Consider the following 51,748-nt stretch of genomic DNA (forward strand, 5'->3'; position numbering starts at 1 on the left):
AATTTGTGTAAAGTCCTCTATTTTTTGCTGCAATGTTTCCAAATGTTGATTTAACTCTTCAGCACTTGAATTAAACCGCTCTTGCAGTTCTTTTACTTCTTGTAACTCTATGATTTTGCTCATATTTTCTCCCTCCTATCCCTTTACATAGCACGGTGAGCTGAACTGTCTTTCAAATCTTTTCCAAGCTTTTCATCTTGCTGAACCATTTCTTGTCCTGTTTGCTGAATTCTACTAATATCCTTTTGTAGTATTTGTTCATATTGCTGCACTTTTTTCGATAACTTTTCAATCGCTTCACAATATTTTTTCAGTTTACTTAAATTCGTACGATGTAACTGCATACCATTAAATTTAGTCTTACCTAAATCACTAGCACCACTTTTCAAATCACTTACTTTCGCATCAAATACCCCTTTATTTAATTTAATTTCCCCCATTTATCATTTCCCCGCCTTCTGTACTTCTACTTGAATACTAGCGTCAACCATTGAAACACTTCTACTTAGAGAAAGAATACTAGACTCCCATGTAGCGATTTCTCTTTCAAGCCGCCGTATGGCTTGATCGATGTCTTCTTGTACTCTCCCTAGTTCTCCGATAAACTTCCCTAAATTCGAAATAACTTGTTGTTCATACGTTTCTTTAAAAGTAGTTGCTCTTTGCCCTTTCCAACTACTCTCGTTTATTTCTAAAGACTTAAACTGCTCTTGATTTTGTTTAATTGCTTCAAGATTATTTACAAATTTCCCCTTAGCAGTTATTAGCCTTCGTAGTTTCATTTGTAATTCAGCCAATTGCCCTTGTTGATGACTTATACTACTTAATAAACCCGATTTTTGACTATTTAATTCCTCTATCCCCATGCAAATCCCCCCTTAAATAGTTGGCACTTTAATTCTAGTAGCAAAACGATTTTCAACAAAATACCCTTCAAATGGATTTAATTTTGTACTACTTAGATCTTTATTAGATACATCGAAGACCATTTGGCCTGATGATTTTCTAAGTAAAATAACATGAGATTGCGTTTTTATTGTTTTTGAAACTAAGTCGTATCGACTGTCAATGGAATCAACATCACAGCCAATTACGAAGTGGATGCCCATAAATGCACCATTTGTTATTAATTCCGCTAAACTATATATATCGCTATCTTCTAAATTACTTAAAATATCATTTACATCTGCAATTACGATTACAATCGGCTTAAATTTCTTAATAAATTCTGCCGGGTTCACTGTTTCACTTGATGCTTCCTGCTCCTCTTTAAACGCCGCTTCTCTCGATTTATAAGCGTTTGTAACTTGTTTAATCGTTTTCTCAATTCCTGTTTTTTCAGCTACATATAAAGCAGCGCTCTCTCTATAGTTTGAGAAATTTCGTGTTCTTGTATCAATTAAACCTAGGTCAAAGTGTCCACTGTCTGCTAACTGTTGAAGGAATTGATGAACTACATTTTCAACTTCATCTTTCTTAATTCCCCCTACAACAATATTAGACGCTTCCGTTAAATCTAATTCGAGAGGCGTAACGTTTTCTGTCTCTACACCAAATGTTAGTTTGCCTGCTTCAATAATTTTTCTTGTTTCTGGCCATGCAATAAATTCCTTGTATTCCAGAACTTCAGGTACCATAGGAATTGCTTTCGGTCTTTCTCCATCCCAGAAGGAATCCATCTCTTTTCCTTCAGCTTGTATATTTTCAATTCGAGTAAGGACATCTTCTCCATTTGTCGGTAAAGCTGTTTGGAAGATTGTTGGTTCGTCAATTTTAACTAAACCACGGCCTGCTAATTCTTCAATTTTTAACTCTGTTCTTCCTACAATAGCTCTAGATTCTGCCTCATCTATCATATATAGAGCAATTTGTAGTTTAATATTTGTATTTACTTGTACTCTCAATGCATTTTGACGTGTAGCCGTAAGCATTAAATGAATTCCTACTGCTGCCCCTTCACGTACAATTTGTGCAATAATGCGTTCAAAGTCTTCGACAAATCCAGCTTCTCTAACAGCATCATAGTTATCTAACGTAATTAATATTGTTGGTAATACTTCTTTACTAGCTCTCTCATACATTTCAAGACTCGCAACACCATATTTACTTAGCAATTGCTTTCTATCTTTTAATAGGTCTTCTATGCGACGAAGAAACTTCTCGCATTTTTCAACTTGATCTAATGTAATGATGTCTGCCACATGCGGTAATGGTTTTAATGGCATTAAACCGTTCGTTCCGAAGTCTAATAAATACACATGCAAATGCTCCGGACTATGCTGACGAGCTACATCCATAATGACTGATTGTAAGAATGTTGATTTTCCGTAGCCTGGGCTTGAGAAGACCGCTACGTGTCCGTCTTTACTAATATCTAGTGTTAATGGTGTTTGTGATTGTAATTCAGGCTGATCTAGTAGACCAACTGTTGCTTTTAATGGTTTCTTTTCTTTCGTCCATGCCTCTTTGAACTGAATAGCATGTAAGTCTTGTAAATATACGCTTTCTGGAAGTGGTGGTAACCACGGTCTAGCTAACGCTTCAATTTCATTTATTTCTGCGTAGTCGTGAATGTAGTCAATAACAGCATCCAGTTCAGACGGTACGCTTATTACTTCTTTACTGCTACCAAGTCCACTTAAGTCTTCACTTAATATTTCATATTGTCCTAGATCATTTATTGCATAGATTGTTGCATCTAAATGTTCTTTATCCTCTTTGTTTTCTACATAGTCTGCTCCGCTCCAAGCTGATTGGAATAGTTCATAAATTTCATTATTCCCAACTTGTAAGTAAGCACGTCCTGGTAATGTAATTTCAGCAGCATCCGGTGTTTTTAAAATTTCATTACTATCTGACGTATTTTGAACTTTTAATGCTAGTTTGAATTTCGAGTTACTCCAAATTTGATCATCTACAACACCACTCGGTTTTTGCGTAGCTAATATTAAATGGATTCCGAGCGAACGACCGATACGCGCTGTTGAAACTAACTCTTTCATAAACTCTGGTTGTTCTGACTTCAGTTCCGCGAATTCATCACTAATTAAAAATAGATGCGGCATCGGTTCACTTACTAAGCCTTCTTTATACAGTTTTTGATACTGATTAATATGGTTTACATCATTTTCCCCAAATAAGCGTTGTCTTTTTTGCAATTCAGCTTTAATTGATGCGAGCGCTCTCATACTTTGCGCTCCATCTAAGTTCGTAATTGTTCCTAATAAATGCGGTAAGTTTTTGAATAAATTCGCCATACCGCCGCCTTTATAGTCAATTAGTAAAAAGGCTACTTCGTACGGATGGAAATTAACTGCTAGAGATAAAATGTACGATTGTATAATTTCCGATTTACCTGAACCGGTTGTACCTGCTATTAACCCGTGTGGTCCGTGTGCTTTTTCGTGTAAGTTTAAGTTTACGATATCTTCTTTCCCACGTAATCCAAGTGGTACAGCTAAAGATTTATGCGCTGCATTTTTCTCCCAGCGACTTGTGATATTCAGTTCTTTTACTTTTTCAACGCCGTACATTTCTAAAAATGTTACGCTTTCTGGAATACTATTTTTTAAGTTTTGCAAATGATTTAATGGTGCTAATGCCCGCGAAATATCTTCTAAATTGAATCCTTTTGGCACATGATTTAGTTTAAATTGACGGTTAACAAGTTCTCCTTGTTCTAAGATGATGTTCCCTTGTTTTGCATCTCTTATGTCTATTACCGTTTTCACATGCTCCGGTAAACTTTGCATAACATCTTGTACAAATACAAGTGATACACCTAATTGACTCGGATCATCATTAAAGAATTCCATAACAACATGGTCTAATATTAGTTTTTCATCTGTAATGAGAACGACATAGTGCGGTGCAAAGTACATTTTTTCATTAGTAGAACTTTTTTCATCTAGTTTTAATTTTCGTTCTTTCAATATTTGATACAAACTATTTAACACTTGATCACGGCTACGATCATGGTATACAAATCCACGTACATTTATATCGCGAACACTTCCATGAGGTAACCAGCGCATCCAATCCCATTTTTCTTTTTCTTCTTCCGGAAAAATAGTAATAAACTGCAAGTCATAATAACTATGGAATAAAGCCGTTTGTGCAACTAATAATTGTAATTGCTCTAACACTAAAGAGCGTTGACCAATATAACCGACTGGTCCATTCATTAAATCTGTTACAACTGGTACATCTTCCAACGATAGATAACGCTGTCTTAGTTCACGTGCTATATCAATTAATTCATCTTTCGTTTGACTAAATTCTTCTTCATTAAATTGAATTTCAAAACTCGTATTAGCTTGTCCTGTTCCAACGCTAAATGTTAAGAAATCATGATGTAACATTGTTTTTTCATAAATTCGAGGATTTACTTGAACTGCCATATTACGTATTACTTCTACATTTGGATTGTGATAATGTAATGCGTGACGCTGTTTTTCACTTTCTGCATGTAAATCTTTCGTTTTTTGTTTTATATACTCTCTATAGCTTTTATCTCGTTCAACAATATCGATTTTATATTGCTTTAAATTTTTTATATACGATGTGACAGAAACAATGATTGTTACTAATGTCATCGCAATCGATGCGATAATAAACATTCCATATTTCATGAAAATAGCAAGTAATACGGTTACGACAATCATGACAAGTGAAGGTGCAATGATTCTTGCTAAATGCTCCGTTGGTTTTGATGGCATACTTGAAGGCTTTGCAATTGTCATTTTCTCTTCTGGTTCACGGTAAATAATACGTGGTGAACGATGATAGTCTGGATAACCACTTTGATAATTTGTTTCTGATTCTACTAAAATAGGTAACTCAGATTTCACTTTATCTTCTGAAGAAAGTACTTGAATGTCTTCACTACCAATCTCCAATAAAATACCATCAAAATATAATACGTCTCCTGATTCCAACATAACGCTATCTTTTAACTTCGTATAATTATGAAATACATCCCCGCCATACACGTTCACTTTAAAAGAATCGTACAACGTTTCGCGAGATAGCATTAAATCGACACTAGTCCCGGTAATAGAAATATCATCGTAATCGTTTTGACTCACTGTAAGAGAATGTTTCGTTCCGATATCAAACACTCTAGTTGTGCCAACAATAGATATAAAGATTTTCAAGCTCACATCTCTTGTTTTCCCAATCTCAATTTCCTTATTAAATTCTATTAACTGATCCTGTACCATCCAAGCATTTACTTCATTATTCCACTTTAACTCTACTTCTTGTTCTAAACTTGGATTCGTAATATTATTTGTCCACTCTTTTCCAATCGACACTATTGATTGCTCATTTGGATGTAATGTGCACTTATATATTTTGTCTCCATAAGTCAATACTAATAGTTGCTCCATCCGTGTTCACTGCTCCTTTTCAACTGTCTCATCAAGTGCTTACTCTTTTTTCTCCGTGTCCGACAAATTTTTATCGCTTGATGAATTGCCATATTTCTTTTTATATTCATCTAATTGTTGCTCATATGTTTTTAACTTTTGATCACGTTCTTCCCCTGATAAATCTGGATTATTTTTCAGTGATTCAATTTGTTTAACAAGGCCGTACATAATAAGCTGAGGATCATCAAGTGTCTTAGCTAAATCTAATGATTTATCAAAATTACCTTTTCCGTTATACATCCAATACAGCAAATACTTTTCATCACTTTTCAAACTAATGTTTTTCATAATCGATTTCTTTTGAGCTTCACCTAGTTTTTCAGCTGTAATGTATGCAAATGCTAACTCATATTTAGATGCAATCGGTAATGATTCAAACTCCTCCTCATTCAATTGCGTAATGACTTTGTCATAATCAGTTGCTATGAAACTTGCATTTGCTTCTAACAATTTATTTTGATAAGGAAATTTTATAAAAGTGAAATATATTAAAGGAGCAGCTAAAATAACTGTCGCCGCTATGAAGGAAAAAGCTAAGTATTTAAATGATTTATAGCTTTTTTTAGGTACTAACTGCATATTTTTTTCTGTTTTTGTTTGTTCCTTCTCAAAGCTGTCATCAAGAAACTGCAGTAATGCATCTAAGCTTTCCATTTGAGCAACGGTCTGTTCAAATGTTGTTTCTTTTGCATCTTTTAGTAACCCAGCATACAAATCATCAAAGTTATGTTTTTGGGAGAATAAAGCAATAATTAGACACTTATATTGTGTTAAAAATTGCTCTTCTAATAACGGGGTTGGCGGAACAATATCTCGAATTCCTCTATGTATAATACTTGGTATTAAATTAGCATTAAAAACTATATTGTCTGGATGTAAAAAGAACGTGATTCGTTTATTTAAATATTTACGAAACTGCGCAACATTCCGAAGTAGTCTTAATTTCTCATTTCTTCCAAAACGGCTAAGATCGTCCCACTTATATAATTTTTTATCTACTTGATATAGAAACGTAAACATATCATCCGTTTCTTCTATTGTTAATGGTACAAATTCAGATGATTCGCCCGTAATTATATCGAATTGACGGAAGTCTTTTATACGTGTTTGAGATTTGGTCATCTCCAATTTCCAATTTTCTTTTTCTATTTGAAATTGATAGTTCATTGCATCAATTTGAATTATTTTTTCCGTCATGTTTATCCTCTTCTCCTTTTCTTTATAACCCGTAATAACTTATTTTCAAATAACTAAAAGTAAAAAATATTCTTTATAAAACTTGCAAAATATCTCCATCTGTTATTTGGTGATCAATTAAACGATCATTATCTGTTAAAACAATTGACTTATTTTTCACTTTAATCACAAAATGTGAACCTTCATGATTATCAATCTTTAGCGTATCTAATAAGTTTTTCAATAAATATTTAATAGATTGATGATTCGGAATACGCAAATCATATGTATTTCCATTCCATTTACTAAAATCTACTGTCACATTGATATGTGTTTGTATTGCCATCGCTTTACCTCCAACTTTTACGAAGAACCGTATAAATACCGATGCAAATAAGTAGAATGCCGCCGCCAAATAATAATATTATTGTTATACTAATTGGCTCTTCATTCATTGTTTCATTACTCGCTACTTCATCTGCACTTTTTCTGACAATGTATTCACTGCTAAATAAACTATTTTTCGTATCTTTAACACTATTATTCTCTTTTGGTTTTGTAAAAAGAGAATCTCGCAAAGCTTCCATATCTTTTTGTTCTTTCTTTTTCTTTTTCTCAATTTCTTCCTCTATATCTTTGTTAAATAACTCAATCGATGCTTTATCTAATTCTGTTTCTTTATGTTCCTTTTTATTTTTTTCTTGGTCGCTTTCTTCAAGTCGATCCACTTTAAACTTAATCTTCCCATCATCACCAAGATAACTGTCAGCCGCGCTCCTTATCGGTAGCGCGACAAACAGTAAAAGGATAGAGAGAAATGATAACTTAGCCACTATGCTCCATTGTTTGATCATTTACTTCTTTTTCCTCCCATTTCTTATGCCATACAAATAGATTACTAACCAATCCAATAATGGCAATTACAAACAATACGACAAAAATAACTTTCCCAGTATCTTTACCACTAATAAAATCATTTAGAAAACTTTCTATATACTGAAGCGGTGAGAATTGACGTATCTTTCCGACAGACGACATTTGATCTACTTTACTTCCAACTGCCTCAGTTAAAAACAGGTACATGCTTAAAAATACTAATAGTATAAACATTCCTACCATTTTTATTTGTCGTAATAAGTAGGTTGAGACTAATACAAACGCCATCATAATAAATGTGATGAACGCAATCCATAGTAAACTTTGATCCTGACCAAACTTTAAAAGACGCCCAGAAATGATACCTATACTAATCCCTTCCACAATTGATATACCGAAAGCTACTACTGTAGTTGGTACATTCATATCAATTAATGAGAATTTCTCTTCAAAATGATCTGATTGCATTCGTTTCTTTTCTTGATTCGCAATTGCGTATGCTGTAAATAATGCAACAATGAAACAAGTTAATACAATTAAGTATGGTGTAAAAGCATTTCCTGCTACAATTACTCCATCATTTTGCTTTTGAACTGGACTAGCTAAAAAGTCATATAGCATCTCATTTTGACGATCTCCAATACGGCTATTCGCTAAAATTTTCGTAAAGTTTTTGGAGAATGATTTATCATCTTCCATTTTCTTCGTAAAGTCATTTAATAATAAATCAGCTTTTGAAACAATTGTCGTTCCGCTGTCTTGAATTTCTTTTGCTTGTCCATTAATTTGATCAAATGTTTTATATACATCGTCTGAAGTTGCTAAACTATGCTTCGAACTTTCGACCAATGACTGACTTTGCATCATTAATGATTTAATACCAGAATCTAACGATAAAACAGCTGTTTGCTCACCAGCATGATTTGTTGTTAATACTTGCTGCTCTTCAACTAGCTTTAAGCTATTCTCACGCCATTTCGCTAAACCTTTTAAATACTCTCCTAAATTTTCATTCATACTAGTTGCTTGTTGCGTCGTTCCATTTAATTTCTCCGCTAGTAGCATAGAATTTTGATCCGCACTAGTAATAGATTGTTGATAAGAGTTTATTTTTTGTTTTAAACCTGACATATCTTGTTTTATTTCTGTAGTAATACTTGATGAAACAAGATTTGAAATTAAATCAATTAAGCTTTGTTTATTTAATACGTAGTACAAAGATTGATCCGTCGCAATTGCATCTAAACTTCCCTCTTCTAACTTAGGACCTACATCTTTCGTTCTTAAATCAATCCCATAATACATTTCGTAAAGGCTCATTAAACCTTGATAACTTTCGACTGTATCTACTGCTTCTTTTATTAATACACTGGAAGTAATATCTGTTATTTTTTCTGTTTTTTGATGTATAACTTGATTCGTTGTACTTTCAATAGTTTTTGAATTGCTACCGTTATCTGTCCCAGTGTCTGGCTTCTCTCCTGTATCAGGTTTTTCTCCTGTGTCTGGCTTCTCTCCTGTATCAGGTTTTTCTCCTGTGTCTGGTTTCTCTCCTGTATCAGGTTTTTCTCCTGTGTCTGGTTTCTCTCCTGTATCAGGTTTTCCTCCCGTGTCTGGATTTCCTCCTGTATCAGGTTTTCCTCCTGTGTCTGGATTTCCTCCCGTATCAGGTTTTCCTCCTGTGTCTGGATTTCCTCCCGTATCAGGTTTTCCTCCTGTATCAGGTTTTCCTCCTGTATCAGGTTTTCCTCCTGTGTCTGGATTTCCTCCCGTATCAGGTTTTCCTCCTGTGTCTGGATTTCCTCCCGTATCAGGTTTTCCTCCTGCATCAGGTTTTCCTCCTGCATCAGGTTTTCCTCCTGTATCAGGCTTTACACTGTCACCATTATTACTCTGTTCTGTTTTTTGAATAATAGGCGTTTTAGCATTGTGTACTAACGGCATTATGCCATACTGTGATTTATGAACCACATTTTCCACCTTGCTGTTTTCAGTTTGTGTTCCTTTATCCTCTTTATTAGGTTCTTCTTTTTCAGGACTAGTTTCTTTTTTATGAGTCCCGCTCAATTCCCACTGCCATGTTACAGGAGAGAAAACATCTATATTGATGTTTGGATCTTTTAGCTTCACATGCAAGCTAATCTTTATATCACCTTCATTACGAGGAGCTATTGTAATTTCTCCTGCTTCGCTTTGAAGAAAGTCACTTGTACGATCCACATCATCAATATATAAAGCTTCTGTACTTCCATCTAGTTTAAACTCTTCTGGAATACTTATCTTCAAAATTTGCGGAGATTCCATTTTAATTACTTTCGCAGTATCACTAAATGTAATTCCCTCTGTATAAAGTCTATCCTTCACTTCTTTAATGGCGTTTCCTAAAGATATTTTATTTACAGGATCATAATAAAAATTATTTTCTTTATTATATTTTTTTGTAAATTGAATTACATTTTGCAGTTGTAATTTCGTTGTATCTGGTAAATCACTTTGACCGATTTCTTCCATGTTTAAACTAGGTAATTTCGCAATTAAATTCTCGATTTGTTTCTTTATTCGAACATCTGGTTGTTTCATTAATGTATTTATGAAGATTTCTTGCTTTCCATCATTCGACATTGATTGCTTTAATTTCTTAATTACCGTATCTTGAATATCACTTTCTAACTTTCCTGCAAGTTCTGTATCATATTCAGACACTTGTTTTTTTACATCTGCTAAATATTTTTGAATTGCTGAAGCATCAGTTAAAATATTCGGTTCTTTCTCTGAAAACGTAAATTGATTTGAAATAATTTTATTAGCGGATTCCAATGCACTTAATTGCTTTAAAGCATCGCCTGCATTCATATCATTCATATATTGATTGAATTGATTTGTGAAATTATTCGCTAACAAATTGTTATCAGTTTGCATTTTTTGAAAGTTATTAAAACCATCTAAGTACATACTGTTAGATTTATTCCCTTCATCTAACGCTTGACCGAAACCTTTTAAAACATCCTGAAATCCTTTGAAACTATTAACAGAAACACCTGTATAATCTTGTACTGTTTTAAATTGATTTGTGTAATTTGCTAACGGACTATGTATATCTTTTTTATACATAGTTGTTTGAACGTTTCCTTTTTCAATTATTTTACCTATATTATCTTGTGCACCTTGTAGCTTACCGATAATACTCGCAAAATAAACGTCGATTATTTGCTTATTGAAATCTTCTAAAATAACGGAAGCTGTATTTTCTGCCTCAGCTTTCAAATCCTTATTCCCAGTTGCATTTACTTTGTAGTTTAAAGTTAATTTCTCCGGAATCTCTGAATCAATCGCAACTGCTTTCCTAGAAAAATCATTTGGAATAACAATCATCATATTGTAATTATTATTTTTCAATCCATTTTCTGCTACCCCGCGACTAACTACGTACCATTCTTGTTTCGTATTTTTATTTACATTTTTAACAAATTGATCTCCAAACGCTATTTTATTGCCCTCAAATACAGTGCCCTGATCTTCATTTACCAACGCAACTGTCATTTTTGGTGTAGTATTCTCATTAGCTTTCTTAACATTTTGATTTAATGCTAAATAGGAGACCCCTGTTGATAGTACAAGAGCTAAAATAATAAACAACAAGATGCTCCATTTGAACTTTTTCACTACTTATCACTCCTGCGACTGCGAGTCTATCTAATGAAAGACTTCGTATCTTACTCTAGTTTTAAAGTAATTTAGCCATACAACGTATGGTTGCATGGCTAAATTATATATTTCTTTTTATCTGTCTTATTGTAGACCGAAATTACGAGAAAGATCTTCGTCATGTCTAGCAACAGCTTCTGCAGTTTTATTAAGCTGCATATTAATTTCTTGTAATAACTGTGCGAAGTTTTGTACTTTTGGCTTTAATTGATTGAACTGTTGGTCAAAACCTTCGAAAGCACGACCTTCCCATTCTCCTCTTAATTCATTTTGTAAGTTTTGTAGTTGACGTAAAATGTCCTCAATTTGATTTGCACCTTGTCCATATCGAGTCGCTTTCGATTTAAGCTCCTCTGGTGACATACGAATTTGTCCTGCCATTATTAAATCCCCCTTAAAATTAAAAAATAGTAAAATTAACCAATAATCAATTCTACAAATTGATTATATCAATAATTTAAAAATTTCTAAACAAAAAAATGATATTTTTCCAAAATTTCTCTTTTACTATAATAACGATATATTGTATAATACTAATTTATTTATTTTTTAAGCACACTCTATAAATCTACTATAAAATAAAGGCAAACCATCTATTTTATATATTTATAAGGACTTATTCACTTTAAATCCCAGCGAGAAAGTAGCCACTAAATCATTATTTTCTCCCATTCAGACTATAATACTCACTTCAAAGTCATAATTACCTGCCTTTCAACAAACCCAAACTCTTCGTACATCTCTTTTGCAAAATTCCCAGCAAATACATTCAACCGAATTTCTGAATACTTCTCCTGTAATTCCTTAATACCAGCTTCCATCAGTTCTCGCGATAATCCTCTCCCGCGATATTTTGGGAAAACGTACAATTCATATATAAATCCAAGTTTTTCACGAGAAAAATAGTCTGTATTTTCCCCTATTAATATCCATCCCATTACTTTATTTTCTTCTTTAATAATTAAATAGTATGCTCCTTTTTCTACAATCGGCTTTGTAATCTCAATTGCTTTCTCGGTACTTAATTGACAATTCCCTCTCGTCCCTTCAAAAAGCGATTGAGCCGCATATTTTAATATTTCATTGCTATCTTCTTGATTCGCCTTAATTATCATTTTTCACAACTCCCCTTGAATAATAGGCATTACTATCGCTTGTTCAAGATTCTCCGCTTCCATAACAATTGCCGTTAATCCGTGTTCTGTACTTGTTTCATGGAGCTCTCCCTTTTCCCAAAACACAGCTTGTCCCGCCTCTATCTTTATCTTTTCTTTATTTACTCCACATACATATCCTGTCCCGTCCACAATAAGAAGCAGTTGAGATACAACTGCTTCATGATTACCGATGATTCCATTCTCGTGTAAATGCATAGCACCGATATGTATATTTCCTTGATGGTTTAATATTTTTGACATGATGAAATTAGATTGAAATACTGATAGGTGCTTTCCTACTTTTTCACTAAAATCAAAAATTTTCATTACTAGTCCTCCTTATACGTATAAAACCATCCTTACTGTCTGCATCATATGTCCTTCAAAGTCTTCTTCAAATTGCTCTAATTCAGCAAAACCTTTCGCTTCATAAAAGCGTTTTCCTTTTTCATTTGCTGCTTCTACATGTATGTACAATTTCCGTATCCCATTTAATGCTTTAATCCCTCTTTGTAATAAAGCACTTCCGATCCCTTTTCCTTGCTGATCTGGTAACAAATAAATCGCACCTAATTCTGCTTCGTTTTGTAGTCTAACAGGTGAAAAGTTTGCAAACCCTATTACTTTACCCTCTTCTTCCGCAACGAATAAATGTGTATTTTTAAGACGATATTTCATTTTTTCATCAGAGTATGCCTCATCTAAAAAACTATCTTGAATTTCTCTTGGAATAATGCCTTCGTATGTATCATGCCAAGCTATTTTTGCTACTGATTGTACAGCATGAATATCTTCTTGCTTCATTTCTCTAATTATATATGTCATCTCGATGTCTCCATTCTCTTTAAATTATATTCTGCTAATATACTAGAAGAAATGGCAGAACCATTTTCATAATTCACCTTAATTAATTTTAATTTCTCAATTGAAGCTGTTGCAAAATCAAATTTCCCATAAATATATTCCATTACACTTAAAAACTGCTTTGTATGTAATCTATTTGCAATTGTACAATGCGGAACCCATTTTCCCGGTACGTAATATGAATTTGGGTTGTCATGAAAAGTTTTAAAATAATCATGATAAGAATGATGAAGTTTTAACAATTCATCGGTAACAGTCGGCGCTAGAAAGACCGTTCCATTAGTAGGAAAAATTCCAATAGAAGGAAAAGTTACTGCATCCATATTTTCTTGAATAGCTACAAACTCCCCTAGTTTCTCCGTATACAAATGGACATCTAACTCATTATAATCAGCTAACGTAATATGAGGTTCTACTCCAGCTAGTTGATTTGTTCCAATTACATTTGTTAATTCATTTTGCAGTTCTGTAATTTTATGAGTAAACACACGATCAAATGTAGCAATAATAGCGTACAATCTTTCTCACCCCTTCGTTACACATAGCGCTTCCCATTCTTCACGAATCATGCCCATTCGAATAGAATCATAGTATGTTCCGTTATAATAACGACACTTTCGCATTCTACCTTCTAAGCTCATTCCTATTTTCTCCGCTACTTTCATCATTCGTTCATTGCCAGACCAAGTCGTGATTCCTACTCTACCAATCTCCATTTTTTCAAATAGCAAATCTCTATATAATGTCAATGCTTCTGTACCGTATCCACCATTCCAGTATGTTGAGTCATAAATCACAAGCCCCATCTCTAACCAACGCGTCGGTTTATATTCCCAATAAAACCCGACTGTCCCAATGATTTGACCGTTATTTTCTATAATTAAATTTGACAGTGGTTCTTCTTTCAAACGAGTTTGCATCTTCTCTTTATAGGAAGAGTATTCTTGCATTGAGAACGGGAAATATGGCGCATCCCATTTCTTCCATTCTGGACTTTCTTCTTTAAATATGATATTCCATAATGTTTTTATATCTGATTCTTCTATTGTACGAATTGTAACTTTCTTCCCCTTTAATACAACGTTTTGCATAATTCCCTCCTGCATTCCTCTTTATTTCATATATAATTATAATATTTTTTCAGAAAAATCAAAACTGATATCATATATTATATTGTATAATTTTGTTATTAGATACCAATTATTGATTTAGAAAGCTGGTGATTCAGTGAATAATCGATTTAGTATTGCTTTATTTCTTACTATTATTATGACAAATATTATTCTCTATTTCTTCTTACCATTAAGTATTGTTACGAAATGGGACTTTAATGGAACGCCTACATCAACAATGGATAAAAGCACTTTTGTAATCGTAAATATAATTATATGTTCCTTCTTATTCTTTGTATTTTTAGCTTTATCTAAAGCAGCGAGTAACCAGAAATTTCTCCATTTGATCGGCAACACAATGTTACTATTCTTATTTTTTGTCGATATTGTCATCGCCCTCATCGCTCTTGGCTTTTCACTTCCTCTTGGTCATTTCATATTTTTAGCATTAGGGCTTTTATTTATATTAATAGGTTATTTCAGTTCCAAAATTGATACGACTAAATCAACCGTTTCATTAGAATGGAATGATAAGCACCTTGAAAAAAGAGCTTCAAATATTAGTAGTATTTCAATGATGATAGCAGGTATTTTTTTAGCGATACTTCCTTTTATCGTTTCTGCTCCCTATAGAGGTTATGCTATACTAGCAATTCTTTTAGGAATGACGCTTATCATTCTGCCGAGTACGATTTATTTACTTATTAAAGACAGCAAGCAATCTACTCCTTTAAAAAAATAGGAGGTTATATCCCTCCTATTTCAGCTTAATGTTTTATTTTTCACTTTTTCTATCTCAACTAAAATCCCTTTCTCTATCCAACCCTCTACGCCATCTTTTTTAATTAAATCATATCCTGAACAGCTACCATCAATGAGAGAAACGATATCTCCCTTCCTAACGCTTATTTGCGCACAAGAAATATCGGTTTTCACTGTATATTCACCTGACTCAAGTTGTTTCATATATTCATTTTTTACAGTGAGTAAATTATTCGTTTCCTTTTGTTTACATACGGTGTAGTCTTGCATCTTCTCGATAGGCTCTATGTAATAATACGGATATGTCACTCCGCCCTGCATTTCTGAATTCGCATTAAAATCCGCTATTACTTCATACTCTGGAAAATAGTCTACATATGTACAAAAAAACGTATCGCCCGTTTGTTTCCTCTGAATAATAAATACATTTAATTGTCCTGCTTCTTTAATTGCATTTCCTCCATCAATTGCAATAATTTTTTTCTCCTTATCAATAACTGGATTGTTAGACGGTGCTTCTTCAGAATAGTTCACGACAGGCCAATGACCAACTATTACATACTTATTTGCTTTATGTGATTTATTAAAAAACTGTGGCATTGCTATCGCATTTTTGCGCTCAGTTTCTTTCCAATCTACTCTATCTTCTAGACCGGCATGCACAAAAATATAATCTTCTGTTTCAATCGCTGTTGGCAACTCTGTTAGCCAATATAGTTCTTGTGAAAATTCACTTAACAATGCTTCTTTCACTTCACGAATTGAAGTGCCCTCATAAACTGAAAAACCTAATTGCTCTAGCCATTCATTAAAAATCGAGTGCTTTCTCATACATAAATAATTAATAAGATCAGGATTTTCATTTAGAAGAGCATCAACTATAACTTCACAATTCCCTTCAACAACGTGAACCTTTGAATTGTTCTTTACAAGATTCATAACGTAGTTTACTACGCCTACGCTATCTCGTCCTTTCTCGCAAAGATCTCCATTAATAATTAAATAATCTTCATCTTTAAAGTTAACTTTATGTAGTGCTTCTTTTAAAAGATTTAATTCTCCATGAATATCAGATATGACGATAACTCTAGCATCATTAGGGATTGATAGTTTCTTTATTTTTTTCAAGTATAAGCGCTCCAATCATTCTCTTTATTAAATTAAAACAATTCGACAAAATACACTATATAACCTTTTCAAATACATATACCATAACTTACAACCTATTTACGGTTTAATAATAACTTAAAAAATAAGAAGAAGCTGTTCCCAACTTTTGCGGGACAACTTCTTCTTATTTTTTATAATTCTTTATGAAAAGAATAACTCACCTTATCATACCCTTCTCTTTCATAAAAACGATGAGCATCAATTCTTGAAAATGCTGAAGTAAGGACGATAGACTCACATTCGTTTTCCTTTCCCCAGTTCTCTATATACGAAAGTAATACATTTCCATGTCCTTTTGAACGATGTGCGTCTGCTGTTACAAGGTCATATACGAAAACGTGTTTCTTATTATAAAAGTTCGTACAAATTGCTACACCTGCAAGGCTAACAACTTCACCATCCTCATTACGCAGCGAAAATAGTTTATAATTTTCTTCTTTCATATTTCGAAATAAAGAGCTTGTTTCCTCTTTTGAAAGTTTCGTTCTTAATTGCTGTAAAACAGGTAATACTTCATGTAATTGCTCTTCTGTTACTACTTCTTTAACATTCATTTTTAACTCTCCCTTAACTATTTAAATAATTTTCTAAATGTTATATCATTATTATAGAAAGAAACTGCCCTTTACTTAAGTGGCAGTTTAAGTGTTTTTTATAAGGCCAGTTTTAAAGGAGAGTTTTATATGGATTTTACTATCCCATTGCAATTACAAAGTAACACACCTATTTACTTGCAAATTTACGAATATATAAAAGCTGAAATTATACAAGGGACTATTTCTGTTGGCACACGTCTACCCTCACACAGAAATTTAGCATCACAACTTAATATTAGCCGCATTACTGTTGAATCAGCTTATCAACAGTTATTAGCTGAAGGTTATGCAGAAAGTAAACCGAAACGTGGTATTTTTGTAGCAAATTTCGATATTGACGTTATCCCAAATAAAAAACGAAATGCAGCAAAGAAGACGAACAATTTGATAGAAGAAAAATTTGAATATGATTGTAGCCAAGGGCTTATTGATCAAAATGCATTTCCGATTACAAATTGGAAACGAGCATTACAAGAATCCATACTTACATACGAAAATGCACTATTTGCCAAAGAAGATCCTCAAGGTGAATTCGCTCTTCGAGAGCATATATCAACATATTTATATCATTCTCGCGGTGTACATTCTTCACCTGATCAAATTGTTATTGGCGCCGGAACACAGCCACTTCTCTGGCTACTACTTCAACTGCTTGGCCCTACAAAAGAATACGGCATTGAAAACCCTGGATTTCACCGTATACACGCAATTATTAAAAGCTGTGATAGACAAATTCATCCCATACCATTGGATGAAAAAGGGATTGATATTTCTAGTTTATACAATACAAATTCCAATGTCGCATACGTTACACCATCACACCAATTTCCACTCGGGATTATTATGCCATTATCTAGAAGATTAGAATTGTTAAAGTGGGCTAATGATTGCAATGGATACATTATTGAAGATGACTATGACGGAGAGTTTCGCTACGCTGGTAAGCCAATTCCTTCTTTACAAAGTCTTGATTCAAATGAACGCGTTATTTATATGGGAACTTTCTCAAAATCTTTTTTACCTTCTTTACGAATGGGATATGTTGTTTTACCACCACACCTTTTAAAGATATATCAAGAACTGCATGGAATTTTCAAACAAACAGTCGCTACAATACAACAACTTGCTTTTGCTAAATTTATACAAAACGGGAATTGGGAACGTCACCTTAATCGGAGTCGTACACTATATAAAAGAAAACATCATACGTTAGTAAAATCCATTACGAAAGAAATGGGGGCTAATGTTCAAATTCTTGGCGAACAGTCCGGACTTCATATTGTTTTATGTGTAAATAACAGTATGAATGAAAATGAACTGATTGAATCCGCTAAAAAACAAAGCGTTAAATTATACCCACTTTCTCCATATGATTTCGTGAATGATTTACGTAAGGAATCATACGTATTACTCGGCTTTGGTAGTATTCCGGAAAATAAAATTGAAACGTTGGCTATATTATTGAAAGACGCTTGGTTCCCTAGTTGCAAGGAAACTTGTTAACAGTGGGTTTAACTTGTAACCTGTTAACAATTCAACAAAATAAAAAAGAAGGCTGTTCCAAAATAACTTTTTGGACAGCCTTCTTCTAGTTATTCACCTGACCTAGCTTTCCTTCCCGGACGTTTCACACCAGTCGTTTCTGTTGAATAGGAAGCTTCAATTATAGCGGTTGGATCTACAGAGAGAACGAGATCTTTCATTTTCGGATAAATGAATCGGTTTGTAATGCAATAAATGATTCTCTTATGCTCCCCTAAAAAACCACCTTCTCCATGTAGATACGTAACAGATAGTTGTAATTCTTTCATAAGTAAATCGCCTATTTCTTTATTCTTACCAGAAATAATCATAACGCTCTTACCTTGATTAATACCATCTAGTATAAAATCAATCATCTTCGTAACAATATAGAAAATTGCTAACGAGAACATCGCTTGTTCGATTGAAAATAAAATGGCAACAAAGATGAAAATAACTGCATTTACTGCAAGTAAAAATGTACTAATCGGTACATTAAAGTGTTTATTCATCCAAACTGCTAACATTTCTGAACCGTCAATTGCTCCACCCATTTTAACAACAATCCCAACACCAATTCCAAACAGTACTCCACCATAAAGTACAATTAATAACTCAGAAGTCGTAATTGCTGGAAATGGTTTTAAATAAATTAATCCGAGTGTTGTAACTACATTCGCATAAGATGTACGGATAAAAAACTTCTTTCCCATTACTTTTGCAGTAAATAATAAAATTGGGATATTAATTCCTAAGAACACACCATAAAGCGGCAATCCTGCGACTTTATTTGCCATAATAGCAATAGCCGTTACCCCGCCATCTACTAATCCATTAGGTGCTAAAATAAGCTCTAATGAACCTGCTACTATAATTGAGCCAATTGTTAATAATACGTATTCAAATACTTTCTTCATTCATTACCCCCAAAACTTATATATTTTCTTAGTATTATTTTAACGTAATTTTACTACTAATTCAAAGGTATCGATTTATATACAGAAAAGTTTCACCTTTATCGCTATTTTTATGTAATACATGTAACGCGTAATACTAGAAACACACTTACAAATTAAAAGTAAGTGTGTTTTTAACATCTATTTAATCTTTACGTACGGCTTCATTTTTAATTTGAATATTTCCTCAACTGCCCTTTGATATCCACCAGCATTTCTAAGCGACTCTCCCACTTTACGACTATTTTCCTTAAACGTCACATCATCCATTACTTTCTTTACAGTCTCACGTAACAATTCAGAAGTTAACTCGTTACGATTAAGTGTTATGCCTGCCCCTACTTCAGTCAATCGTTTTGCAACGAATGGCTGATCTCCTGTTACCGGAATTACAACTAATGGAACACCGTAATATAACGCTTCACTCGAACTATTCATACCACCATGTGTCACGAATACATCAGCATGCTGTAAAACTTCTAATTGCGGGACATAATTATACAACTTAAAGTTTTTCGGGATATTTTCAAATTGACTTATATTTATCTTCTTACCAACGACTAATACGACTGTCGCATCAACATCTTTAAACGCTTCAAAACATTTTTCATACAAAGCAGGTTGTTCATTAAAAACTGTTCCCATAGAAATGAAAATCACTTTTTCATTTTTTAAATCTTCGGTAGGAAAACTCCCCACTTCTTTTCGAGTAGCAATTGATGGACCTACAAATTTATACGATTCATCAAATACCTCTGAACGTGGCTGATATTCTTTTGAAGTATATACAATCGTAATATCACCAGGATGGTTCATAATATCATACATACTATTACATTTCATTCCATACTGCTTATTCCATCTTTCCATTCCCGCTAAACAAGATTGATATAATGGATCCATTTCATCTACTTGTCTCGATTCTTGCTCATCATGAAAATTAATGTACTGATTAACAGCAAACGTTGTACAGGATGAAACGCTTGGTAATTGTAAAATATTCGCTATAATACGTCCTACTGGAAAATGATTATCATATATTAAATAATCATATTTTTCCTCTTTTGTTTCTTCTACAATTTGAGTAACAATACGCTCTGATGCTTCAATCATATGAGATAGCATCGTCAAAGGGCTCCCACCTTCATTTACTCGTTCCATAATATTAATTTGAGAGAGAAAATTCTCAAACACTCGGAATTCCGCACCTGTTGCTTCAACCTTCTTTCTATAATCTTCAATACAATAAGAAACAACTGTTTCCCCTCGCTGAATTAACTCACTTACAATAGCTAAAGTCGGATTAATATGACCTTCCCCAGGGAAATTTATTACGAGTACATTTGCCATAACATTCTCTCCTATCCAATTAATATAATAAAATTAACAATTAATTATATTAATTAATTTAAGTCTATTATAAATGAATGCATTCTACTTCTTCATGCTTTTCTCTTCATTTTATTATTGAGAAATATTTTCTATAGTCTACATTATTGTGATTCACAATCTTATAAATGAATGCTTACTTTTACTCTTCATAAATTTAAAGATACGAGTCTTACATTCAAGTATTACCACTATTATTTTTAGACAATTCATACAAAAATAGAGAAATATAATATTTTTAATGAGTTTTCACTATAAATGTAAGTATGCTTTCAATCTTTTTATCTTTATCCTCATAACACATCATCTGTTATATAATAAATTTATAGAATTTACAGAAAAAGGAGTTTTTTCATGTTACAACAACTATTCAATTCACCTATTCTATCCGTTCAAGCCTTGCACCCAGGTTATGAAGATCATGCAAGTGATGTTTTTCTCGTTCAAACAGAAGATACAGAAATTATCGTTCGTGCTTCTAAAATGAATGAAGAACCAAATAATGATTTTTGGTGGGGATGTAAAAATCTATTTGGAATTGATCCAAGGAACGTCCATCATTTAGAAACGGTACATACATTGCTGCAAGAACATACGAATCTTCCTATCCCAAAAATATTAGAAAAACATGTTTTAAATGGCCGTGAATTTGTGGTGGTCGAAAAGTTAGTAGGTAACACAGTTCAATCTTTTATCGAGCAACCAGATTCTATTTTATTCAGCCTAGGAAAAGGACTTGCAGAAATACATAAATTTAAAGCGGATTTCATAGGAAATCCGTCAGGCACGTTCCAAATTCCACTAGATGAATTCCAATCACATATTTTAAACGTGAGTAAAGAGCTTGTGAATATGTTTTATTCCGATGATGAAAGCATACAAAATGCATTCCCTACTTTTGAATCACAACTTTCTTCCCTGTCCGTACCAAAGGAATCTACACTCGTCTTAATTGATATGGATCCTACTCAATTTTTATCTGACGGTACAACTATTACGGGTTTAGTAGATAGTGAAGCTTACGCTGTTGCTCCGCGAGAACTTGATTTTATCGGACTAGAATATGTACTTACCGAAAAAGAAGCACATGCCTTTAAAAGTGGTTACGAAACAATTATGTCTATTCCTCACTTAGAAGAATATAGACAGCCTTATCGTTATTTATACCGACTGTTATCTGTGCAAGGTAATGTGGAATTAAAAAAATGGTTAAGTCACCCATCCTATTTTTAAATACGAATGAGAGGGAGTATACAATGGATATTCAGAAAAAGCGTTCTGTAACAGAAAGTGAAATACAGCAAATGAAGGATTTGGCTTATATTTGTGGGCAACAAGACAATCTTGATTACTCTTCAGATTTACATATCAACTTTTTAAAAAATCGAAATGAAGATTATATAAACGATTTTCTTCTTTATAACGGTACTCAATTAATTGGCGCTTTAAATATGTATGATTTCGAAAGACCAACAAAGCTTGAACTAATAGGCTTTGTACATCCTCATTTTAGAAAACAACGTTTCGGAACTATCCTTTTACAAACTGCAATGAAAGAAATACAAAATAGAGAGACAGATGAAGCTCTTCTTATTATTAATGGGGATTCTATTTCTGGGAATGAATTTGTAAAACATATGAAGTTACCATATTTATATAGTGAATATAGTATGGAGTGCAAAACAAACGAAATTCAAAAAACAACAGATAATAATATACAGCTTACTCTTGCAACTTCAGAATCACTTCTTGATCTTATTAAAATTTCTAGTAAAGCTTTTGGTGATTCAGTAGAAAATACGACTGCATGGTTACAAAAAATGATGAATTCATCTTCCCATCAAGTTTACAGTGCCCTTATTGCTGAAAAAGTGATAGGAACAATTACAGTTTCTAAACAAGAGCAATCTACTACACTATCAGGATTCGCCGTTCATCCTTCTTATCAAGGTAAAGGATACGGAAAAGATATTCTTTGTAATATAGTAGTACATACCCTTATTACAGAAGGAGTTTCAACAATTGAATTAGACGTCGAAACGAAAAATATCCACGCTTTAAAACTATATACACAATGTGGTTTTGAAATTAAAACGAGGCATGACTATTATAATTTAATGAATTTTTAGGTGAATATATATGTTAAAAAAACAATTTATTCTAATTATGATATTTTAGCAGACATCTATAATGAACATTGGGGACATTTTGTTGAATCCTCCTACCCAGCCTCGTTTTACAAGATGCTCTTCCCTACTCTCATATATTAGATCTTTGTTGCGGGACTGGTCATCTCTGCCGGTGATAGTTTAATTTAGATGAACTAAAAAGTGTGTTTCACAAAGTTTACTCCGTATTACATAACGAGGGTATATTCGCATTTGATATGAATAAAAAAAATAAAAAAAACTGAATCGAAATGATTCAGTTTTTTCTTAATATATTTACAACTGCAGTTGTTTCGTCATTTTCTTTATAGACACGCGGAATTCTTCTATCTAGCATACATGTAACTTCATAGTTTATTGTACCTAACATATCCGCTATTTCTTCTACTGCGATATTTTCTTCACCTTGTTTACCGTAGAATACTACTTCGTCTCCTACTTGTACTGGCATCGCTTTTGAAACATCCAACATTAACTGGTCCATACAAACACGGCCAATAACAGGTACTCGAACCCCGTTAATTAACGCATAGCCTTTATTAGATAATTGACGATTATAACCATCAGCATAACCAATTGGTACAGTCGCAATCCATTCTTCACCAGTTGTTACATACGTATTCCCATAACTTACACCACGATTCTTCTTCGCATGTTTAATATGAGCTACTTTTGATTTTAACGACAACGCAGGCTGTAAAGAAACGACTGAATGATCCACTTCTTTTGACGGATACATACCGTACACTCCTATTCCAACGCGTACCATATTTTGAAATGTGTTACTTAATTCCATTGATCCCGCACTATTTGAACTATGAATATATGGTATTTGAATTCCTAATTCTTTCGCTGTATTAACAGCTTTTTCAAATAAACTTGTTTGCATATTCGTATATGATTTATCGATTTCATCTGCCGTAGAGTAATGCGTAAATATCCCTACTACCTCTACATACTCCATACGGTTTAATTCTTCTAAAAATGGTTTAACTTCTTCTTCTTGTAAACCGATACGACTCATTCCTGTATCAATTTTCACTTGAATTTGTACTTTCTTTTGAAGACGGTTTGCAATTTCATTTATACCATGTAAATCTTCTACTCTATAAACAGTCATCATAACGTCATATTGAATTACATCTTCTACAGCCGCTACTGGTGTGTATCCTAAAATTAAAATCGGCACAGTAATTCCTGCTTCTCTTAATTCTATTGCTTCATCTACAAATGCAACTGCAAGTTGATGTATTCCTGCTTCAATTGCAGCTTTGGCAACTTCAACTGCCCCATGGCCATACCCATTCGCTTTTACAGCAGCCATCATCTTAATTTCTTCATCATTTACATGTTTTTTAAATTCTTTTACATTATGTTTTACAGCATTTAAGTCAATTTCTACAATTGTATCTCTTCCATATTTCAAACTCATTGGTCTAACTCCTAACTCAATAATTGCATTCCATTCTATTTCACGTTTCATATGACCTTTTACAATATAATACTTTTCATTATGCTAGTCAAACTACTAGAATTTTCGGAATTTTGAGTATGATATAATATCCTCAAGAAACTATTATATACGGAGACGAGGAGAATTACAATGTTTGTTCAATCTGCATTGCATCAACTAAAAGTTGCTATTGATACTTCTATTGATATGCTTAACCAATATAGTGAAAACGATTTAAAAATACAACCGATTCACTCAAAACGATCATTATTTGAAATGTGTGCACATCTTTCTCTTATTTGTCATGCTGATTTACTCATTTTAAATGGTATTCCAGAAAAAGAATTACATACCTTTTATATAGAACGTACCCCCGTAACAGTTGCTCACATGCAACAAACGATGATTGAAGGTTACAACCTTCTCTCTAAAACATTTCTTTCCTACTCCCAAATAGAATTAGCAGAAGTTATGACTGCCTATTGGGGTATTTCTTATTCGCGCTTTGAATGGTTACTTGAAATCGTTGCACACTTTTATCATCATCGTGGACAAATTCATATTTTATTATGCGAGCATATGAACGATCCTCGCATTCCTTTATTTGAGTGATTTTCCACTCATTCATTAATTATAAATAGAGAAGCTACAAAACCAATAAAAAGTATCATTCCTAATAAAATAAATGTTTGAGCATAACCTCCTATTTTCATAAGATAAATAGAAATGATAGGTCCTATACTAGTACCTAAAAATAAAATAAAAGTATAAATAGATACTGCTATTCCCCTTGTTTTCCCTCCTAATTGACCTACAAGAGAAACTAAAGACGGAACGGATATAACAATACCTATTACAAAACAGACACTCATCATTACAAGTAGAGATAGATACGAAACAAAGCCTATTGAACTTAGACTAAAAATAGCAATCAACAATCCTCCTTAAAGAACTTTCCTTACTTCAAACCTCTTTGTTAAACGACCTGCAAGTGGTGAGAGCAACATACCAAACAGCCCTGCTAAGCGAAAATAAAGGATTTGTTCTGCAGTTAAATTGTAAGTAGGAGAGCTCAAATAATTCCCTAAAACAGTATACATATTAACAAAAGCCATTAATAAAACAGGATTTTTCACACTGACTAACTATTAGTTTTAAATAATGCGCAACTTCTTTAAGGCATAAGAAATTCCGCCTTCACTCGCCTTCGTTGTAACGAAATCAGCCCTTCTCTTCAACTCCTCTCCACCATTTCCCATCGCAACTCCTAATCCTACATACTGCAACATCTCAATATCATTTCCACCATCGCCAAAAGCAATGGCTTCTAATTTACTAATGTTTAAATGTTCCAATACTTTTTGAATTGCAGTTAGCTTCGATACTTTACTATCTTCCAATACATTTATAACGTAACCATGAAAACGCTCAAACGTAAGTGCTGGATATCTTTCAATGAATTTTTGAGCTTCTGTATCATCAGCATACAGACATATGCAATACATCTCATCTGATAAGTTTCTAACTTTGTCAGGATACTGCTCTAAATTTAAGGTTTCATTTAACGCTCGCATGACACGTTCATCTTTGGAAGCAATATTATTCATTGCAAATTCTTCTGTAAAGTAAGAAACACTGTGACCATGTAATTCAGCAAAATTTGAAATATCATGAACGATTTCGCTTGAAAGTACTGATTTATGTATAACTTCTTTCCCACATTTTATATGTGCACCATTTGCTGAAATAAACGTATTTATACCTAGTTCCTTAAATTGTGAGCATAAACTATATGGTCTTCCAGTTGTAACAACTACGTGAATTCCTTTATCTATTAATCTTTGTACCGCTTCTTTTGTACTTTCGTGCATGCTTCTATCAATCTCACTTAATAACGTACCGTCAACATCGAAAAATACAACTTTGTACATAAGTCTTTACATCCCGTCCAAATGATTCGTATCATTAATGAAATGCACCGTTTTTTGTTCACCCTCAATTTCAATTAAACTTATTCCCGTATCTCCCATTTTGAAATAGTAGTCCATTGAAATTGGCATTTTGAAAAATGCACGTAATAGACTATTAATTACGCCCCCATGGGCAACAATTGCAATTCGGTCATATGTATTCTCTGTCAAGATTTTAGAAAAGATTCCTTCTATTCTCATTCGAAACTCAATAAACGATTCCCCGTTTTCAAAACGATCATGAAGAAACTTTGGCTCTGGATATTTCTTTGCTTCTTCAAATGATAAGCCTGCTTGCACTCCATTATTAAACTCCATTAATTCCTCTTCTAATTGAATTGGACAACCAATTGCTTCTGCTAATATTTCACCCGTTTCACGAGCGCGTTTTAATGTGCTTGCCCAAATGAAATCTGGTGCAAAATCTTTTTTCACTTTCTGTACAAGTCTTTGTACTTGTTGTCTCCCTTTGTCAGTTAACTCAAAATCAGCTCGACCTTCATGCACATGTAAAATATCAGCTTCTGATTCTCCGTGGCGTATTAGTAGTATTTGCATGTTTCTCTCTCCCTTTATTTAACATTCATAAAATTCCATTATATCACATTTTAAGATTCCAAAATAAAAAAGGAACGGTCTCCCGTCCCTCATCCATTCACTTTTTCCGCATCATTCCAATAATATTTACTAAACGCTTCTGTTAACACATCAATTGTGTTATATAATTCATCTAACGTATTATCAACACCACCAACTTCAATTAACATCGCATTTTTCGATAAATCTTGGTTATAAACGCCATTTCCATCTTTTTTATACTTTGGAAAAATCCCTCTACTTAATCCGTAATAGTTTTCATCTAAATAACTATTGATCGCTCTTGCAATTTTTTCATTTTCAGCACGGCCTTCATTTTCCATCCCAATTATAAAATATAATCTTGCATACGATTTTCCGTTAATTACTTTTGTTGTTACTTTCTTACGCTGATCGTCACGGTGTATATCAATCGGAAACGCAATTTTATTATTTTGTGCTAATGCTTCTTTTACATATTCATGAGACGCTTTATATGACTGATACCATACCCACTTTTTACTCGCTAATAAATCACCCATATTCGTTTTATCATGAACTACCGGAATTCCTTGTCCTTCAAGTTGCTCTTTCATACGTTTCCCTAGTAAAGACACATTTACATCTGGGCTAGATGGATCAGTTGCCCCTGGTAATAATGGAAAGAAGGATTCCCAGCTATGTGTATGATAAATATATACTGCACTTTCACCTTTTTTCGCTCCGTTCTTTTTCTGAACCGGATTATTCTTTTCCGCTTCTGTAACTTTATCTTTTGCTATTTCCCGTTCTTTCGTTACTTCTTCAATCGGTACACTAGATTCATTTGGGATATTTGTCAAGTTTGTCCCTTCCCCAGCTACGATAATATTAGAATAATACTTTGACATACCAGGTACTTCTTTACCGACGAATGTTCTTAAATCTTTAATTTTCAAATCTGTCGCGATAGAGAACATTAAATTCCCAACTGACTCTCTTTTATTCTTCTTAAAATAATCAAATCCGTAATAGCGATTCTCACTTTCTATCATTTGAACAAAACCTTGCATCGATACTTTTCCAAACCATTGATTTGCATAATTCGATTTCATTGTATGTAAAAATGACGTCAAAATCGACGCTATCATAATTACTATTAGCGCATATAAAAGGAGTAACGAAATCAGCTTCTTCCCATGTATTCGAGTTGCATACTTTTTCACTGCATCACCTTCTTTATACATGGATATGTACAAGCTTTTCAGAATATACGCACAAAAAAAAGAGAAATGGTATACCATTTCTCTTCCTCACTTTTATTGTTCTTTTCCTGTATCATTTGAAGGTAGTTTCTTCGCTTGTTTTTCTTTAAATATTTCTCCAATTGCCCCAAGAGTACCAAGTGTTTCAATTGCATTAGACGGAATAAAGACTTTATTTGCTGGTCCTTTTGCAACTTCAGCTAATGATTCAAATGATTTGTAAGCAAGTATACGCTCATCCAAATTCGCTTCACGAAGCAATTCAATACGATTTTGTTCTGCTTTTGCAATTTCTTCAATTGCTCGTGCTTCCCCTTGTGCTTCTAATTCTTTTGCTTCTTTTATACCTTCAGCTTCGCGAATACGTGCTTCTTTATCCCCTTCAGCCATCAAGATTTTACTTTGCTTTTCTCCTTCAGCGCGAAGGACTTTATCTTGTTTTGCTGCTTCAGCTTCTAAAATAATCGCACGTTTATTACGCTCAGCCTTCATTTGTTTTTCCATTGATGCTTGCACATCTTTTGGCGGGTTAATATCAACAACTTCGACACGTTCAATACGTACGCCCCATTTTTCTGTTGCTTCATCAAGCGCTAAGCGAATTTCTGTTGAAATTTTTTCACGACCAGATAACGTTTCATCCAGTTCCATTTTACCGATGATTTGACGCATCGTTGCTGAAGTAATATTACGAACACCATATTCATAGTTTGAAATACCATATGTCGCAAGTTCTGGTTCAACAATTTGATAGAAAATAATTGTATCAATTTCTACTTGAACATTATCTTTCGTAATTACCTTTTGCGGTGGTACATTCGTTTGTTGAATGCGTAAGTCATGATATACACGAACACGATCTACAATTGGTATTAAAATATTTAACCCTGGGTGCATTATACGTTGAAACTTACCAAATCTTTCAACAACCCCAACTTTTTGCTGAGGAATAATTTTAATTGTTAATGCGATAAATGTAACTACAATTAGTGCGAATATAATCGTTAACGTTAATGCTACCATATTTATTCACTCTCCTTTTTCACTTGTAATATAGTACTATGCCTCTTTATAACAACGACTTTTTCTCCAGCATCAATTGAAGAATCTGCAATAGCTGTCCAAGTATCTCCATCCACCTTCACAATACCATTCGCTTCATTTGTAATCGCTTGCATAACAATCCCTCTTTTACCAACAAGCATATCTACTGTATCAGTAAAACCTTTTGCTTCTCGAAAGTTTTTTGAAATTCTTTTCGTAAAGAATGTCAAAGTTAAACTTACAATTGCACCAACAGTAACTTGTAACAGTAGTGCATCAGGAGCAAACAAAGCAATAAGACCTCCGACAACAGCTCCAATTCCAAGCCAAAGCATGTAAAATGTAATCGACAACATTTCCGCGATAAATAAAATACCAGCTATTATAAACCAAATTACCCAAGCAGCCATATGCAACCCTCACTTTCTTTCTCATTTTCTATATGTATATGAAGAAAAGAATGGTTTATCCGCCCTTTCTTACACTTGGACGTTTGCTACAAGCTATTGTACATATTCACTGTTACAATGATCATTAATATAATACTATATCAATATATTCTTCATTATACATGAAATTCCCTTTCAAAAAGTGACAAAAAATTAAATTCTTTAAAAATTTTAATTTTTAAATTACAATTATTACAATTACTAAATACTTTTTTTATAGAGGTGATATTCTTATTGAGAAACCTGTCACTAATCTACTATTTAGGTTCCAAAATATGCATTACTCTCGCTGACATCGTATATGTAACGATTATTACAACTCATATTTATATAGCAACTAAATCAGCTACTATTACTGCTCTTTTTCCATTATTACAAGTTATCACAAATCTAATTGCTAACATCTCTGCACCACTTATGATAAATCGTTTTCCATCTTATACGCTGTTATATACGCTCCAATGGTTGAAAACAGTCTTTTTACTATTATTAATGATTTTGTTCCCGGTCTTATCCACAAACATTATAGCTCTATTAACTTTTATTTTTGTCATTTCATTATGTAGCGGGTGGAGTGCTCCATTATTATACGGTATTCTTCCGCGCCTTACACCGAAAGAAAAATTAGTAAAAGTAAATAGTATCTTTTCCTTTTCAACACAAATTGTGCAAGCCGTTGCTTATTCATTTACGAGTATTGTCGTTCTTCTCATTGGCGCTACTTCTACACTCATGATTAATAACATTTTAATGATTTTCGGATGCATTGCATTACATTTTTCATTACGTTCCATACATACTGAAAGAATAGCAGATTCTCCCTCTTCCAAAAGTACTGTTTTATTGGAAGGTTGGAAACTCCTATTTCAAAATCCTTCTCTCCGTACCGTTACATATATGGACTTAATCGAAACTTTCGCAGGGACAATATGGATTGGTGCTATTACGATGGCATACGTTACGACTATCCTTCATAAGGGCGAAGAATGGTGGGGATATATTAATACAAGTTATTATGTTGGCACGTTAATCGGTGGTCTATTAGCATGGAAAATGAGTTCCTATATTCAAAACAATTTAATACGATCTATGTCGATTAGCTCTCTTATATTTAGCATTCTTACATTTTTATATGGTATGACGAGCAGTGGATTTATTGCGCTTTTTCTATGTGTTCTAATGGGACCATGTTATCAAATTAGAGATATTTCCCAAACGACTGTTTTACAATCAAGTGTTGCCCCTGCTTTATTATCCAAAATGTATACAGCACATGGCGCACTTCTTTCAACAGCCTCTGGACTATCTATGCTTAGCATTGGCATTATTACTGATATGTTCGGTGTTCGTACAATTTATATCATCGCTTCTATTCTTATTTTATGTTCCGCTTGTTTATCTTTTAGTTTATTAAAATATCATAAGACAGAGCAGAACGATATTTCACTTTAATCACTAAAACAAAGAGGACAGGGATCCCTGTCCTCTTTGTTTATTCTATTCATGATAAGTTGGGGATTTTTCTATGCTTTGTCGCTTGTTCAAAAGCATAAGCTAATTTAATTAATATCCCTTCACTAAATGCAGTGCTTGCAATGGTAATTCCAAAAGGCCTCCCGCTTTCCATATACCCTGCCGGTATTGCTATAGACGGATAACCCGCTTTCGCACATATAGTAGAACCTATATAGGAAGGAAACAGTATCGCATCAAGATTATATTTTTCCAATGCAAAATCAATGCCTTGTTCTTGAGAAAAAAATATATCTTCTAATCTCGCATTTAAATATTCTGGATTTCGTAACGTATTAGGAAAATCTTTTCTTCCCTCTAACTTAGTTTGTCCATATTTTAAAGCTCTTTCTGCTATGTTTTTATTAAACTCCATTAACTCCGAAATAGAATGTACCGGGATAGTAGAAGGTAATTTAGAAAGATAGTTATCTAAACTATGCTTCAGCTCATAAAGCGGAACTCCCCAGCTCCATTCTCTATGAAAAGAAGGAATATCAATATTTTCTACTACTGTCGCTCCTTCATTACGTAATACTTGGATCGTTTCCTTAAACAAGATTTCATCATACTCACCATTTTCGTAATAATCTTTTGGTGCATCGTTAAACACACCAATCTTCGCTCCATTTAAACCATTTGCATCAAGGTAAGATGTATAATCCCGATATGCCCTACCGTCACTTTTGTGAGTAACTACATCTTTCTCATCCACTCCAGTTAAACTCCCTAGCAAAATAGTAGCATCGGTTACCGTTCTAGCAAATGGTCCAGCTGTATCTTGCGAATAAGTAAATGGAATAATTCCTCTACGACTAATTAAACCGACAGTCGGTTTAATACCTACTACAGAATTTTGAACAGCGGGGCTCAAAATAGAAGCATCGGTTTCTGTCCCAACAGATACTACTGTAAAGTTAGCAGCAACTGCTATTGCAGATCCTGTACTAGATCCGCCAACAAACATATGATCCTTGCCCGTTCCATATGGATTGATTGTTTGACCACCTCTTGCACTATATCCAGCCCACATTTCAAAAGACATTGCATTTGCTAATTCTGTCATATTCGTTTTTCCTATTATCACTGCCCCTGCTTCTCGCAGTTTAGTAACGAGAAATGCATCTTCACTGCTTATATTTTGTTCTAGAGCTATTGTACCTGCACTTGTATGCATGAAGTCATTCGTTTCAATATTATCCTTAAGCAAAACAGGTATTCCATGCAATGGTCCCCTTACGCCGTTTGTCTTTCTTTCATAATCTAACGCTTCTGCAATAAAAATAGCATCTGGATTAATTTCTAAAATTGAATTGATTTTCGGCCCGTCTTGATCATACTTTGCGATTCTATAGAGATAATACATCACTAGCTCTTTTGAAGTTAGCTTTCCAGATTCCATTTCATTTTGAATATCTTGAATTGTTAATTCCTTTTTTAAGATTGGATTAAACTGAATTTCCATTTATATTCTCCCTTATATGAACTTTTTTAGCATATACCCCTTACTTTTTCAATTTTTCATCTCAACACATCCTAAATTAATATCCCTTTAAAGAAATTCAATATCCTTATTTAAACACCTTTAATTTCCCGAAAAATAAAAAAAGTCTGAAACGGATTAATCTTCGCTTCAGACTCTTACATTACTGTGCGTATACTTTATCTAATAAATGTAAAAACTCACCTTGTTTTCCAGCTAATTCAGGGCATTTTACAATATCAACCCATTCGTAGCAAAATACCAATCCTTTATCTTCCTCACCAGCACTTACAATATGTTCCCAAGTATCCTTTACATCTGTTAGTAAAGTTACATGGAAAAAGTGGCGTTTTTCATACTCCTGTTTTTCTTTCATATGTATAATGTAATCTGCTAAAAAACGCTCTATGCATAAATGACGCAATCCGGATTCTTCCTGTACTTCACGCAATATAGCAGCTTCTAACGTTTCACCTTCATCAACCGTTCCCCCTGGCACTTGAATACCAGCTTCATGTATATCACGATGTTTAAAAACAAGTAATTGCATAACCCCCTCTTGTTCTCTTGTAATATATGCATGTACTTTTTTCTTATATAACATCGTCATTGTACGTCTCTCCCCTCAATTGTTCACTCTGTTACTTCTTCAAGTGTCAGTTGATTATCATACAAATATGTAGCTTGTGGATTTCCCACATACCTTACGTGCCATGGTTCATACCGATAGCCCGTAATCGTTTCTTTCGCTTTTGTGTATCGAACCACAAAACCAAATTTATGGGCATTTTCAGAAAGCCACTGACCTTCTTTCGTTTCCCCAAAAACTGTCTCTAACTGAAATTTAGCAGATTGAGACGTAATATCCATAGCTAGTCCAGTTTGATGCTCACTTGTGCCAGGAACCGCGCTAGACATTGCTGTTTTTGCTTCCCCGTCTTGTTTTTTATACATCGTATTTAATGCTTTTTGTCGATCAAAAGATCTAAATCCAGAAACTGCAAAAAGAAAAATACGCTCGTTGTCAGCCTGCTGAAACATATCCTCAAGCGCCCTCGCTGCCTCTTTTCTCATCTTTTTCTTTTCTTGATCACCTTCACTAGAGTAGCGCACTTTCGGAATAACTAAATCTGGCGGTCTATACCCATCTGGTAAACGCCTACTTTTATTTACAAGTACAAGCATTGAATTCGGATTATTAATTACCGCAATATCCCCATCCATATTAGCAATCGTTTCTTTCGCTTTCGGAAATATGCTATTTACACTTACTTCCCGCGCCTGCTTATCCTTATACATTTTATAATTGATTCCTGCTACTCCAATAATAATTATTGCAGCTACAATACCAAGTAGTGCCCATCTTTTTTTCATATAACGACCTCTTATTTTAATAATTTGGCCATTTCATACTCATCGATGCCCTTTCCATCGATAATAAGAGCAGCTTTTTTGACACCTTCTTTCTCAAATCCAGCTTTTTTATATAGTGCCTGAGCTCTTGTATTGTGGGCCATTACTGTTAATTCTAAACGCCATACATCATGTAATTTTGCCCACTTCTCAACCTCTTTAAACAATCTCGTCCCAATACCTCGCCCGTTATACTCTTGCAAAATACCAATTACAATGGTTGCCACATGCCTCTTTCTTTGAATGTTATTTCCATTCACTAATATAAAACCTACTATCCTCTCATCTTCAACTGCTACAAATATTGTTGTATATTCATTTTCTATAAAGCGATGGATCATTTTTTCTTGTTGCTCAGCTGTAGTTTTTCTTTCTCCTGGTTCATATAACATAAACTTCGTTTCTTCATCTAATTGCTTACTTAATTGCAAAAATGATGATGCATCTTCTATTTCGATCTCCCTAATCACTTCAATCACCCTACCAGTTTCATAATAAAAAGTTTTCCTTATAAAAAGATTTTCTCTACTTTCCTGAAAATCCCTTTGTAAATCTCCTGCTATAAATTGACAAATTTCGATATTACTATAACAACGACAAATTATGTCTATTCTGTGACGTCTCATCATTACAAAGAAAAAACGCAAGCATTACACTTACGTTTTTTCAAAAATACTGTGAATTCCTCCTCATCAGGTGAGGTCTCTCACCAATTTAAATTTCACTTTATCCATTCACTTTTTCTGCCTGCCAAAAATATTCACCAAATGCTTTAGCAAGTGCATCAATTGATCGATTCAATTCTTCCTCTGTATTATCTACACCGCCAACTTCTATTAATATCGCTTGTCCTGATAGGTCTTGATTATAGATTCCATTTCCTGTCTGAAACCCTTTTTGAATGACCCCACGGCTCACTCCTGGATATTTCTTATTAATCGCCTCATGTAAAGCTGTCGCTAATTGTAAGTTTTTTTCATAGTTTTTATTTCCTTTCCCTACTACAAATGCAAGCTTTGCATATGATTTATCTCCAATTGTTTTTGTCGTTACATTCTTTCGGGCACTATCACGATGCAAATCAAAAAAGTATTGAAGATCTTTATTTCCAGCCATAGCTTGCTGCACAATTTCTCGTGACATTTTATACGAACTATTACTGTTTAAACCTTTACTTATTAACTTTTGACCAACATCACTCTTATCGTTAGTAGCCCCAATCCCTTCACCTTCTAGTTGTTCACGGAAACGATCTCCTAATATAGAAATATTCGACACAGAACTCGTTGCTTTATTCGGATTCGGGTCATTCGTTAAGTTAAGTAAAGGTAAATAAGATTCCCAGCTATGTGTATGATAAATAAACGCAACTTGTCTCTTCCCAGTCGTTTGGGACGGCTGTTTTTTCTCTTTATTCGTATCTTGTTTAGGTGCTTGTCCAGTTCCACTAGTCCGTTCCTTCACTACTTCTTCAAGAGGAACACTCGACTCTATCGGTAAGTTAGAATAATTTGTACCCTCACCCGCAATAACAATTTCTGTATCGTACTTACCAAATCCCGGGAGCTCTTTCCCGACAAAACTGCGTACATCATTAAAGCGAATATTTGTAGCCATAGAAAAGAGAAAAGAAGAAATTGAAAAATCTTGATTCAAATTTCGATACTCCTGTGTAAAATAATGATTCTCTTTTCCAAGTACATACATGTAACCATTCATCGATAACTCATTTAACCAATTATATAAATACGTTGACTTTGTCTCTTTCATAGAGGTTACCATCAGACTAATAAGAAAAAAAGTCGCTAGCACTGTAGTAATAACAAATAAAACTAACTTACGCATATTTGTAAACTTCATAAAAAAAAAGCCCCGATTCATACTATCACCTCTCTATTTCAAGTTATGTACAAGCCCTAGAGAATAGACCGTTAAAATTTCGGCTATATTGTTAATGAGGTGAAATGAATTGAAGCTATTAATAGGAATATTACCAATCGCTCTATCATTCATTTTTTATTTGTCCGCTAAGCAACCAAAAATCTCTATTGTGCTACATATTTCTGCGTACTTGGCACTATATGTACTTGGTACAATTATTTCCATTAATATATACGATGTTTTAATACAAGATTTAGTTTTCATGACGAGCATTCATGGAATTTTACTGAATCCATTTTTCCTTATTGCAGGAGCGTATATAGGAACATACACTTTGTACCTACTTTTGTCTCACATTATTATGAAAATAAAAAATGGAGCGTAATGAAATGCAACCACCACTTATCTGTCATACATGCAAAAAAAGAATTGTGAGAAAGAAAGACCTTATTACAGCCACATGGTACTTCCGCTTTTATTTATTTCACAGTGATTGTTTTAAACGACAGCAAGTGTTTATCTCACGATTTCTCCCTGTGAATACACTTTTCAATTTCTTTCTTATTATATATGGACTTATTTTTGGCAGTATTCTTATGATTACAGAACCATCTATTATTTGGCTGACTTTCTTTTTTCCTATTTTTTATCGGTTTCTTTCTTATTATTATGTTGAACGTTTTTTCTCTACATAACGCGCAGACTGACCTCTCGGAATACTTAAACATTCCCACTCATTTTCTTTTAACATCTTCCCAATGTAAATAATCTGACCAATATGCAATGCATAATGAGAAATTTGCCTTTCAATTGCTTGCATGACAGTATGTGCTTCACCGCGAATGTATACCGTCTTCAATAAGTGTTCCGGCGTTAAAGTATTCATCGTATTAAAAACATATTTCCATCCTTCTTGCCAAGCTATAAGGGTTTCTTCTTTTGAATGATAGCATCCTTCAAATTCACCATCTCGATTACGATCTGTTTTTTCACCATCAGACGTTAAAAAATCCGTCCATCTAGAACGCATATTACCGTGCAGATGCTTAATAATAATCGCTATACTATTTGTTTCTTCATGAGAAGACCATTGTATTTGTTCATATGATAATTGAGAAAGTGCCCGTTCCCCTTGTTTCTTTGTTGCTTTAAAGTTCGAAATCGCACATTGCAAATATTCTCGTCCGATATCCATATTAGCCCCTACCTTCACCCTAGCTAATTTTTGTTCCATTTGGCAATTCCATATTAGGCTGAAGTAACACAACATCATCAGCTTCAGGAACACCACCAAGCACAAGCACTTCTGATTTGAATCCAGCTACACGCTTTGGTGGAAAGTTTACAACAGCAACGATTTGTTGACCGATTAAATCTTCTGGAATATACCTTTTCGTAATTTGAGCACTTGACTGCTTTATCCCGATTTCTCCAAAATCTATTGCTAGTTTAATCGCTGGTACTCTCGCTTCTTTAAATTCCTCTGCATGTATTACAGTTCCAATTCTCAAATCCAAATTTAAAAAATCTTCAAAATTAGCCATTTATCATTCCTCCCAATTATTACTTAGACAAAATACAAAAATCCCCTTCAAAAAAAGAAAGGTGCCTAAGCACCTTTCTTTTGTAATTCACTTGATTCATTTGATTTATAGAAGAAGAAACCGAGAATCCCGCCAATACATGATGGAATTAACCATCCGATTCCTTCGTTATATAACGGTAACATTTGTAGTACATTAGAAATCGCGTCAATTTTAATTTTCGCACTTTCTAAACCGTTAAAGAAACTAATTAACAATGCACCTAAAATAGCTCCAATATAAATTGTATTACGCTTCCCAATCCACTTATGGAAATACGAAAGTACGATTAATACAATTGCAACTGGATAAATGATCATTAACACAGGTAATGTTACTGCGATTAATTGTGTTAAACCTAGGTTAGATACAATTAAACTAAATACACATACCATTGTTACAATCGTTTTATGCGAAAGTTTTGGGAATAAGTTTGTAAAGAAACCTGCACACGCAGATGTTAACCCAACAGAAGTTGTTAAACAAGCGAGTATAATAACAAGCCCTAATAAAATTTTACCACTCGTCCCATATAGCTCATTTACAACATTCGTTAAAATAAGGCCACCGTTTTCTGAGATACCAAGTGATGTACTTGTTGAACCAAGATAAGCAAGTGATAAATAAATTAACGTTAAACCAAGTACAGCAATAATACCTGATACTACTGTTATTTTTGCAATTTGACTACTCTCTTTTATCCCTTTAGAGCGGATAACTTGTACAACGACAATTCCGAATACAAGCGCGCTAATTGCATCCATCGTTAAATATCCTTGAATAAATCCACCAAAGAAAGCATTTTCTTTGTAAGCAGCTAACGGCGCAGCTGGCTCTCCAATTGGATCAATAATTGCCTTTCCGACAATAACAGCGACAATTAATACTAATAATGGTGTAAGAAACTTTCCGAACCAATCCACTAATTTAGATGGATTTAATGATAAATACCACGTTATTCCGAAGAAAACTATCGTGAAAAGAAATAGCATGTACCACTCTGAAACCATTGCCTCTGATAAAAACGGCTTCATACCCATTTCAAACGAAACAGCTCCAGTACGAGGAATCGCGAAAAATGGTCCAATTGCTAAATAACTAATCAATGGGAAAATAAACGCAAATATAGGGTGGACTCTAGAAGATAGCGCTTTCAAGTCCCCCTCTACAAACGCGACAGCTGTTACAGCTAGTAGGGGTAATCCGACTCCCGTTACAAGGAATCCTATTGTAGCAATCCAAACATTCTCTCCTGCTTGTTGACCTAAAACTGGCGGAAAAATTAAATTTCCTGCTCCTAAAAATAATGCAAATAGCATTAAACCAATTGCTACCGTATCACCTGGCCTTAAACGTCCCTTCATGCTCTTCATTTGCATAGCACTTTTTCATTGTTTATCTCTATATTTTACAATATGCTATGCATCCTCCTCTCTGCTCAAGATGATAAAATATGCCCCTTACAAAGCAGTGTCTTTCTCCATAATTTCTCCATTCCCCTTATTTTTACTCTAATCATTAATACAATTATTATTTTGAATTTTGATTTTTTTGAATTTTTAAATCATTAGAGTGTTATTACGTGGAGTGTAGATGTCAGACCTCTTTGTTTTTATCACACATATAGTAACATATTTAGTTGCAAAATAAAAACATATTTTCAAATTGATTTTTTTGAAAATCGAAATTATCTACATTTTTTATTCTCTTACACAAATATTGTTACAATCTCACCTATTATTCAATTGTTATTTTCAAATAACTTTATACACGTAACATACAAAAGCCATCTAATATATAATTAGATGGCTTTTGTTATGTTACTCTATCGTTTCAACTTCACGTGGATTTTTCATCTCTTCCACATACACAACTCTAAATCCGTGATCTTCTAAATCTTTCAATAATGTCTCTAATTCACCGTCGTTAAACTCTTCTCCTAATGTAAACATAATTCTACGAACTAATAAGGCATCATTATCAAAAGTCATCAAACTTTGAATACCAGTGTATTTCTTTAAAACTGTCGATAATTTTTGGATTGCTCCATTATAGTCTTGCGTTCCAATCATGACAGAGTATTTACTAGAGTGAACGCCCCATGCATCCTCTAATAACTCAAAAACTTTTTTATGCGTTAAAATTCCAAGGAAAACCCCTTTTTCATCAACTACTGATAAATAAGGCAATTTTTTTATTGTAAAAAATACTTTAAAGAAAGATGAATCTTCTCTCACAAATCCTTCTTTATCGTTTAATAATTGTATTACACTCTCATCAAGTGATCCTTTATATTCTAAAATATCTACTTTATATATATTCCCTAAAAATTTCTCTTTTTTTTCATCTAAAACTGGTACACAACGATACCCCGTTTTATTTAAATGCTCTAACGCTTCCCCAATCGTAATCGAACTTGAGCACAGTAAAACTTCCCTTTTCGGCACGTAATTCCCTTTAATCCTCATAAAAAGCCTCCTTATGTTAAAATACTTTCTGTGCCATAACTATATTATATTTTCAGAAAAAAATAAATGATTTATTTTATTTTTCTGAAAATTATTCATTTTCTTGTCATAATTTATTCATGAATCCTTCACTTGTATATTTTTGCTATCAAATCTTCTCTCTGAATTACTAAATGAAAAATATATTGTAACTTCTTTCAAAAAAAGCTAAAATAAGAATAAGAATTTTCTGAATATTCTAAGAGTAGGTGGTTATATGTCCTTATTACGCTCACATATATGTAAATTTATAATTGGTGTTATTGTTATTTTTGCCATAAGTCCTATTCCAGCTCTTTTTATTACACACAATTACTCTTATCAAAATGGATTTATTAGCATTTTTCAAAACTTCGCACAGCTTTCTTCTATATCAATTCCAAAGGTTGATTGGATGCATGAATCTATCTTTTTCTCAGCAAACCAAATGATACATACTTCTAATCATTCAACACCATTATTCCCTTACATATGGGAAATATATTTTATATCGATTGTTCGTTTTACTTTTACCCTTGCGATCGGATTTTTCATAAGTTTGGGTATCGGCCATTTATTTTTCAAAGTACCTAACTCGTTTAAAAAGTTTACTACTGTATTGAAATGGATACCTTACTCTTTTTGCACTGTAGTATTACAATGTTCAGTCTTATTACTACTTCTATACATCGCACAATTTATAAACCTTCCTTACTACTCATCATTTATCATCGTATGTAGTACTTCCATGATTATCGTTATGCAAGCAGTAAAAAAATGGATTCCTTTCTTAAAAAACACAAATGAATATGAAATAAAACATGATTCTTTTCTTGTAGACACATTGTTTTTAGCGCTTACTTCAAATCATAAATCAATTTTAGGTTCCATTATTCTTTCATTCGTTTTTATGGAATGCGTTTTTCATGCAAATGGACTGTTACAATTTATCGTTCAATTTGGCGGAAATTCACCTATAATTGTTACAATCGGCTTATTACTACTCTATATCCCATATAGCATACTTTCTTTCCTTCAAACACTATGGACCACAAACTACTCCAAGCAACAGTCATACACTTTAACGAGAAGTGTTCCAAAACCTTAATTTAAAATAACCCTCTATAATCTAAAAGTAGGGGGTTATTCCTTTTGTATAGCGGACAAAATAACAGCAAATTCAAAAACTATTACAGAAACATACCAATATTTACCCTTTTCCTTTGACTATTCTTTTCATTTGGATTTATTATAAAAGTATAACATAATTGCAGGAGGTGACATCTTTATTCCAGACCTTGGAATGGAGAACACGCTTGGACATATTAAATATTTTTCTCATCTTTGTACTTATTCTTATTTCTGGCTTTTTCGTTGCATCAGAATTCGCTGTTGTAAAAGTACGAAAAAGTCGAATTGACCAACTTGCAAATGAAGGTAATAAACAAGCTTTAGCTGCAAGAAGCGTCCTATCTAATTTAGATGTTTATTTATCAGCTTGTCAGCTCGGAATTACAATCACTTCTTTAGGGCTTGGTTGGCTTGGTGAACCGACTGTGGAACATATACTACGGCCGCTCTTTGAAAAAATTAATATTACTGGAACAATGGCTAACACTTTATCTTTTGTTATTGCTTTTAGTGTTATTACATTTTTCCACGTTGTATTAGGTGAATTAGTTCCAAAGTCTTTCGCAATTCAAAAAGCAGAAGCAATCACACTCAAATTTGCAAGACCGCTTATTTTATTTGATAAAATTATGTATCCATTCATTTGGCTACTCAATAGTACAGCTATATTTTTCACAAAACTACTCGGATTAGAACCTGCGAAGGAAAGTGAACTTGCTCATTCTGAAGAGGAATTGCGACTCATTTTAGGTGAAAGTTTTAAAAGCGGTGAAATAAACCAAACCGAATATAAATATGTAAATAACATTTTTGAATTTGATGATCGAGTTGCGAAAGAAATTATGGTTCCTCGTACCGAAATGATTTGCTTGTCTACTGAAAATACGTTAGAAGAAAATATGGATATCGTCGCTACTGAAAAATATACACGCTATCCAATCATTGAAAAAGATAAAGATGATATCATCGGGATGATCAATACGAAAGAAGTATTCCATGATCAAACGAAAGGTATTTATAAACCACTTGAATCTTATATACATCCTGTTCTAACTGTATTTGAAACAGTTCCAATTCGTAAAACGTTAGTCCACCTTCAAAAAAATCGCGTTCAGATGGCAATCGTTATGGATGAATATGGTGGTACTGCCGGACTTTTAACGATGGAAGATATTCTTGAAGAAATCATTGGAGAAATTCAAGATGAATTCGATGCTGATGAATCACCTATGATTGAAAAGCGTACACCTAAGCTTACTGTTTTAGATGGAAAAGTGCTTATTTCTGAAGTAAATGATATGTTTGGCCTACATATTGATGATAGTGATTTAGATACAATCGGAGGATGGCTTCTCTCTCAAGCAGTTGACTTAAATATTGAAGCTGGCTATTCCATTGAATATGCTGGTTTTCAATTTAAAGTATTAGAACTTGATGGACATCAAGTCAAAAAAGTTGCTGTACATAAACTAGATATTAAAAAGGAGCTATAAAGTGACTGTTTTATTAACAATTTGTATCATTGCCTGTTTCGTTGTTTCATTTCTCGCCTTTATTTATCCAATTATCCCTGGCATACTAGCTGTCTGGGCTGGATATTTGATTTACCATTTCGGTATAAATGGAGGCGAATTAACAACTTCTTTTTGGATTATTCAAGTCATTTTCACTCTTTTCATTTTCGTTGCTGATTTTATTGCAAATGGATATTTCTTAAAAAAATACGGTAGTTCTAAATGGGGCGAACGTGTCGGAATGATTTCTATCATTGTCGGCTCGTTCTTCTTCCCACCATTCGGACTTATTATCATACCGTTCTTATCAGTATTTATAACAGAACTAGTACATAAAAAATCGCCAAAAGATGCTTTTCTAGTTGGAGTCGCTACTGTAGTTGGTTTTTTAAGCAGTACAGTAGCGAAAGCAATTCTCCAAATCATTATGATTATCATCTTCTTGTGTTATATCATCTTTTAACCATCCCGACTTCGGGATGGTTTTTTAATATGCAATACCTACTCGACTATTTTCATATATATTTTTCTTACATAGATCCCATGCAAAGTGTGCTGTATCACCCACTGTAATTTTTGATCCACCCTCTGGCAATATATCTTTTTCAGTTCGATATACCTCTGTCGCCTCACCATCTATTAAATGTGTCGGACAAACAACTGTCCAACATAAATTATTACTATTACTTAGTACCTTATATGCAGCCAAATGATCTTCCGCTGCCGTTGTCGTTTTCCTTTTTGATTCCGTTGATTGAAAACGATATAAATTTAGATCTGTTCTTGCTTGTAAAATACCAGCTGTTCCTATTGTTATGATCCTACGAACCCCATATTCTTCCATTTTCTTTATAATTTGTGGCATACTCTTCGCTAATGTTCCATTTTGATCCGTTCCAAGTGCACTAATTACTATATCACTTCCTTCTATCGCTTTCTTTATATCATTTTCGTTCAATACATTCCCTTCTATCACTCTTAACCTTTCATGTTGTATTTCTATTCTATTTAAATCACGCGCTAATGCAGTCACTTCAGCTGAATCCTTTAATGCTAAATTAATTATGTTTGAACCTACTCGTCCTGTTGCTCCCAATATACATACTTTCATTTGTTTTCCCCCTCTTTCATTCTCTTTCTATTTTTCAATAATCTCAGTCAATTTACAACAAAAAAACTTCCTCATATATAAGAGGAAGCTTTATTATTACTTTATTTCTTTTCTTTAGAATCAGTAGACTTCTCGGTTCCGCTTGTTTCTTTATCCTTTTTGTCCTCTTGTTGTGTTGTTGTGTCGTCTTCTTTCTTCTTGTCCTCACCTTTACTACAACCTACCATTAATAAAGAACTTGCAAGTGCCATAGCAGTTAATGATTTAACCCATTTGTTCATTTGCGTTTCCTCCTTGTGATAGAATATGTACAACCTCATATTACTCTCTATTTTTAAAGGAGAGATTGAAAAACAGTAAATATACGGTAAATTTTTGTAAATTTTCCGATAACAAAACCTAATTTTAATTTATATATTTCATTTCCAATCGATACACAATAAAACTAGTTTTTTCTCTCAATGGACGTAAAAAAACTAAGGCGCATACCATTTCGCCTTAGTTTCTCATGCAAATTTTTCATTTTCATATAGATGTGTAATCTTATATTCCTTCTTCATAACATATTGCCACACACTATAAGCGTAACGGTTCATTTTCAGGAAACAATTTTCCAAAAATGAGCGAAACTCTGGGTTAGCAACTTCCACTGCAACTTGAGCAAACTTTAAAGCTAATCGTTTCAAATGCGCAATATAACTGGTTGCAATATGAATATCCCCTGTATATTTACTAACTGTTTCCTTTCCCATTTCATGCAAATCAAACTCCATTGTTTCACAGGTTATATGCTGCACATTCTCTCCTTCTTGAAAATTTACTTGTTCATTATATGCTTGTAACATATATGGTAAATGGTGCTGTAATAGATTTTTTAATTCTTCGTCTCTGACCTTTCCAGCATACTCTCCAACCTTACATATTAGCATATAACTATATTTCATTAATTCTTTCATACAGTCCATTAAAGCGCCTCCCTTCTCTTTTGTCCATATACTATAAATATGATGCTATAACATTTGCTATTCTTGCTAAAAACCAATCCCATTTACTTATTTTCTCAAAATCTTCTTCCGAAAATCTTTTTGATTTATGAAAGTCTTCTTTTAATCGGTTCCATACGTCCGCTGTTACTCCCTTATCATAGATAATACAATTAGACTCCGTATTTAAATAAAAACTTCTATTATCAAAGTTTGCGGTACCAATATCAACAATTTCCCCATCAATGATTGTTACTTTCCCATGAAAAAAACCATTCTGATATTGATAAATCTCCGCTCCAGCATGTAACATATCTTTCAAATATGGATAGGCAGCTTGTTTTAACAATACGGCATCACTTTTAAATGGCACGAGAATTTTTACATTAACACCACGATTTAATGCAGCTTTTAACTCTTTCACCATTTCTTTACTTGGTACAAAATATGGTGTAGCGATAATTAAAGACTTTTTAGACTTTTTTAAAAGTGCCCCATACTTTTCCCATAAGCCTTTTCCATTTGAAAATAAATATTGATATTTCACATTCCCTAATGTAGGTATACTTTCATGTATAGGCATTTTTTCTCCTGTATCTTCTTTCCAATCTTCGGCGAATTTTCTTTCCATATCCGCTGCACCCTCACCATGGATGCGCACGTGATAATCACGCCATGGCCCAAACTTTGGATTTTGTCCAAGGTACTCCTTTCCGATATTAAAGCCACCGACGTATGATACCTTTCCATCTATCGTAACAATACGTCTATGATTCCGTTGATGCAAAGAATAGAACAAATTTTTCAGCTTCGGTTTTTTACTAAATGTAAACTTCACATCGTTTTCCTTTAATCGGCTAATTACCTTTTTCTTCAGCTTATATCCACCTATCCGATCGACTGACAATTTCACTTCTACTCCGCTAGATGCTTTTTTCTCTAATAACTGTAAAAACTCTTGGCTTATTTCATCTTTTCCTACAATATAAAAATGGATATATATATACTTTTCTGCATCGTTTATATCCTCAAATAATTTTCTATATAACTCTTCACCGTTCGTATATAATTGAAATTCACCTAATCGAACTTGTCCTAATTCATATTCACTAGCCATTTCCTTCCCCATTTCCACATCGATGTTCATCCAAATGAATACACCTATTAAACAAAGGATTATAGCGAAAAAGTGCTTCATGGATAAATTCCTTTCTCCACTTACTGTTATTTCTATATCTTCCCTTTTTTATTACATTATCATTCAAGAAAATATGTCATTGCATGATATATGTCCATATCAAACAATAGCTCATTTGCATATTGTATGTTGTATCTTAAAATAAAAGGAGGAAATAACAATGGGCTTCGCACATGGTAATGGATTTGCGCTATTAGTCGTATTATTTATCCTCTTAATCATCGTCGGTGCTGCTTGCTTCTGCTAAGTAGCTACTGTCATATGATATGTGGATGAAAAAACTATAAAAGCGGACACCTATTTTTAGGTGTCCGCTTTTCATTTTAAAACCATTTCCGACTGCTATAGTAACTTAAATGGCTAAATATTCATCTCAAAAGGTTAACAATGTGGCTACTTTCTTACTCTCTGCCTTACGTATATGACGCTGTTCTGCACGTAACACAGCAATACGATGTAATTCTTTCTCTTCTTCTGTTTCAGGGATAACACGCGGTACTGGAACTGGATTATTTTCCTTACTAAGTGCCACAAAAGTAACGAATGACGTTGCCGCTATACGCTTCTCACCTGAAATTAAATCTTCAGCTACTACCTTCACAAACACTTCCATCGAAGTTCTTCCCGTCCAAATTACGAAAGATTCATAACTAACACAATCTGAAGAACGAACAGGATGTAAGAAATCGACCCAGTCCATAGATGCTGTGACACATTCCTTTCTCGAATGTCTGGATGCTGAAATAGAAGCAACCATATCCATCTCCGCTAATATCTTCCCACCAAATAGCGTGTTATGATCATTTAAATCTGTTGGGAATACTCGGCTCGTTTTGAACACCCTTGACTCATTGGCTGTTTTCCCCTTTACTTCTGTCATTGTTATCACCCCTTTAATGATTTATCCCTAATATTTCAATAATCACTATACTAAATGAACTACACGTTTAATATTAACAACATTCAGAACTTTTAGTCCACAAAAAAGAACCGATTTTATCAATCGGCTCCTCTAAATACATATTGTTCTTTCGGCTGTTCAACTTTATTCCATTTTGTTACTTCTAATACAGGAATATTCGCATGAAACGGCTGATAAAACTCAGTAGTTATCTCTCCTTCTACTTGAATCCAGTCATCATTATTCCACTCTACGCCTTCTGGCTTTTTCACTAACATACCATACACACCAGAATCTGCTACGCAATGTATAATACCGAAACGGAATAAGAAGTATTGTTCTTTTTTAGAAGAATCATCCCTAAAAACAAACCCTTTAAAAGATAATTTTTTCCCAGTAAACTCGCCAGGATAATTATAAATTGTTTCCATGCCCTTTAGGAAGTCTTCATCTTTCAAATTAATATTGTCTTTCGTAACAAACTCTTTCTTCCCTTTTTCCATTACACCACGGTATCCTTCTTTCCCGTAATAAATGCTCGTATCAGGTCTTAGAAATTGTCTTGTCATAAATGGATCCTTACTTTCTGCTTGTGCAACAGGAAAGTGAAATCCTTTCGCTTTAACAATATCCGAATCTAACGTCGCAATTGGGAAAAATAACCCTGAGATAATTGGAAAACAAAATAATGAGTATGAAAATGCTTTTTTCCACCATGTATTCTCATCTTTTGAATGATCATGCCCGCAATGGCTATGGTCACAACTACAATCATTTTTCTCTTTTTCCTTTTGGTGCTCTTTTTGGAAAACGACGATAATTTGTACAATCGTTAAGAAACCTAAAATAATTGCTGCTGTTGTTGATAAATAGGCATACTTCATATTGATATACTTCGTAATGTTACCGGAAATATGAAGCTGCGCAATTAATATTGTAAAACCTAATAATATATATGCTCGAAACATAACCTACCACCCCATCGCATAAATGAGTAGTGAGCTTGCATAAACAACAAGAGTAACTGTAACTGTAACAACAATTACAAATTTCGTTTTAAATGTCGCAAGCATCATAAACATATTTTTAATATCCACCATCGGTCCGTAAACGAGGAACGCGACAAGTGAAGCTGTTGAAAACGTACTTTGGAACGAAGAAGCGATAAATGCATCTGCCTCTGAACAAAGTGATAAAATGTAAGCAAGTCCCATCATAACAGCTGATGAAGAAAACGGACCTTGTCCAATAGCAAGAAGTGTGGAAGTTTGTACAAACGTTTGTACCGCTGCTGCAATTAACGCACCTAGTACTAAATATTTTCCCATCGAGAAGAATTCCTCAACAGCGTGTGTACATACATCCCACATTTTTTTACGCAGTGGACGCTTATTATTCACTTCTGGGAAGTGATCATCTCTTAATTGATGTTCTTTAAACATAAAGGATAATATAATTCCAACGATAATGGCTACGATAATCGCTACAATAGAACGATACCATACCATGTGCATACTACTCCCAAAGGCAACATAAGTAGCAAATAATACAACTGGATTAATAATAGGTCCAGTTAACATAAATGCAATCCCTGCGTATGGTGGAACGCCTTTTCCAATTAATCGTCTTACAATCGGAACAATTCCACATTCACAACCTGGAAACAACATACCTAAAAAAGTAGCTAATAAAACAGACAGAAATCGGTTCTTCGGCATCCATTTTGCCACCATATCTTCTGTCACGAACATTTGAATGAATCCTGAAATAAATACACCAATGAGCACGAAAGGAAGTGCTTCGATCAATATGGAGATAAAAATTGTATTCATTTGCAGGAATGCTTTCGGTAATTGAAACAATTCCATGATGTATTTCCTCCAACTTTTCATTAACAATATGTAATTTTAACCCCATTTCATTAATTGAACAAGGTTTATATGGCATACATATCCTTTATATACATTACATTGTACAAGTTATATTCTATTCAAAATTTGAGATTTCATAGCAAAAAAGCTGCTCTAGCGTAGTTATATAACTATGCTAGAGCAGCTTTCTTATCGTTAAAAGTAACGTTTCTTCCAAAAAACAAAAGCTAACGTGAAAGATAGTGTTACACATATGATGAGTACAATTACAAAACCGTGGGCTTCCCCTTCAAACGGAACCTTTACGTTCATTCCAAAGAAACTAGAAACCATCGTCGGTAAAGATAAAATGATGGTAATTGACGTTAACAGTTTCATAACACTATTTAAATTATTTGATATAACGGAGCTAAAAGTATTCATCATTCCACTTAAAATGTGACTATATATTTCCGCCATTTCAATAGCCTGTTTATTTTCAATTAATACATCTTCTAATAAATCTTGATCGTCTTCATACATTTTTAAAAATGTACTATTACGCATTAACTTTTGAATTACAATTTTATTAGCCTTTAATGACGTTGTAAAGTATACTAAACTTTTCTCAAGGCCTAATAATGTGAAAATCTCTTTATTTTTCATTGACTGATTTAATTGATGCTCTAAATCAATTGTTTTTCGATTTATTTGCTTTAAGTATCTTAAATAATAAGTAGAAATCGTATATAAGAGCTGAAGTGCAAAGCGCGTCTTCTTAAACGTATAAAATTCTTTAATACGTTGATTAATAAAACGTTCAAAAATTGGATTCTCTTCTAAGCAGATTGTAACAAAACAATCCGGCATCACAATCATACCTATTGGAATCGTGTCATAAATCGAATTTCCTTCTTCGTCATGTCTAACTGTCGGAATATCGACGATAATTAAAGTATTATTGTCTTCCTTTTCAATACGAGAGCGTTCTTCATCATCCAAAGGGTCTTTAATGAAATCTAAGTCTACATTTAAAGTTTGTACTAGATATTGAATTTCTTCTTCTGTTGGATGAAGTACATTAATCCAGCACCCCTTTTGCATTTCCTCAATCTCTTGTAGTTTTCCGTTTCGGTCTGTTAAATATATATTTAACATACTATCACCCCGATTCTTTTTACATGTAGGAATCTACCTCTCTTAAATCACAGTTTTTAAACCGCCATTCTCAGCATATGAAACATACGTTTAAATTTCAATAGAAAAATTATTTTGAAAACGTTTTTATAAGAAAAATATTATAAAGTGAAACTTTAATCAGTGGGGGCTTCATCCCTCCACTGATTTTCAGCCCTCACCAATCGGGCTTTTACGGGCTGCCCGCCCCCAACCAAACTTCTTTTCTTTCGCTGAATTTTGAGATGAGGATCTTACTGCCCGTTAGAGCGGGATAAACATAGAAAAAGACAGAGTGCTCTCTGCCTTAAAAGCTTATGTTGCCTTTATAACATATTTAGAAAGCATCCACAAGTTAAACCCGACTGAAATCGTATAGCCCGCGTATGTTGAAATGATAAAACTTACATAATCGAAATACGGAAGCAATACAATATTTAAAACTATCTTCACAATAATTCCAATCACTAGTCCTAGCACCGTCTTCTGCTGTTGATTGATTCCTTGTAGCATAGCAGCCGTTACTGTAAAAAGAGAAAATAGTATGCAAGCAGGAGCATAATACTGTAAAATGATTCTCCCCATCTCTGGATCATTTCCAGCACCAAATAAAAGGGTATATACAGGCTTGGCTAACACCATCATTCCAATTGCCGCCGGTACCGTAATCGCTACTACTAATACATTTGTTCTCGTAAAATGTTTGTACAATAGCTTCGTATTTCCTGCTGTGTAAGCTTTCGTCATCTCTGGTACGAGAGACATACTAAAAGCTGTCGCAACAGATACCGGGATAAGCACAACCATTTGAACAAGACCAATTATCGCATTAATTTTTTCCGCTTCGCCTTGCATATACCCTATCTGTATAAGTAGTTTATTAATTGTAAATGTATCAATCGTCTGATACAACGGAATTGCTAAGCCTACTACAACAAAAGGAATAGAATATGTAAAGAGCTCCTTATAAAGCGAGAAAGAAGATTTCGTTGTTTGTGGTATACTTGCCATTTCTTTTTTCTTTAAGTGCCTTCTCCTTCTCATATAATACGCACTTAAAACAGTTAATCCACCTACAGCTCCCATAAAGGCACCGAACGTTGAAATACCAACTGCTAGCGAAACAGAAGCTTTTAAAACATATAAAACGACAAAGCTTCCTATTAAAATGGTTAAAACCCGAAAAAATTGCTCTACAACTACACTTAATGCAGAAGGCCCCATCGATTGAAATCCTTGAAAGAAGCCCCTTAATAAACTCATTACTGGCACAAGTATTAACGCAAAACTTACAATTCGAATATTAGTAGTAACCGCTCCTACACTATTCCCCGTTTGATCATTCCCATCGATGACAAGTTTAGCTAAATGCGGAGCTAGCATATATAACGTAAAACACGAAATGACTCCCATTATAAACATAAACACGATTCCACTTTTCAACACTCTCTTAACCGTATGATAATCATTCAGTTGATCATATTTTGATACCATCTTTGAAACAGCTAGCGGTAATCCCATTGTTGCTATGCTGAGCATGATGGTATAAGGACGATATGCGTATGTGTATAGAACGTAACCACTCGTACCGACCATCGCTGTAAATGGTATAACATATATAAACCCTAACATTTTTGATATCATCGTTGCCATCGTTAAAAATATCGTTCCACGTATAAACGGTGACCCTTTCATCACATTCCTCCGCTACGCTTTATTATTACACATTATGGACAACTCCTTTTCTTTAGAACCGAAACAAACAAAAAAAGCCAATGAAAAATCATTGACTTTATGAACTGCACCCCAATTGTTAGACACAGTCTAACAATTGGAGGTGCAGTTTTTTGTATGACAAAATTTACGAAGGATTTAAAGTTAACGCTCGTTCAAGGATTTAATCCGA

Annotated in this window: 54 protein-coding genes and 2 pseudogenes (1 of these 56 running past the window's edge); 13 read left to right on the forward strand and 43 right to left on the reverse strand. The window is 33.7% G+C overall.

From position 1 onward, the window contains the following. From ACTFSL_RS16070 to ACTFSL_RS16135, 14 genes are all read right to left on the reverse strand, one after another. On the reverse strand, positions 1-123 hold the start of the coding sequence (locus ACTFSL_RS16070; RefSeq protein WP_119683229.1) for a T7SS effector LXG polymorphic toxin. It extends 1,386 nt beyond the left edge of the window; only the first 123 of its 1,509 coding nucleotides appear in the window; the start codon lies at positions 121-123; the stop codon falls past the left edge of the window. A gap of 20 nt (positions 124-143) precedes the next feature. Continuing rightward, a complete protein-coding gene (locus ACTFSL_RS16075; RefSeq protein ID WP_000503886.1) occupies positions 144-440 on the reverse strand; it encodes a TIGR04197 family type VII secretion effector in 297 nt (98 codons plus the stop codon). Positions 441-443: 3 nt separating this feature from the next. Then, a complete protein-coding gene (locus tag ACTFSL_RS16080; protein ID WP_119683228.1) occupies positions 444-866 on the reverse strand; it encodes a YwqH-like family protein in 423 nt (140 codons plus the stop codon). Between the two features lie 12 nt (positions 867-878). Next, positions 879-5,390, reverse strand: coding sequence for a type VII secretion protein EssC (essC, locus tag ACTFSL_RS16085; RefSeq protein WP_119683227.1), 4,512 nt, complete (start codon positions 5,388-5,390; stop codon positions 879-881). Between the two features lie 39 nt (positions 5,391-5,429). Then, positions 5,430-6,629 (reverse strand): type VII secretion protein EssB, encoded by a 1,200-nt coding sequence (gene essB / locus ACTFSL_RS16090; RefSeq protein WP_000136612.1) that lies wholly within the window; start codon positions 6,627-6,629, stop codon positions 5,430-5,432. A gap of 73 nt (positions 6,630-6,702) precedes the next feature. Next, positions 6,703-6,954: an EsaB/YukD family protein gene (locus tag ACTFSL_RS16095; protein WP_001007571.1), complete on the reverse strand. Its 252-nt coding sequence runs from the start codon at positions 6,952-6,954 to the stop codon at positions 6,703-6,705. A gap of 4 nt (positions 6,955-6,958) precedes the next feature. After that, positions 6,959-7,462: a type VII secretion protein EssA gene (gene essA / locus ACTFSL_RS16100; protein ID WP_000595655.1), complete on the reverse strand. Its 504-nt coding sequence runs from the start codon at positions 7,460-7,462 to the stop codon at positions 6,959-6,961. Beyond that, positions 7,434-11,147, reverse strand: coding sequence for a type VII secretion protein EsaA (gene esaA, locus ACTFSL_RS16105; protein ID WP_240440584.1), 3,714 nt, complete (start codon positions 11,145-11,147; stop codon positions 7,434-7,436). Before esaA ends, essA begins: the two co-directional genes overlap by 29 nt. A gap of 126 nt (positions 11,148-11,273) precedes the next feature. Then, positions 11,274-11,570 (reverse strand): WXG100 family type VII secretion target, encoded by a 297-nt coding sequence (locus ACTFSL_RS16110; protein WP_000918601.1) that lies wholly within the window; start codon positions 11,568-11,570, stop codon positions 11,274-11,276. Between the two features lie 305 nt (positions 11,571-11,875). Further along, entirely contained in the window at positions 11,876-12,304 is a 429-nt protein-coding gene (locus ACTFSL_RS16115; protein WP_000584231.1) for a GNAT family N-acetyltransferase, read from the reverse strand. Between the two features lie 3 nt (positions 12,305-12,307). After that, on the reverse strand, positions 12,308-12,673 hold the full coding sequence (locus ACTFSL_RS16120; RefSeq protein ID WP_000688072.1) for a cupin: 366 nt from the start codon (positions 12,671-12,673) through the stop codon (positions 12,308-12,310). 12 nt (positions 12,674-12,685) lie between these two features. Further along, entirely contained in the window at positions 12,686-13,171 is a 486-nt protein-coding gene (locus tag ACTFSL_RS16125; protein ID WP_000221052.1) for a GNAT family N-acetyltransferase, read from the reverse strand. Continuing rightward, positions 13,168-13,728, reverse strand: a complete 561-nt coding sequence (locus tag ACTFSL_RS16130; protein WP_440042041.1) for a 2'-5' RNA ligase family protein — start codon at positions 13,726-13,728, stop codon at positions 13,168-13,170. Before ACTFSL_RS16130 ends, ACTFSL_RS16125 begins: the two co-directional genes overlap by 4 nt. A gap of 6 nt (positions 13,729-13,734) precedes the next feature. Further along, positions 13,735-14,301: a GNAT family N-acetyltransferase gene (locus ACTFSL_RS16135; protein WP_001181856.1), complete on the reverse strand. Its 567-nt coding sequence runs from the start codon at positions 14,299-14,301 to the stop codon at positions 13,735-13,737. A 136-nt stretch (positions 14,302-14,437) separates the two neighbouring features. On the opposite strand from ACTFSL_RS16135, the gene ACTFSL_RS16140 reads away from it, so the two are divergent. Further along, positions 14,438-15,064 (forward strand): DUF1648 domain-containing protein, encoded by a 627-nt coding sequence (locus tag ACTFSL_RS16140; RefSeq protein WP_440042043.1) that lies wholly within the window; start codon positions 14,438-14,440, stop codon positions 15,062-15,064. Between the two features lie 20 nt (positions 15,065-15,084). Here ACTFSL_RS16140 and ACTFSL_RS16145 read toward each other — a convergent pair whose 3' ends face one another. After that, a complete protein-coding gene (locus tag ACTFSL_RS16145; RefSeq protein ID WP_440042044.1) occupies positions 15,085-16,212 on the reverse strand; it encodes a metallophosphoesterase in 1,128 nt (375 codons plus the stop codon). Positions 16,213-16,385: 173 nt separating this feature from the next. Beyond that, on the reverse strand, positions 16,386-16,808 hold the full coding sequence (locus ACTFSL_RS16150) for a GNAT family N-acetyltransferase (RefSeq protein ID WP_440042046.1): 423 nt from the start codon (positions 16,806-16,808) through the stop codon (positions 16,386-16,388). Between the two features lie 129 nt (positions 16,809-16,937). Between ACTFSL_RS16150 and pdxR the strand changes: the two genes are divergently transcribed. Next, positions 16,938-18,353 carry a MocR-like pyridoxine biosynthesis transcription factor PdxR gene (gene pdxR, locus ACTFSL_RS16155; protein ID WP_440042048.1) on the forward strand — a complete coding sequence of 472 codons (1,416 nt, stop codon included), beginning with the start codon at positions 16,938-16,940 and terminating at the stop codon, positions 18,351-18,353. 89 nt (positions 18,354-18,442) lie between these two features. Here pdxR and ACTFSL_RS16160 read toward each other — a convergent pair whose 3' ends face one another. Both ACTFSL_RS16160 and ACTFSL_RS16165 read right to left on the reverse strand, forming a co-directional pair. Next, positions 18,443-19,288, reverse strand: a complete 846-nt coding sequence (locus tag ACTFSL_RS16160) for a YitT family protein (RefSeq protein WP_000755126.1) — start codon at positions 19,286-19,288, stop codon at positions 18,443-18,445. Between the two features lie 180 nt (positions 19,289-19,468). After that, entirely contained in the window at positions 19,469-20,677 is a 1,209-nt protein-coding gene (locus ACTFSL_RS16165; protein ID WP_000024464.1) for a macrolide family glycosyltransferase, read from the reverse strand. A 393-nt stretch (positions 20,678-21,070) separates the two neighbouring features. Between ACTFSL_RS16165 and ACTFSL_RS16170 the strand changes: the two genes are divergently transcribed. The 3 genes and pseudogenes from ACTFSL_RS16170 to ACTFSL_RS16180 form a co-directional block, all read left to right on the forward strand. Beyond that, entirely contained in the window at positions 21,071-21,949 is an 879-nt protein-coding gene (locus ACTFSL_RS16170) for a nitrate reductase (protein WP_440042049.1), read from the forward strand. A gap of 23 nt (positions 21,950-21,972) precedes the next feature. Beyond that, complete coding sequence (locus ACTFSL_RS16175; RefSeq protein WP_440042050.1) at positions 21,973-22,845, forward strand: GNAT family N-acetyltransferase; 873 nt, start codon at positions 21,973-21,975, stop codon at positions 22,843-22,845. A 6-nt stretch (positions 22,846-22,851) separates the two neighbouring features. Further along, a pseudogene (locus ACTFSL_RS16180) lies at positions 22,852-23,108 on the forward strand (class I SAM-dependent methyltransferase); the annotation flags it as partial. A 32-nt stretch (positions 23,109-23,140) separates the two neighbouring features. Here the strand turns inward: ACTFSL_RS16180 and alr are convergent. Beyond that, complete coding sequence (gene alr, locus ACTFSL_RS16185; protein ID WP_002182683.1) at positions 23,141-24,316, reverse strand: alanine racemase; 1,176 nt, start codon at positions 24,314-24,316, stop codon at positions 23,141-23,143. A 171-nt stretch (positions 24,317-24,487) separates the two neighbouring features. On the opposite strand from alr, the gene ACTFSL_RS16190 reads away from it, so the two are divergent. Further along, entirely contained in the window at positions 24,488-24,949 is a 462-nt protein-coding gene (locus ACTFSL_RS16190) for a DinB family protein (RefSeq protein ID WP_000497991.1), read from the forward strand. Positions 24,950-24,957: 8 nt separating this feature from the next. Here ACTFSL_RS16190 and ACTFSL_RS16195 read toward each other — a convergent pair. From ACTFSL_RS16195 to ACTFSL_RS16220, 6 genes and pseudogenes are all read right to left on the reverse strand, one after another. Next, positions 24,958-25,461, reverse strand: a pseudogene (locus ACTFSL_RS16195) (MFS transporter); the annotation flags it as partial. A gap of 30 nt (positions 25,462-25,491) precedes the next feature. Next, a complete protein-coding gene (locus ACTFSL_RS16200; protein WP_000278973.1) occupies positions 25,492-26,268 on the reverse strand; it encodes a Cof-type HAD-IIB family hydrolase in 777 nt (258 codons plus the stop codon). A gap of 6 nt (positions 26,269-26,274) precedes the next feature. After that, positions 26,275-26,865 carry a histidine phosphatase family protein gene (locus tag ACTFSL_RS16205; protein ID WP_440042051.1) on the reverse strand — a complete coding sequence of 197 codons (591 nt, stop codon included), beginning with the start codon at positions 26,863-26,865 and terminating at the stop codon, positions 26,275-26,277. An 89-nt stretch (positions 26,866-26,954) separates the two neighbouring features. After that, on the reverse strand, positions 26,955-28,166 hold the full coding sequence (spoIIP, locus tag ACTFSL_RS16210) for a stage II sporulation protein P (protein WP_319006068.1): 1,212 nt from the start codon (positions 28,164-28,166) through the stop codon (positions 26,955-26,957). Between the two features lie 15 nt (positions 28,167-28,181). Then, a complete protein-coding gene (locus ACTFSL_RS16215) occupies positions 28,182-29,150 on the reverse strand; it encodes an SPFH domain-containing protein (protein ID WP_000226252.1) in 969 nt (322 codons plus the stop codon). A 2-nt stretch (positions 29,151-29,152) separates the two neighbouring features. Further along, the gene (locus ACTFSL_RS16220; protein WP_000741976.1) at positions 29,153-29,581 is read right to left on the reverse strand and encodes an NfeD family protein; all 429 of its coding nucleotides are present in this window, start codon (positions 29,579-29,581) and stop codon (positions 29,153-29,155) included. 273 nt (positions 29,582-29,854) lie between these two features. Between ACTFSL_RS16220 and ACTFSL_RS16225 the strand changes: the two genes are divergently transcribed. Beyond that, positions 29,855-31,072, forward strand: a complete 1,218-nt coding sequence (locus ACTFSL_RS16225) for an MFS transporter (protein WP_440042053.1) — start codon at positions 29,855-29,857, stop codon at positions 31,070-31,072. A 49-nt stretch (positions 31,073-31,121) separates the two neighbouring features. Here ACTFSL_RS16225 and ACTFSL_RS16230 read toward each other — a convergent pair whose 3' ends face one another. The 5 genes from ACTFSL_RS16230 to spoIIP (ACTFSL_RS16250) all read right to left on the reverse strand — a co-directional run bounded on the left by ACTFSL_RS16230 (position 31,122) and on the right by spoIIP (ACTFSL_RS16250) (position 35,909). After that, positions 31,122-32,597: an amidase family protein gene (locus ACTFSL_RS16230; protein WP_440042055.1), complete on the reverse strand. Its 1,476-nt coding sequence runs from the start codon at positions 32,595-32,597 to the stop codon at positions 31,122-31,124. A 181-nt stretch (positions 32,598-32,778) separates the two neighbouring features. Next, complete coding sequence (locus tag ACTFSL_RS16235) at positions 32,779-33,225, reverse strand: NUDIX hydrolase (RefSeq protein ID WP_119683217.1); 447 nt, start codon at positions 33,223-33,225, stop codon at positions 32,779-32,781. A gap of 23 nt (positions 33,226-33,248) precedes the next feature. Further along, positions 33,249-33,989 carry a M15 family metallopeptidase gene (locus ACTFSL_RS16240; protein WP_000747647.1) on the reverse strand — a complete coding sequence of 247 codons (741 nt, stop codon included), beginning with the start codon at positions 33,987-33,989 and terminating at the stop codon, positions 33,249-33,251. Positions 33,990-34,000: 11 nt separating this feature from the next. After that, a complete protein-coding gene (locus ACTFSL_RS16245; RefSeq protein WP_440042056.1) occupies positions 34,001-34,498 on the reverse strand; it encodes an N-acetyltransferase family protein in 498 nt (165 codons plus the stop codon). 256 nt (positions 34,499-34,754) lie between these two features. Next, on the reverse strand, positions 34,755-35,909 hold the full coding sequence (gene spoIIP / locus ACTFSL_RS16250; RefSeq protein ID WP_001079278.1) for a stage II sporulation protein P: 1,155 nt from the start codon (positions 35,907-35,909) through the stop codon (positions 34,755-34,757). Positions 35,910-35,997: 88 nt separating this feature from the next. Here spoIIP (ACTFSL_RS16250) and ACTFSL_RS16255 point away from each other — a divergent pair, with 88 nt between their 5' ends. Both ACTFSL_RS16255 and ACTFSL_RS16260 read left to right on the forward strand, forming a co-directional pair. Further along, positions 35,998-36,294: a hypothetical protein gene (locus tag ACTFSL_RS16255; protein ID WP_000770738.1), complete on the forward strand. Its 297-nt coding sequence runs from the start codon at positions 35,998-36,000 to the stop codon at positions 36,292-36,294. Positions 36,295-36,298: 4 nt separating this feature from the next. Further along, the gene (locus tag ACTFSL_RS16260) at positions 36,299-36,604 is read left to right on the forward strand and encodes a permease (protein ID WP_119683215.1); all 306 of its coding nucleotides are present in this window, start codon (positions 36,299-36,301) and stop codon (positions 36,602-36,604) included. On the opposite strand, the gene ACTFSL_RS16265 is transcribed toward ACTFSL_RS16260, so the two are convergent. The 4 genes from ACTFSL_RS16265 to cbpA form a co-directional block, all read right to left on the reverse strand. Further along, positions 36,577-37,143 carry a DUF1572 domain-containing protein gene (locus ACTFSL_RS16265; protein ID WP_000435830.1) on the reverse strand — a complete coding sequence of 189 codons (567 nt, stop codon included), beginning with the start codon at positions 37,141-37,143 and terminating at the stop codon, positions 36,577-36,579. The genes ACTFSL_RS16260 and ACTFSL_RS16265 overlap by 28 nt on opposite strands. Then, positions 37,124-37,453 (reverse strand): chaperone CsaA, encoded by a 330-nt coding sequence (gene csaA / locus ACTFSL_RS16270; RefSeq protein WP_001263013.1) that lies wholly within the window; start codon positions 37,451-37,453, stop codon positions 37,124-37,126. Before csaA ends, ACTFSL_RS16265 begins: the two co-directional genes overlap by 20 nt. A gap of 65 nt (positions 37,454-37,518) precedes the next feature. After that, the gene (brnQ4, locus tag ACTFSL_RS16275) at positions 37,519-38,856 is read right to left on the reverse strand and encodes a branched-chain amino acid transport system II carrier protein BrnQ4 (protein WP_011110049.1); all 1,338 of its coding nucleotides are present in this window, start codon (positions 38,854-38,856) and stop codon (positions 37,519-37,521) included. Between the two features lie 456 nt (positions 38,857-39,312). Further along, complete coding sequence (gene cbpA / locus ACTFSL_RS16280; RefSeq protein ID WP_001220526.1) at positions 39,313-39,960, reverse strand: cyclic di-AMP binding protein CbpA; 648 nt, start codon at positions 39,958-39,960, stop codon at positions 39,313-39,315. Between the two features lie 256 nt (positions 39,961-40,216). On the opposite strand from cbpA, the gene ACTFSL_RS16285 reads away from it, so the two are divergent. From ACTFSL_RS16285 to ACTFSL_RS16295, 3 genes are all read left to right on the forward strand, one after another. Further along, on the forward strand, positions 40,217-41,086 hold the full coding sequence (locus ACTFSL_RS16285) for a hypothetical protein (RefSeq protein WP_000055268.1): 870 nt from the start codon (positions 40,217-40,219) through the stop codon (positions 41,084-41,086). A gap of 208 nt (positions 41,087-41,294) precedes the next feature. Beyond that, positions 41,295-42,602 carry a hemolysin family protein gene (locus tag ACTFSL_RS16290; RefSeq protein WP_000353738.1) on the forward strand — a complete coding sequence of 436 codons (1,308 nt, stop codon included), beginning with the start codon at positions 41,295-41,297 and terminating at the stop codon, positions 42,600-42,602. A gap of 1 nt (position 42,603) precedes the next feature. Continuing rightward, the gene (locus tag ACTFSL_RS16295; RefSeq protein ID WP_000217339.1) at positions 42,604-43,086 is read left to right on the forward strand and encodes a DUF456 domain-containing protein; all 483 of its coding nucleotides are present in this window, start codon (positions 42,604-42,606) and stop codon (positions 43,084-43,086) included. 24 nt (positions 43,087-43,110) lie between these two features. Here ACTFSL_RS16295 and ACTFSL_RS16300 read toward each other — a convergent pair whose 3' ends face one another. From ACTFSL_RS16300 to cls, 4 genes are all read right to left on the reverse strand, one after another. Continuing rightward, on the reverse strand, positions 43,111-43,734 hold the full coding sequence (locus ACTFSL_RS16300; RefSeq protein ID WP_439962293.1) for an NAD(P)-dependent oxidoreductase: 624 nt from the start codon (positions 43,732-43,734) through the stop codon (positions 43,111-43,113). Between the two features lie 101 nt (positions 43,735-43,835). Next, a complete protein-coding gene (locus ACTFSL_RS16305) occupies positions 43,836-44,015 on the reverse strand; it encodes a hypothetical protein (protein ID WP_001045960.1) in 180 nt (59 codons plus the stop codon). 225 nt (positions 44,016-44,240) lie between these two features. Beyond that, positions 44,241-44,699: a spore coat protein gene (locus ACTFSL_RS16310; RefSeq protein WP_098770570.1), complete on the reverse strand. Its 459-nt coding sequence runs from the start codon at positions 44,697-44,699 to the stop codon at positions 44,241-44,243. Between the two features lie 31 nt (positions 44,700-44,730). Then, on the reverse strand, positions 44,731-45,915 hold the full coding sequence (gene cls, locus ACTFSL_RS16315) for a cardiolipin synthase (protein ID WP_119683213.1): 1,185 nt from the start codon (positions 45,913-45,915) through the stop codon (positions 44,731-44,733). Between the two features lie 160 nt (positions 45,916-46,075). On the opposite strand from cls, the gene ACTFSL_RS16320 reads away from it, so the two are divergent. After that, complete coding sequence (locus tag ACTFSL_RS16320; RefSeq protein ID WP_000505094.1) at positions 46,076-46,162, forward strand: YjcZ family sporulation protein; 87 nt, start codon at positions 46,076-46,078, stop codon at positions 46,160-46,162. A 126-nt stretch (positions 46,163-46,288) separates the two neighbouring features. Here the strand turns inward: ACTFSL_RS16320 and ACTFSL_RS16325 are convergent, their stop codons facing one another. From ACTFSL_RS16325 to ACTFSL_RS16345, 5 genes are all read right to left on the reverse strand, one after another. Further along, on the reverse strand, positions 46,289-46,795 hold the full coding sequence (locus ACTFSL_RS16325; RefSeq protein WP_000141164.1) for an acyl-CoA thioesterase: 507 nt from the start codon (positions 46,793-46,795) through the stop codon (positions 46,289-46,291). Positions 46,796-46,914: 119 nt separating this feature from the next. Next, a complete protein-coding gene (locus tag ACTFSL_RS16330) occupies positions 46,915-47,784 on the reverse strand; it encodes a TIGR03943 family putative permease subunit (RefSeq protein ID WP_000488059.1) in 870 nt (289 codons plus the stop codon). 3 nt (positions 47,785-47,787) lie between these two features. Then, the gene (locus ACTFSL_RS16335; RefSeq protein ID WP_098611991.1) at positions 47,788-48,684 is read right to left on the reverse strand and encodes a permease; all 897 of its coding nucleotides are present in this window, start codon (positions 48,682-48,684) and stop codon (positions 47,788-47,790) included. Between the two features lie 198 nt (positions 48,685-48,882). Beyond that, positions 48,883-49,824: a magnesium transporter CorA family protein gene (locus ACTFSL_RS16340; protein ID WP_000932389.1), complete on the reverse strand. Its 942-nt coding sequence runs from the start codon at positions 49,822-49,824 to the stop codon at positions 48,883-48,885. A 333-nt stretch (positions 49,825-50,157) separates the two neighbouring features. After that, positions 50,158-51,537, reverse strand: a complete 1,380-nt coding sequence (locus ACTFSL_RS16345; protein ID WP_086409186.1) for a putative polysaccharide biosynthesis protein — start codon at positions 51,535-51,537, stop codon at positions 50,158-50,160. Between the last annotated feature and the right edge of the window lie 211 nt (positions 51,538-51,748).

Source organism: Bacillus cereus group sp. MYBK108-1 (assembly GCF_051917185.1).
GTDB lineage: Bacteria > Bacillota > Bacilli > Bacillales > Bacillaceae_G > Bacillus_A > Bacillus_A cereus.

What these genes read in the sequence shown, in the direction of transcription:
- ACTFSL_RS16075 (WP_000503886.1), bottom strand. Translation starts at nt 440, where the DNA reads ATGGGGGAAATTAAATTAAATAAAGGGGTATTTGATGCGAAAGTAAGT.
- ACTFSL_RS16080 (WP_119683228.1), bottom strand. Translation starts at nt 866, where the DNA reads ATGGGGATAGAGGAATTAAATAGTCAAAAATCGGGTTTATTAAGTAGT.
- essC (WP_119683227.1), bottom strand. Translation starts at nt 5,390, where the DNA reads ATGGAGCAACTATTAGTATTGACTTATGGAGACAAAATATATAAGTGC.
- essB (WP_000136612.1), bottom strand. Translation starts at nt 6,629, where the DNA reads ATGACGGAAAAAATAATTCAAATTGATGCAATGAACTATCAATTTCAA.
- ACTFSL_RS16095 (WP_001007571.1), bottom strand. Translation starts at nt 6,954, where the DNA reads ATGGCAATACAAACACATATCAATGTGACAGTAGATTTTAGTAAATGG.
- essA (WP_000595655.1), bottom strand. Translation starts at nt 7,462, where the DNA reads ATGATCAAACAATGGAGCATAGTGGCTAAGTTATCATTTCTCTCTATC.
- ACTFSL_RS16110 (WP_000918601.1), bottom strand. Translation starts at nt 11,570, where the DNA reads ATGGCAGGACAAATTCGTATGTCACCAGAGGAGCTTAAATCGAAAGCG.
- ACTFSL_RS16115 (WP_000584231.1), bottom strand. Translation starts at nt 12,304, where the DNA reads ATGATAATTAAGGCGAATCAAGAAGATAGCAATGAAATATTAAAATAT.
- ACTFSL_RS16120 (WP_000688072.1), bottom strand. Translation starts at nt 12,673, where the DNA reads ATGAAAATTTTTGATTTTAGTGAAAAAGTAGGAAAGCACCTATCAGTA.
- ACTFSL_RS16125 (WP_000221052.1), bottom strand. Translation starts at nt 13,171, where the DNA reads ATGACATATATAATTAGAGAAATGAAGCAAGAAGATATTCATGCTGTA.
- ACTFSL_RS16135 (WP_001181856.1), bottom strand. Translation starts at nt 14,301, where the DNA reads ATGCAAAACGTTGTATTAAAGGGGAAGAAAGTTACAATTCGTACAATA.
- ACTFSL_RS16150 (WP_440042046.1), bottom strand. Translation starts at nt 16,808, where the DNA reads ATGAATGTTAAAGAAGTAGTAACAGAAGAGCAATTACATGAAGTATTA.
- pdxR (WP_440042048.1), top strand. Translation starts at nt 16,938, where the DNA reads ATGGATTTTACTATCCCATTGCAATTACAAAGTAACACACCTATTTAC.
- ACTFSL_RS16160 (WP_000755126.1), bottom strand. Translation starts at nt 19,288, where the DNA reads ATGAAGAAAGTATTTGAATACGTATTATTAACAATTGGCTCAATTATA.
- ACTFSL_RS16165 (WP_000024464.1), bottom strand. Translation starts at nt 20,677, where the DNA reads ATGGCAAATGTACTCGTAATAAATTTCCCTGGGGAAGGTCATATTAAT.
- ACTFSL_RS16170 (WP_440042049.1), top strand. Translation starts at nt 21,071, where the DNA reads ATGTTACAACAACTATTCAATTCACCTATTCTATCCGTTCAAGCCTTG.
- ACTFSL_RS16175 (WP_440042050.1), top strand. Translation starts at nt 21,973, where the DNA reads ATGGATATTCAGAAAAAGCGTTCTGTAACAGAAAGTGAAATACAGCAA.
- alr (WP_002182683.1), bottom strand. Translation starts at nt 24,316, where the DNA reads ATGAGTTTGAAATATGGAAGAGATACAATTGTAGAAATTGACTTAAAT.
- ACTFSL_RS16190 (WP_000497991.1), top strand. Translation starts at nt 24,488, where the DNA reads ATGTTTGTTCAATCTGCATTGCATCAACTAAAAGTTGCTATTGATACT.
- ACTFSL_RS16200 (WP_000278973.1), bottom strand. Translation starts at nt 26,268, where the DNA reads ATGTACAAAGTTGTATTTTTCGATGTTGACGGTACGTTATTAAGTGAG.
- ACTFSL_RS16205 (WP_440042051.1), bottom strand. Translation starts at nt 26,865, where the DNA reads ATGCAAATACTACTAATACGCCACGGAGAATCAGAAGCTGATATTTTA.
- spoIIP (WP_319006068.1), bottom strand. Translation starts at nt 28,166, where the DNA reads ATGGTATACCATTTCTCTTTTTTTTGTGCGTATATTCTGAAAAGCTTG.
- ACTFSL_RS16215 (WP_000226252.1), bottom strand. Translation starts at nt 29,150, where the DNA reads ATGGTAGCATTAACGTTAACGATTATATTCGCACTAATTGTAGTTACA.
- ACTFSL_RS16220 (WP_000741976.1), bottom strand. Translation starts at nt 29,581, where the DNA reads ATGGCTGCTTGGGTAATTTGGTTTATAATAGCTGGTATTTTATTTATC.
- ACTFSL_RS16230 (WP_440042055.1), bottom strand. Translation starts at nt 32,597, where the DNA reads ATGGAAATTCAGTTTAATCCAATCTTAAAAAAGGAATTAACAATTCAA.
- ACTFSL_RS16235 (WP_119683217.1), bottom strand. Translation starts at nt 33,225, where the DNA reads ATGACGATGTTATATAAGAAAAAAGTACATGCATATATTACAAGAGAA.
- ACTFSL_RS16240 (WP_000747647.1), bottom strand. Translation starts at nt 33,989, where the DNA reads ATGAAAAAAAGATGGGCACTACTTGGTATTGTAGCTGCAATAATTATT.
- spoIIP (WP_001079278.1), bottom strand. Translation starts at nt 35,909, where the DNA reads ATGAATCGGGGCTTTTTTTTTATGAAGTTTACAAATATGCGTAAGTTA.
- ACTFSL_RS16260 (WP_119683215.1), top strand. Translation starts at nt 36,299, where the DNA reads ATGCAACCACCACTTATCTGTCATACATGCAAAAAAAGAATTGTGAGA.
- ACTFSL_RS16265 (WP_000435830.1), bottom strand. Translation starts at nt 37,143, where the DNA reads ATGGAACAAAAATTAGCTAGGGTGAAGGTAGGGGCTAATATGGATATC.
- csaA (WP_001263013.1), bottom strand. Translation starts at nt 37,453, where the DNA reads ATGGCTAATTTTGAAGATTTTTTAAATTTGGATTTGAGAATTGGAACT.
- brnQ4 (WP_011110049.1), bottom strand. Translation starts at nt 38,856, where the DNA reads ATGAAGGGACGTTTAAGGCCAGGTGATACGGTAGCAATTGGTTTAATG.
- cbpA (WP_001220526.1), bottom strand. Translation starts at nt 39,960, where the DNA reads ATGAGGATTAAAGGGAATTACGTGCCGAAAAGGGAAGTTTTACTGTGC.
- ACTFSL_RS16285 (WP_000055268.1), top strand. Translation starts at nt 40,217, where the DNA reads ATGTCCTTATTACGCTCACATATATGTAAATTTATAATTGGTGTTATT.
- ACTFSL_RS16300 (WP_439962293.1), bottom strand. Translation starts at nt 43,734, where the DNA reads ATGAAAGTATGTATATTGGGAGCAACAGGACGAGTAGGTTCAAACATA.
- ACTFSL_RS16305 (WP_001045960.1), bottom strand. Translation starts at nt 44,015, where the DNA reads ATGAACAAATGGGTTAAATCATTAACTGCTATGGCACTTGCAAGTTCT.
- ACTFSL_RS16310 (WP_098770570.1), bottom strand. Translation starts at nt 44,699, where the DNA reads ATGGACTGTATGAAAGAATTAATGAAATATAGTTATATGCTAATATGT.
- cls (WP_119683213.1), bottom strand. Translation starts at nt 45,915, where the DNA reads ATGAAGCACTTTTTCGCTATAATCCTTTGTTTAATAGGTGTATTCATT.
- ACTFSL_RS16320 (WP_000505094.1), top strand. Translation starts at nt 46,076, where the DNA reads ATGGGCTTCGCACATGGTAATGGATTTGCGCTATTAGTCGTATTATTT.
- ACTFSL_RS16325 (WP_000141164.1), bottom strand. Translation starts at nt 46,795, where the DNA reads ATGACAGAAGTAAAGGGGAAAACAGCCAATGAGTCAAGGGTGTTCAAA.
- ACTFSL_RS16330 (WP_000488059.1), bottom strand. Translation starts at nt 47,784, where the DNA reads ATGTTTCGAGCATATATATTATTAGGTTTTACAATATTAATTGCGCAG.
- ACTFSL_RS16335 (WP_098611991.1), bottom strand. Translation starts at nt 48,684, where the DNA reads ATGGAATTGTTTCAATTACCGAAAGCATTCCTGCAAATGAATACAATT.
- ACTFSL_RS16340 (WP_000932389.1), bottom strand. Translation starts at nt 49,824, where the DNA reads ATGTTAAATATATATTTAACAGACCGAAACGGAAAACTACAAGAGATT.
- ACTFSL_RS16345 (WP_086409186.1), bottom strand. Translation starts at nt 51,537, where the DNA reads ATGAAAGGGTCACCGTTTATACGTGGAACGATATTTTTAACGATGGCA.